This is a genomic window from Methanothermobacter thermautotrophicus, assembly GCF_014889545.1.
GTDB lineage: Archaea > Methanobacteriota > Methanobacteria > Methanobacteriales > Methanothermobacteraceae > Methanothermobacter > Methanothermobacter thermautotrophicus_A.
The window spans coordinates 395317-451881 of the sequence record NZ_QKOF01000006.1 but is presented as its reverse complement, the minus strand read 5'-3'; the positions used below and the strand labels follow the sequence as shown (position 1 = coordinate 451881).

Here is a 56565-nt window from a genome sequence, read left to right as displayed (position 1 = left end):
CAGCCCTATACTTCTCCACACTTTCTCTAACCTTCCTTTCAGCCTCTTTAAGCTCAGTAATATCAATAAGTGAAGCCACACTCTTCCCGGTCCCAGGGATCATGCCTATGTTCATTTGTATGTCTGATTTTCCCTTGCTTGTCACGCAACTTGAAGGTGTATCTTCTGGGCGCTAATCCAAGGTCTTTTCTGCGCAACTTATGATACCTTTTCATTTTTTTCCAAATCTTCCCTACTACAAATTCTGTCCAACTCCTTTTACCTTCTATCTCTTCCCTGGAATAGCCTGTTAGCTTCTCAAATTCTCTGTACAAAGTGATATTATGGTGTCTTCTTCTAGTATGGCTGTTGCTGAGTTTGTGTTCTCGAATATTGATTTATATTGTTCTTTTTCCTCAATCTCTTCTTCAAGTTTTTTCACTTCAGTAACGTGCTTAAGAGTTACTATTATTTCACTCCTAGAGACTTTATATACGGTACCTTTAGCCCATGCTCTAAGTTCACCACCTTCATAATAAGGAATAGTGAAACTTTTCGGTTCACCTGTAGTGTCTACCTCCCTTAAAAAACCACCAAAAAATCACTTACATGCCCAAATGAGCTTTCATAACCGCCACTTTCATTACCTATAGGGGTTATACGTTCATCCCCAACATATCCATAAAAAATTATATCAAATGAACTTTTATAAAATTTTAGTCGGGCTCTGTAATGAAAAGCGCGATAGAATCAAACCTTAAATCCACACTATTAACTTAATACCTAGTCTCGGATGCCCGGACTTGAAGGAAGAAGATGGGGGGTGAATCCCCCTTCCATTTTCTGTTAGGCTCTGAAAACCCCATTTTAGTTTATTGATTGAATGTTCTCCAGTTTTTCCTTTCAACACTTCGCATGGAGTTTCCCAAGGGGATTATATTACATTTTACGCTGCTAAGAATAATGATCGGCTTTCCTTTAGCATTTTTGACTCGTTTCAGCGGCTAAATAGGTGATATTGGATGATCTTCTCCTAAGTTTTCTAATATTGTTGATTGTCCCAAAAAAGAGAGAAAAAACACATTCTAAGGTTTTTGCATGGAATAGGATATAATATGGGCCCCTTTTTTCTCATTTCCTGTAAATCAAGGAGAGACCTTTGCAGAGACATAACATGGGCCTCTCTTTCTCTCATTTCCTGTCATGGAATAAAACATCATACATCAGTATGTGTAGGAGTATGGTATGTGTAGGAGTATGAAATAAGAGAGAAAATGCTAGTGGTGAAAAAATATTATATATTGGTGAAACCATATATTGGTGAAACCTGAAAATTATAACCATTCAAAAAGGAATCTAATACCAGCTATAACTAAATCCAAATGTTTTGTTGCTTAACTTCTTATTTTACTCTTGTCGTGTGGACGGAATTATGATCTGCCGGTTTTCCATGGGATAAAAATTGCTGGTTATGATGGGTTATAATCGGGTTATAACCATAATATAACCGCCTAAAAGCAATACTCGATAATACCGCAAATTCTACAATAGAAAGCCAAAATTCTACAATAGAATACAATAGAATCTAATAGAAAGTCAAAATTCTACAGTAGATTCTACAATAGAATACAATATGAAATTTATAGAGTACATCATCATCATCGGTGTTATAAGCGAAAATACACACAAAAAAAGAGAATACAGAACAATACAATACACAATCAACCTAAAAAAGACGAAATCGAATCAAAAACCTTCAAATGCAAAGAGAAAGTAATAATAACACCCAAAACCCAATTCCAAAAACTCACCGAAACCCATGAAAAATACCAAAAACTACTAGAAAAAAACAAAAAACTCAACAAAGAACTAAGCCAATTACAAACAGATCATGACAAACTAAAAAATGAATACAAACACTGAAAGAGGTCTGCAAGAAAAGGGAAAAGGAAGTCAGCCGCCTACAAAACGAATTAAAAAGACTGCAAAACAGGAGCATACTCGAAATCATCCTAGAAAAACTAACCAAAAGAAGCAATAGAAGGATCTTGCCAGGCTTTCGCACACAAGATTTAAAACTTATAAAAGGGAGATGGTAAATATATCTTTCATGGAAAAAATTATAGAGAACGGATGATGGGTAAAATGAAACCCGAAGAAAAAGAAAGAATGATGGAAAAGATGATGGAAAAATTCTTTGCGGATATGACTAAAGAAGAAAAGCAAAAGATGATGGAGGAGATGATGGAGGAGATGATGAAAAGAATGGATATATCGGAAATGATGCCACAGATGATGTCCAAAATGATGGGTAGTGAGGGAATGCCAATGATGAAAATGATGCAAGAGATGTGTGGAAAGATGGGCGAAGGAGATTTCAAACCATGGGAGATGTGCGAAAAAATAGAGAAAGCACTTCAAGAAGTAGTAAAAACAAACAAAGAGATATTGGAAGAGTTAAAAAGGAAATAATTATGGTGTGCTCAAGCCAACGCTTCGTCGCTTCGCTCCTCGCCTTCGGCTCGGTCATATAACAGCGGACATACGGCTGTGCTTCGCACCTCTGCTCAATTAGAAAAGGGAATGCATGCATCAGGTCACGCATCAGGTCCAGAGATACTAGAAGCAATAAGAGAAATAGAACCAGAAAAAGTTTACCCTATACACACAGAAAACAAAAGAAAAATTCAAAGCACTAGAAAAAGACAAAATAAAAATCATAAACCCCAATGGAGGGTGAAATTACATAGAAACCATCCCTATTCCCAAACTCATTCCTGACTTTAGCATTTTTTAGCGTATAGTAGGATTTCTTATCGACCCGCTTCGTCAGAAGAAAATCTCTAGCCGACTCAGGCGTCCGTTCCCTTATAGATCTCGTATGTATTGTCTCCTTTCCGCTCCTTGCGAACGAATTTTGGTTGCTTGCCTTTGGGGGGTTGCGGGTTCTTTAACCCTTCCTTTTTTTCCAAACAACTTTTCAAAATATTCCCATTTTTACACTTCCTAAATTTTATAGCGACCAATTGCGTATAACACGGTTATTCGCTTTTTATATCAAATTAGGGGATGATAGACGAACTGTTCGTTTATTTTCCAATTTCTAACTCCTTTTTCCTATCCTCAATATATTTGGGGAAACCTTCCCTTTTTTTATCCGGCTGCCGCTGCGGACATTATAGACTCGACACTGTACGCCTCTAAACTATACTCTGCACCAAGAGCACCGCCTTTTTTGAGTGTCCTTGTTAGCTTTATCGCTTTAGCTCCCTTAACATTAACGGTTGGCCCGATATTCATCAACGCAATCCTATGAACATCCCCAATGATAATGACACGGCCACCCTGTAGTGAACTACTTGGCCTCCTTGTTCAACATTAGTCTGCTCCCAAACATCAAGATCAGGAAAGAACCTTTCTTATCCAAAGTCAGAGTTACTTCTTCTCCAACATATGGTTCAGGATGCCAACAGATTTTTAGTAAATGAATTTGTGTAATCCGTAGATTCTTGCGTTTTATTCGTTTTATTTGTAGATTCCTGCGTTTTATGCCAAACACACCCACCACCTATTGCAATTATTATGCACATACCAAGTATCAAGATTATTTCCCTTTTTCTCATATTGTCTCACCTCCCTGTTTTTTTCTCCCCTCAATAAACCTTCCCTTATTTTCCTCCCACCCACTTCTGCCATTTTTCTGCGTCTTCTCCAAAATCCTTGCTGGTTAGCTTTCTTAGAGTTTTTTTGCCGCTTTTGCAGACGGTTCCACCAGCATTTGGGTAAGCAGGCGAAGTATCGCTGAGTGTTTTATTATTCCCGCAAATATTGGTCCAAAATGTTCGTAGGTTAGAATAATAATTCTGCCAAACAGACTTTTACGAAGCACTAAGTCGCGATACGTGCACAAGACGTAAAACATCAGCATGCCTATCGGTACCATACACCGCCGTTGCAACGAAACATTCAGACCTCTAAATTTCTTTTGTATATTGACCTAGTTCCCGCAATCGGTCGTAGGCAATAGCAGATGGGTCACTGAAGTACTTTAGACTTGCTCGATAGCACTCGGCCGCCTTTTTTGTGTCTCCTGTTGTTCGGTAGGCCTCTCCCCGCATAAACCAGAGGTAGTACTTGTCCTGATTTGATAGCGTGTCAAACATCCGAGAGTTGATTTGCTCAAGCGTTTGCAATACTTCTTTGCTCTTACCCGACTTGTAAAGAGAGTCTGCCTGAGCTATGATGAGCGCAGGATCGCGGGGAGCGTGACCCTCTATTTTCTCAAGCGCTTCACCAATGGCCTTTTTTGTCGCTTGATTGACTTGATCGCTGTGCAGAGCGTTGTGCAAAGGCTCGAGAGCGCGCTTGTCACCTATTTCCCCTAACGCTCGGACCACCGCGGGCCTAAGAATTTCAGAGAACTGTGGGACCCTGCATTGGGCGCTCACGAGTGGAACTAATTGCGGCACTGCACTCTTTGCACGTGCGCGACCAAGTGCCTCCACAATTGCCCGTTTCTTTAACCACTCATTCCAGGCTTCATCGCCGCCGAACATGACTTGTAGGTTAGACCCACTAACCTCATGTCGCGGTATAGCCATTCCAACAGCACTTTGATCCCGATGTCCCCTTTAGCCGATATAAGGTCGAGGGCATCATTTACACGTTTGTTAAGTTCTTCATTGTGCCGAACCAAGTAGGCACCCTCCAGAATAGCCAATGCCTCTGGGATATCATCAGTGTTAGTCATTGTCCCTAAACGTTTTTCGTGTTCTTTTTGTAATTGGGAACCGCAGTTAGAGCAGAATTTTGCATCATCTGGCCCAAACCAAAAAACTGGGAATAGAAGCCTCCAACATCCTCAAAGAGATTACACCAACCCACTAACCAAGAACAATTAAGCTTCACAGGACAAAACACCAACTCCAAGCATCCAAATGATAGCACAAGCAATACTCAACAGCAAAGAATTCCAAATAACATTCAACCAACAAAAAATATACTTTGAAGTTGAAGGATTACCAGGCATCAACCTGACAGGCGAAGTTAAAGACAGCTTCTATGGCCTTGGAGGAGCCACAGCAAGCAACAGATACTGCTACCACGACCAACTAACAGACAAAGTAAACAGTTGGCTTGGAAGTTTTCTAAAATCATCAACTGAAGCTACAACAGGCGGAATACTAATAACAGCAGGACTAATAGCACTGACAGGACCAGCAAGCATACCAACAACAGCAGCACTGCTGCTTATTATCGGGGGCTTGGGTCTTGCAGCTCATGCATCTGGTTTATTCGTTGATCCGCTCAATCCTGTTAATTGGCTTGATTTCGCGGCTACAGTGGGTTCCGCGGTCTTTTTCAAGGCGCCAATAGGAGCCTCACCATTCAAAATACTCACCAGTCAATTTCTGCAAAAACAAGTGAAGGTTGTGTATATCTTAGGAGGTAGAAGTTGTATAGTCAAAGCAGCTCTTGGGCGTGATGCGAGAGAAGCCATAGAGAACACAGTTAAATCTGGGATTAAAGGTAGTGGAATATCAACAGTTATACACTCGCTAGAAAGTTCACCCCATTAAACCCTGCAGCTTACAAAACCAGAAAACATATAAAAATAGAGAGAGAAAGTGAAAAATCATGTCATCAGAGGGAGCAATGATCACAGTAGGCCTAACCCTCACTATATATTTGATTTCCTTGGTTATTGTTGGAGAGGACCGTCTAAATAGATTCTATGAGAGAATTACGAGAGTTACAGGAGAAAAACCGAAAAAAGGTGGTGTAGGGACTCCCAAAGCCTCTTCACTCGCCCTCATGGTCGTCTTTCTCCCTTTTTTTCTCCTTTTTGCGGGGTTTTCCTTTGTCTTCGCTCCTGAGATGGTGCCAGGACCAGTTGCTCTCCTAATCCTCACAGAGTATATTGGTTTTGTGTTCTTTTTGAGGGGTGACACTTTCCAATGGGAATTTGATGGGAAAGGATACCCATCCAGGGGATACATCTGTTTCTCATTCCTTTTCTCTGCTTTTATGGTTATGAGGGGTGTTGTTGGAATGTTTAAAGGGGAGGTGGCTTGGGGTTTGTTTATGTTGTTTCTTGGTTTGTTTATCGCGACATACTATCTTTTCCCTGATAAAATGCCAGGATTAAAAGGGAATTATCTTAGCACGCGGCATGAAGTTTTGAAGGCGATTATTGTCGGCATAATACTCCTCATAATCACAAGGATAATCTGGGCGATAGTCCAGGTTAAGGTGTTCCACTGGTCACTGACAGGCCCCTAAGGGGGGGCAAGGATGAGGGGGCGTCCTTGGAGCATGTCATGTCCATTGGCTTGTAGAAAATCATGTTCTAACTAGTTCCATGAGGCTTTATAATGCTTTATCAATGCAGAACCATGATAGAGATTCAGCTTTGAATGCGGTGCCAGTGAAGCTTATTAACTCTTTCTCACCCTATACCTGGCCATTAGATATATCCCATCCCTCATGGCATCTGATTACAGCCATCATTTTCTCTAAAGAAAGAGAAAACAGAGAGGTATTCAATGCCCCTGAAAAATTGTAGTGGATGGGCTAGTATCTCACCTTACCTATATGCCTCGTGCTGCCGGGGTCCTCACCGTTGAAATGGGCCAGATAGTACACAAACCATTCAAGGGGGACTGCAAGTACAAAGGGGGCCAGGAGCCCGTTAAGGTCAGAGTAATCTGACATCCGGAATACAAGGTTCTCAGCACCCAGTTTCTCACAGAAACGCAGGGCCCTTTCTGTCAGCTCATCACCCGGGAGTCCCGATTCAAGGAATATAACAGGGACCCCCTCCTCAATCCTTTCAATGAGTCCGTGTCTGAATTCTCCAGAATAGAGTGGACATGCATGCTTCAGGGCCCCCTCCATGAGCATCGTCATGGCGAGTTTGTAGGCCAGCCCATAGTTAGGGCCGCTCCCCATACAGTAGAATATATCCTCAGCAGCATATTCCTCTGCAAGATCCCTGCAGTCACCCTCTGTTCTCCTCAGCAGATGCTCCACCTCACCGGGTAGCCTCTCAAGTTCCCCCATTATCTCATCTGATCTTTCATCACTGTACATCCCGAAGAGTATCCTGTAGAGGGCCAGGAGCTGTGTCATGTAGGTCTTGGTGCCGAGTATTGCCTCCTCACGTCCACATCGTGTCACTATGGTCTCCATGGACTCAGATGCCATGGTGCTGCCGGGCTCATTGGTTATGGTAACGGTTCTAAGTCCCAGTTCATTCGCCCTCCTCAGGGCTGCGAGGGTATCCGCGGTCTCACCCGACTGTGAGGTGAATATGACCGCGGAGTCACTGTAATCAATCTTCCTGTGATAATAGAACTCGTAGCCGGTCATAACATCCATACTCACCTCATAGTTCATGGCGATTGCATCCCTTGCACTGTAACAGGTTGAAAGTGAACTGCCGCATCCAACGAGGTATATGCGTCCGCATTCAAGGATTTCATTGGATATGCGTTCCATCCTCTCCCCTTCAGACTCCAGGGTTCTTCTAAGCGAATCCGGCTGCTCCATGAGTTCATCGAACATCCTATACTTCATCATCTACACCTTTAAACTCCTATACTTCCTGAGTATCCGTATGGCAAGCTCTGCAACCTCAACGGCATCCCGCCCTGTGAGTACTATCATTGGCTCCTTACCCCATGCCCCCCTGTGATATATGACGTCTGGAGGGGACTCCGAGTTCCTGATGGCCTCCTCAACACCCCATGGTATGCTGCCCCCCTCAGTATCCCTCACACTATCGGGTTCCCTGCTACGGTCATAGGATGAGACCACAAGACCCATATCCTCACATATACCGATTATACTCTCATCAAATTTAATATTAAGTGCACTTCTCCTCGCCGGGAGGTGTTCATTAAGGGCTATTATGAAGCGGGCCATGTGGGATGAAGCCCCGTATTCAGGGTCCCGGCAAGCGAAGGCCCTTCCCTGAAACTCAGTGATCCTCCCAGGAACCGCTGCAACATCCTCAGGGCCGCATGGATTTTTCCGCGCCATTGCAATATTGGACCTCACCTCTGGTATGAGGATCCCGAAGTCATCTTCAGATGAGATCATCTCAAGGGCCCTTCTAACATTTTCTATCTCCATGATTATCACGAAAGAGAATTATACAGTAAACCAATTATATGTGAATCAGTAATTTATAATTATAGTCTTGAGGTGTTTGGATGGAGAAGGTAAAGGAATTCAGGGGTATAAAGGAGCATCTCGGTGTATTCCGGGAGGCGGTTAAGGATGCTGAGAGAATCGGCTTTGCAGGTGTTCCGGGTGTATGCACACCCTTCGCCCAGCTATTTGCATACGCTGTCCGGGACAAGGAAAACATATTCATACCCAACACAGATTTCAGGAAGGCCAGAAAGCTTGAATTAACCGAATATGGGGTTGAACTCGGCGAAATAAGCCCGGGAAAGGTGGATGTTCTTGTACTGCTGGGTGGGCTCTCAATGCCGGGTATTGGCTCAGACATGGAGGATGTTAAAAAACTCATAGAGGATGCCCTTGAAGAAGGAGGGGAGCTCATGGGGCTCTGCTACATGGACATGTTCGCCAGGGCCGGGTGGTACGAGCTCCTTGACTTTGACTGTGTCATCAACGCCGACATAGAGGGTTATGTCCTCAGGGGCTGAGGGGTATTCCCTTGTCCGCTGATATGAAGGTGAGTCATGGTAAAATCCCTGAACTGGAGTACACCTCCTTCAGTGACCTGAGGGCCCTTGATATGGAGAGGGGCAGGCTCTATGAGACCATCGTCGTGACCTGGGACGGGTCGATGGTGGGGAATGCTGCCCCCATAGGTGTGCTGTGCACAGGTGCTGATACAGTGACACTCTACCTGTACCAGGGGAGCCGTACCGTGGAGAATGTGCTGGAGAATGGGCGTTTCACAGTTAACGTGACCCTTGACCCCCTCATATTCACCGATTCAACCCTGGGTGACCTTGATGAGGATATGTTCAGCCATCACAGGGGATTCCTCCACCTGAGGGGTGCCGATGCATTCTTCACTGCAGAGGTTGTCTCTGTGAAGGAGGTGGTGAAAAGGGACCGGTTCGGTGAATCGGAGCTGTATGTTGTGAAGGCCCGTGCAGGTGATGTTATGAGGGCTGAAACCTTCAGGCTGGTCCTCAACCGCGGCATATACGCTGTTATTGAGTCATTGATAGCCTATACAAGGGCTGAATTTTCAGACCCTGTGGTCCTCAGGGAGAGGATCTCTGAGATGAACAGGGTTGCAAGGAAGGTGGGGGGCCCCAGGGAGAGGGAGGCCATGAGGAGGATAATAGAGGCCCTTGAATCAAAGATATAGGGACTCACCCAGGAAAATCAGGACACGAGAACATCCACAAATTCAAATTTCTCAACATCGAAGAGGCCCCTATCCCCTATCTTCAGTCTGGGGATGACGAGGAGTGAGAGGAAGGACATTGTCATGAAGGGTGCGCTGAGGCGTGACCCGAGCTGTTCAGTGAAGGTGTTGAGGTTCTCAAATCCATCTGCAACCTCAAATACGTCACCATCTGACATCAGACCTGCCACAGGAAGCTTAAGGACCCTGTGATCATCCTCTGAGACTGCCACGAGGCCTCCTCCTGTTTCTTTAAGTATATCGACCGCCCTCTTCATCAGCTCAGGATCCACTCCCACCACGATGAGGTTGTGTGAGTCATGGGCAACCGTTGATGCTATTGCCCCCTCCTGGAGGCCGAATCCATGGACGAACCCGCTGGAGATATTACCCCTCCCGTACCTGTCAAGGACAGATACCCTGAGGATGTCCGAGGATGTGTCGGCCTGCACGGTTCCTTCCTCAACTTCCAGGGTTGCAATTGACTCCTCAGTTATGAGCTGTCCGTCCAGCACGTCTATGACCCTCACAGTGGCCTCATCACCCTCAGCCCTGACACCCAGCCTCTCAGCCGTGAATTCCGGTACCTCAAGTCTCCTGGGGGGTGTGCTGGTTCCCGATGGGCTCCCCGGGAGGTATCTTCCATTTTCTGCAACTGGTCTGCCATCTATGTAGACCCTCTTAACATTGAAGTCCCTGAGGCTGTCAACCACGACAAAGTCAGCGGACCACCCGGGTGCTATGGCGCCCGTGGTGAGGCCGTAGTGCTCTGCAGGGTTTATGGTGATCATCTGCACTGCACTTACAGGGTCGATACCGTAATCAACTGCCTTTCTGAGTATCCTGTCCATGTGCCCCTCCAGGAGGTCGGCGGGGTGGATGTCATCGGAGACCAGGAAGTCACACCCGGCAGCGGCAAGGTCCCGCAAGTTTCTTGCACTTGAACCTTCACGTGCCATTATCTTCATTCCAAGTCTCCTCTTCTCAAGGACCTCCTCGGGGCTCACACATTCGTGGTCAGTGGATATCCCTGCCCCTATGTAGGCGCATAGTTCATCCCCTGAGAGGAGGGGGGCATGTCCATCAACCGGCATGTTAAGGGCCCTTGCCGCCTCTATCTTATCCATGACCTCATCATCACCGGCTATAACTCCAGGGAAGTTCATCAACTCGCCGAGGGCCACCGCTGAATCCATTCTTAGGAGTTCCTCTATTTCCCTCGCTGTGATCTCTGCCCCGGCAGTTTCAAAGGGTGTTGCAGGTACACATGATGGTGCTGTGAAATAGAATTTCATTGGTGTCGCTGCAGCATCATCCATCATGAACCTCACGCCATCCACGCCCATGACGTTTGCTATCTCATGGGGGTCCGATATGACTGCAACCGTGCCATGGGGTATGGCTGCAGCTGCAAATGATGATGGTGTGAGCATTGAACTTTCAATGTGGAGGTGGGCGTCTATGAAGCCAGGGAGGATTATGTCAGGGAAGTTTCCGCTGATGCTCCGGACACCGGCCACCTTCCCTCCGGAAACCTCTATCTCGGCCGGGTAGATGTCGCCGGTGAAGACGTTGAGGAGGTTCCCCCTTATCATTCAATCCCCCAGACCGTTCATCTTCTTGATTTCGTGGAGGAGTATGGGGATGAATGCACCCACATCTGTGACAACGCTCACAGCCTGGGAGCTGCCCCTGTCAGAGAGCTTTGTGACGGTCGCAGGGTTTATATCCACGCATATGGTTTTAACCCGTGATGGGAGTATGTTGCCGGTTGCGATGGAGTGGAGCATGGTGGCTATCATTATGACCATGTCCAGGTCCTGGACGTATCTCCTCATCTCATTCTGGGCCTCCATCACATCGGTTATGACATCAGGGAGTGGTCCGTCATCCCTTATTGAACCTGCAAGTACAAAGGGCACATCATTCTTTATGCACTCATACATTATCCCTGAGGTGAGAACACCCTTCTCAACAGCATCCCTTATTGAACCGGCGCGGTTTATCTCATTTATGGCGTTTATGTGGTGCCTGTGGCCCCTGCTTACAGCCTCACCCCTCTCTATATCAACTCCAAGGGAGGTCCCGTAGAGTGCGCATTCAATGTCATGGGTTGCCAGGGCATTCCCTGCGAAGAGGACGTCTATGAATCCCAGGCGTATCATCTCTGCAATGACCGGGGCTGAGCCCGTGTGTACGATGGCTGGTCCGCCGACGAGGCCTATCTTTCCACCCCTACCTTTGATCTCTGTTATTTCAGATGCGATCTTCTTTATTGTGGTCACGAGGGGCTTCTCACTTGATACATCACTGCCCATGAATTCAAAGACGCCCTGCTTTCCCCTGGGCCTCTCGGGAGGTACAACCTTTATGCCCTCCCTCCCAACAACCACAGGGTCACCCTTCTTTATCTCCCTGATTGGTTTGCAGCGGGCTGTCCTGCCCTCAGGGTCAACCACTATCATGCAGTCCATCTCTATTCCCTCAACCTCCAGCCATTCACCGCCATGGTAGATGAAGGTCTGGTGGTTGGTGGTGGAGTAGAAGTCATCCGGCAGAACCCTGTCCATGGGGGCCCTCTTCAGTTCAACCTCCTTTATCTCTGCTATGGATGCCCCTATCTCACCCAGCTCATCCAGTATCTGGTTAAGGAGTGAGGGTGTCTCTGCCTCCACCAGTATCCTTGCATGGCTTGGATCAGATTTTCTCTTACCTATATCGATTTCGAGTATCTGGAAGTCCCCGCCCATATCCATTATTATATCAAGGGCCCGGGGGAGTATCAGACTGTCAATTATATGACCCCTTAGTTCCACCTCTCTTGTATTCATGATAACACCACTTGAGACTGATAATTAAATGGTTGGCCTCCAAGCTATATAAAATCTGCTGGGGCCAAATCTTTAAGTGCCAGGAGAAAGAAGTCGAGCACGAATAAAATCTTCAGGGACCAGCACCAATTATAAAGGGGGATATGGATTAAATGGACCTGAATGGGGTCCTGCAGATGAAAAATGAGCTAGGGGGATGAATTCAGAGGAGCGTTAGAAGGTCGTAGATTATCTTGGCTGCGTTTACAGATGTCGGGTCAGCCACACCAGCCGATGCCACCTCAACCACGTCAAGGCCCACCACATCCTTACCTGAGAGTGCAAGGACAAGTTCCTCCATGATGTGGGGTGTGAGGCCTGATGGTGCCGGGTTACCCACTGATGGAGCATAGGCAGGATCAAGGACATCCATGTCAACTGAAATGTAGACGGGCCCCCTGATGCCATCAATGAGTTCAATGGCGCCGGCTGGATCCCCCATGACCTCATGGGCCATGCAGCACCGGACACCCTCCTCCACTGCAAATTCAGCCTCCTCCTCTGAGGCTGATCTAACCCCTATCTGTATTATCTCAGCTCCAAGCTCATGGACCCTCCTCATGACGGTGGCGTGGGAGTACCTTTCCCCGGCGTAGGTATCTGCCATGTCCATGTGGGCGTCCAGGTGGACCACGGTGAGGGAGTCATGGTCAGGCAGATTCTCGATCACAGGGAGGGTCACCGTGTGCTCCCCGCCGATTATTATGGGCTTCAGATCCATGTCCAGGACTCCGGCTACAGAATCCCCTATGAAACCCGCGGTTTTCATGAAATTACCTGGAGAAACCTCAACGTCTCCAAAATCAAAACTTTTAACATTTACCTTCTCTGAGAAACGCAGATTGTATGCCTCAAAGCTGTAGGATGCCTCCCTGACAGCCATGGGTCCGAAGCGTGCCCCCGGCACATAGGTTGTTGTGGAATCAAAGGGGGCTCCCATTATTCCAAAGGAAAGTTCAGGGATCCTTTCATGGTCTGTGGTGGAAAAAGCAAATTTGAGGGGCTCATGGGTGTGAAGAAGCATTTCATGTGTCCTTCAAGAATTGTGAAAGGTAGAGGAGGGTTTACCCCTTGGTCCTCATGAGTTTCCTCTGGCCGAGGGCCTCGATGTACTCAACCTCAACACCCTCAACCAGCTGTTCGCTCAGTTCGTCAGGTATAGGTGTCTCGAAGGTCTCATAGGTCTCAAGGTCCATTAACTGGACGTCTCCACCCATTATGGCAATGACCTGGGCTGTCCTCTTGTCTATTATGGGTATGTCCACCTTTGAATCAACAGGCTTTACGAAGCTCCTCTTCTGGTTGTCGAAGATCCCAACGGCCTCCACACGGGCCTTTGCTGATCCGTGCTTCCCGGGGGATGATGTTGAGATGTTTGTGATCTTTGATGCCTCTCCATCAATGATCACGTACTTTCCAACCTTAAGTGTTTTAACTTCAACCACTTTCTTTGACATTAATCTTACCTCCTGTTAGAATGAGTGATATGGGAGTTCAATGTATATCTATTAATTCAGTGGACATTATATAAAAGCTTTGTAGGAATTCAGTAAGCTGATCATGAAGTGATTGTGATGAAGGTTGCTATAACATCAGGTACCGCAGAAGGACCCACGAAGCTCAACGCCTTTGACAACGCACTGCTTGAGGCTGGAATTGGAGACGTGAACCTGATAAAGGTTTCAAGTATACTTCCAAGGAACACGAAGATAGTGGAGCTCCCGGAGCTTGAGCCGGGATCAATGGTGAACTGTGTCCTCTCACACAGGGTTTCAGAGAGAAGGGGGGACATTATATCTGCCGCTGTTGCTGTGGCCACCTCCAGCGACTTTGGATGTGTCGTTGAGAACTCCGGCGTCAACATGGACCCCGAGGATGTGAGGAGCGAGGCCATCTCAATGGTAAGATACATGATGTCGGTGCGGGGCCTTGAAATAAAGGAATTAATAGTAGAAGAGACAAATCATGTTGTCAAGAAATGTGGTGCTGCTGTATCAGCCGTCGTATATCTTGATTAAACTCAGGAAGGGGGTTGAATGGAGGAATCAGATATCTACTACTGGAAGAGTGTTGCTATAAAAATGGCTGACCAGGTCGAGAGGGCCGTATCCCCCCTTGTGGGGACAGAGGATGCTGGGGAGATAATCAAGATGGGTGCCGACGGTACACCCACCAAGCTCATAGACCTTGTTGCAGAGGATGAGGCGGTGGGTGTCCTTCAGAGCACAGGTAGGCCGGTTACAATAATAAGCGAGGAGATAGGCGTCCTCCACATAAACATGGATGGGGATGAACCAGGGATAATCTTCGTTGTTGACCCCCTTGACGGTACAAGCAACGCCATAAGGAACATACCCTTCTACGGGATATCTGTGGCCGTGGCAGAACGCCACCCGGGCGGTGCAGCCCCAACACTTAACAACGTCATGATGGGATTTGTCAAGAACTTCGCCACAGGTGACCTCTACTGGGCAATAAGAGGCCAGGGGGCATTCCTCAATGAGAAACCGATAAATTCGTCCCCACAGAGCTCCCTGGACAGGACATCACTGGGGGCCTTCATATATGGCACGCGTTTCAGGAGGGTGGACAGCATCTGCAGGGTGATCAGGAGGATGCGTATCCTGGGATCCGTGGCACTGGAACTTGCCTACGTTGCAAGCGGTTCCTACGACGCCTTCATGGACCTCAGGGAGAATCTGCGGATAGTGGATATAGCCGCATCCAAGCTCATCGTGGAGGAGGCTGGTGGTGTGGTGACAAATGAGAGGGGCGGCGAAATAGAAGGCCCCCTGAACGTTAAGGCAAGAACATCCCTCGTTGCAGCTGGAAACCTGGAGCTCCACAAGAAGATAATGCAGACCCTGGAGGTCATATGATGCGCATAGGGATAATAGCCCGCTTTGATGTTCCAGAGGCCGTTGAAATGGCTGGAGGGGTGGCATCATTCCTCCTTAACAGGGGGGTTGAAATTACAGTCGACCTTAAACTCACAGAGGAACTCCCCCATCTGAGGGAATACAGGGAAGACATAAGGAACATGGAGGCCGACATTATACTCACCATCGGCGGGGATGGGACGATACTCAGGACCAGGAGCCTCATAGAGGATAAGGAGATACCCATACTCGGCATAAACATGGGTACGGTTGGTTTTTTAACTGAGGTTGACCCTGAAAATGTGTTCTCAGCCCTTGAAGCGGTCCTCAGGGGTGAATACGCCGTAGAGGAGAGGACTCTCCTGAGTGTCTACCACAACGGTGAGCTGCCCTCCGCCCTCAACGAGGTCGTCCTCATGACCCGCAGGCCAGCCAAGATGCTGCATATAGAGATATCTGTTGATGATGAGGTGGTTGAGGAGCTCCGGGCCGACGGGATAATCATAGCAACACCAAGCGGCTCAACAGCCTACTCCATGTCGGCAGGTGGTCCCATAGTTGACCCCCGGGTTGAAGCCTTCCTCATAGTGCCGATATGTCCCTTCAAGCTCAGCGCAAGACCCCTGGTGGTCTCAAACAAGAGCGTAATCCGGGTTAAACTCCTCAGAAAGGGGAAGAAGGCAATCGCCGTTATCGACGGCCAGTATGAGGAGGAGATCAACCACATGGATGAGGTCATATTCAGGAAGTCAGGGCGAAAGGCCCGCTTCGTGAGGCTCAGCAAGGACTTCTACAGGAAGGTCCGTGAGAAGCTCATAGAGGGCGGAATAGACTCTATAAATGGTTGAAGGCTGTTTAAATGGAATCTGAAATTGTAAGGCCCCTCGTGGCTGACCTCACCCATGGGGGTGTCACCATAGCCCTGGAGATGAGGAAGTACTTCCCTGAGGTCATGGCCTGGGACTTTTACGGCACACTCGATGATGATGACCGTGAACTTCTGATGGAAGCAGGTATCCGTGCCGTTGAAGGGCCTGTCAGTGGATCCACAGTAATAGCACCTGTACACTGCCCTGTCAGGTCAGATCTAAACCACCATGAGGTAACCGGATGGCTCCTCAGTTCCTGGAGGAGGGAGAATAGGGTGCCGGTGGTTGAGGTGACAGGTGTTAAGGGGAAAACAAGCACCGTGTGGATACTCCTGAGTATAATGAAGGGCCTTGAACCCCTGGTCCTCAGCAGTCTGGGATCATGGGCAGGTGATGAACTCCTCAGGCGGGATATAAGCATAGCCCCGGCCAGCATAATTGAGACCGTGAACCTCGCGGAGCACCATGATTACGGTGCAGCCATCTTCGAGGTCTCCCTGGGTGGGACAGGCCTGGCAGATGTGGGGGTTCTGACGAACATAGCCGAGGACTACAGTATAAGGAGGGGGACCTCAAGGGCCAGCAGGGCTAAGGAGCAGATATTCAGAAGCAGACTGGTCTGCTGCGAATACGGTGCATTCAGGAGGTACTACAGCAACTTCAGGGACAGGACAAACACCTTCTCGGTGAGGGACGCTGAGGCCACACTCCACGTGGAGGAGGTGAAATACGGCCTTGAGTCAACAGAGGCCATCATCCATGCCAGGGGACTTAAAACCATTGAGGGGAACCTCCTGGATACAGAATTCCAGATTCAAACCTTTGCACCGGCAGAACACCAGCTATCAAATGTTATTGCAGCTGCAGGAGCCGCCCTGACCCTCGGATTTGATGTTGATGATGTTCAGAGGGGTGTTGGAGCCTATCATGGAATCCCTGGCAGGACCTCCATGAGAGAGCTCAATGGCACCACAATAATAGAGGAGATAAACCCTGGCCTCAACGTCCGGGCCATAGAGTACACCCTCCAAATGGCTGAGGAACTTCCAGACCCTGTGGTCATACTGGGGGGGAGATACGGGGTTACCTGTGAGGAGATAGATGAGTCCCGGCTTTCAGGGATACTCAGCGATTATGACCTTAACTTCATATTCACCGACGAACTGGGGTACAGTATCATGAGGAAAACCGGAGGGTATGGTATCTACTTCAAGAAACCTGAGGATGCCCTGCGGGTGGGGCTAAATCATCGTACAGTGGTTCTCATTTACCGCTCGGAGTATGGCGACCTCACAAAAAGGTAAAAAGTTGATGGTAGTCATAATTACATGATTTTTAATAAACCGGAGTTTTTGAAAAGTTATATAATAGGATACAATAAATTTCTCAAGTGATTAACGTTTACTGGAGATGATTCTTTGATAGCTGGAACAAGGGGGAGTCGCCTGGCGCTTGTCCAGACGAACCATGTCATCGAGATGCTCAGTGAAGTCTGCGAAGAGAAAATCGAGAAGAGGATCATAAAGACAAAGGGCGACAGGATAAGGGATTCCCAGCTCTACAGCATGGACTCCAGGGGTCTATTCACAAGGGAACTCGACATCGCAGTCCTTAACGAGGAGGTGGACCTTGCAGTCCACAGCCTGAAGGATGTCCCCAGTGACCTGGACCCTGACCTTGCGATTGCAGCCGTGCCGCCCAGGGAATCACCTGCAGAGGTCCTTGTATCCCGCCTTGACTGGGACGAGCTCCCCCCCGGTTCCAGGATTGGAACCAGCAGTCTACGAAGGGAAGCATTCTGCAACCATCACCAAAAAAATTTTAAGATGGAGCCCCTAAGAGGAAACATAGATACAAGGATACGGAAGGTTATGGATGGAGAGGTCCATGCAACCATAATGGCCGAGGCAGGGCTGAAACGTCTTGGACTTGAAGAGTACATTAAAAGAAGGTTCCCACTGGAATACTTCACACCTGCCGCCGGTCAGGGAGCCCTCGCGGTTGTGACAAGGGCTGACAGTGAATTGAGGAGCTCCATAGAGAGGATAACCCACCATCCATCCCGGCAGGAGGTCACAGCTGAGAAGACACTCCTCAGGGAGCTCGGTGCAGGTTGCCAGTGCCCCCTCGGTGTCATAGGAAGGGCCACTGGAAACCAGCTGACCCTCTACGCTGTACTTCTAACCAGAGAAGGTGAGATGCTCAGGAAGGTAACCGCTAAGGGGTCTCTTGCTGAAGCAGAGGATATAGGTAAAAAAGCCGCCAAAGAAATGGAGGATTATATTTGAGACAGATAAATGTGGGTGTAATCGGCGTTGGAGCCATGGGTTACAACCATGCCAGAGTTTACTACAGACTTAAAAATGCAAATCTTATGGCTGTGTCAGACATCATGAAGGGAACGCTTCAGAAGGTCGCCAACAAGTATGACACCGTTGGATACGTGGACTATGAGAACCTCCTGGAGATACCCGAGATAGAGGTCGTCAGTGTATGCGTGCCAACCACCCACCATTACAGAGTGGTCATGGATGCCCTTGAACATGACAAGCACGTTCTCGTTGAGAAACCCATCGCATTCACCCTCGAGGAGGCAGAGGAGATGGTAAAGACGGCGCGCAAAAGGGGTCTGAAGCTGGGTACCGGCCATGTTGAAAGGTTCAACCCCGCCGTCCAGAAGGCCAGGGAACTCATTGAGAATGATGTGATAGGTGACGTGGTCTCTGCATCAGCAAAGAGGGTCGGACCGTTCCCTCCAAGGATAAAGGATGTTGGGGTAACCATCGACCTTGCCATACACGACCTCGATGTGATGCACTACCTCTTCAGTGAACCCGTTGCAGAGGTCTACGCTGTTATGGGGAGCATACTAGAGAAGTGTGAGTACGAGGACCATGCCGAGATAATGACAAAATTCAAAAGCGGAATCACCGGGATACTCGAGGTTAACTGGCTCACACCCTACAAGAGGAGGAAGCTGGCCATCACAGGGACTGATGGTATAATCAACGTTGACTATATAGACCAGAGACTGGATGTCTATGGTAAGTTCGCCCAGGACGTGGATATAAAACATGAGGAACCCCTGAAGAATGAGATCAAATCATTCCTCATGTCTGTTATAAATGATGAGGAGCCTGAAATAACAGGTGAGGATGGTATATACGCCCTCAGGACTGTGCTTGCAGCCATGAAGTCTGCGAGGGATCACAGGCCCGTGAAGGTTAATGGTGACATTTGAGGTGCTTGTATGGAAAATGAACTTATAAGGAAGGCCCAGGAGCTCAGGAGCAGAGGATTTACCACAGGGGAAATTGCAGATGAACTGAACGTGTCAAAGGACACTGCAAGGTGGCTTACACTTCAGACAACAACCTCTGTTTCCAGTAAGGAGGCCCCTGTGGATTTTGCAATCAACTGGGAGAGCCTGGGGGGCAGTTCATCCCGTATGAGGTATGTTTCAGCTGCCATGGCAGACATGGCCCTCAAGTATGGTGTTGCAGATGTTGTTCTTGGCATCGCCATAAGCGGTGTTCCCTTCGCAACGCTGATGGCCGATGTTATGGGTGCTGAAACTGGACTGGAAACCTCACTTGCAGTTTTTCACCCTGTAAAGCACAGGAAGGATGAGGGTGCAGAGGGAGCCATAAGCAGTAACTTTGCAAAGGTCAAGGGTAAGAGGGTCGTTGTTGTTGATGACGTCATAACAAGCGGCCGAACCATAGCTGAGGTGGTTGAGGTCCTCAAGAATCAGGGAGCGAAGCCCATAGCCGTCACGGTCCTAATAGACAAGAAGGGCATATCAGAGGTTGACGGTGTGCCTGTTGAGTCACTCATAAGGGTGAGGAGACTCGGCTGAGGAGTTCACTTCATCACCCCACCTCTTATCTCACAGAATTTTTTTGCATATCTAATTTTCCATTTAAAGTGTGGATATAACCTCCAGCACTGATTTTTCCCCCTACTTAATCTCATAATTGTCAGATAAGGGTTTCAGCATGCCTCGAGGGAGATCACCTTTTTATCCGCATAATCGATGCCCATTCAGAACCTCAGGGCCATGAACTGAAAAATTAATCATCAAATCCCCTTCAAGCTGGAATATTTTTTCTAAATTATATGGATAGTGGTAAGTTTTCATGCCCACATAGTTAATACTATGTCAGTCCATCTATATGAAACCGGATCTCTGAAAAACGCGACATTTTTAAGGGAACTCTTTTTTGCCCTGAAAAACCTTTTAATCCATGGGGGGTTTCTCCCGGCGCTGTGGGGGCCATCACTCCTTGTGGCATCATCAGTTCTCCTTGAAAGCCACTGCAGCCCCCTAAGCTGCGGGGTATCCTTCATGCTGCCCCTTACAGTCTACGCCTATGACTACCTTGCTGACCTCGATGTGGACTCCCTGACGAACTCTGATAGGTCAGAATTCAATCGTAGATGGGGTAAATGGCTGCTGGCAGCCTATGCAGGAGCCCTTCTGGCGCTGCTACTGATCTGTATGGATCCGCTGATCATGGCCCTCACAGCTGCACTCTTCATTATGGGGATCATGTACGCAGGATTCTTCAAGGGTCTCACAAGGTACATGACAGGGTTCAAGAACATCTACCTGGGCCTTATATGGAGTTCATGGACAACCATACCTGCAATGGGCGGATCCCACCCTGCACAGGCCCTGGTCTTCATCTTCATGTTCCTCAAGGTGTATGTGAACACAGCCTTCAGCGACTACAAGGACGTTGAATCGGATTCCCTGAAGGGCCTCAAAACCCTCCCGGTAGTCTTCGGTGAGAACAGCCTGATGATCCTGCAGCTCATCAATGCACTTGGAGCTGCCATCCTCAGCCTTGGGGTTCTCACAGGGATCATCCCCTGCATAGGCGTGGTTGCGGTGATCCTCTCAGTGTACACCGCCCTTTACCTGCACCTGAAACCCTTCATGGATATAAGGACAGCGACCCTCATAGCGGACCTCGAGGGACCCCTTCACCTCCTGCTTGCCGTGGGGGTCATCTCCTGAAGGTGGATCCCACAGAATCAGAACATTAGGAAGAACAAAAAAACTTAAAGGTCACCGCGTAACAGTGGATCCCACAGAATACAGTGCCACACAGTGATAGAAAAAAGGGGATCATTCAAGGTACTGAATCACAGAAATGTGCAGAATCAGGGGCGGTACCTCAGTATCGCCCCTATACCTCCAAAGGCCCGCAGAAGCTGCATTCCCTCCTCGGTCTCGGTTGATATGATTTCAACCTCAGTCCCCACCTCCTCGGCCATCTCAACGAGGTCGTCGATCATGTCTCGCCTATCTGAGAGCCTCATCTGATCGTTGCAGCTGGGACAGGTTTCAGTATCAGGGAGGTCCTTACCGGTCTTCTCCATCCTGTGTCCGCAGGATGCGCACTCATAGGTCCCCCTCTGGTACTTAAGGTCCTCTGACAGGAGAAGAATCTCAACTGCACCCATCTGGAGGTGCTGTCTAACCTCCCTTTCACCGTAGGAGGCGAGACCATCCTCATTGATGAGTTCCCTGAGGAACCTCTGGACAAGCTTCTTCTCCCTCATAACATCTATTTCACTTAAAACATCCATTGACTTGTCTATGACCTCCCTTATACCGAATTCCCCTGTGTAGGATGTGTCCACAGTCGTTATGACCTTCTTCTTGAGTTCATGGTGAAGGTAATCGCCGTTGAGGAACTCCTCCTTTGTGTGGCCCGGTCCTCCGAGGATTATCCCCTTAAGGTCATCTATCTGGAGGAAGGCCTCATTCATGTGATCCCCTATCCTCTTGAGGAACTCGTGGGCGGCAAGGTCTATGAGCCTGTCGAACCTCCTCTGGGACTGTCCACCGGCCTTGTGCTTACCTGGAACCCCACTGGTGAGTGTCTTGAGTATGTCTATCCTCTTACCCTTCAGGGTTGCGATGGTGGCCTCCTTCCTGTCAAGGACAGCCAGACCATAGGTTTCCTTCTCCTCAAGCATCTCCCTCAGCGGTTCAAGGTAGAACTCGGAGTTGCAGTGGTATATGTATGTCTTGATGGGTTCCGGGGGCTCGAATACGTAGGTCTCCATCTTCTCTGTGCCAGGGCCTCCCCTGGGCACCATGCCAACGAACATGACCAGTCCCTTCTCGGGTGGTTTCGGGAAGAGTTTGAGCCTCTGCATTATCACCTCAATGGCTGACTGGACGTTCTTCTTCGTCTGTTTGCTCTTTATGTTGGCACTCTGACTCAGTTCCTCCCTCATATGCTTTGCAACGTCACTGATCTGTCGGTCGGGGGGTATGTATACCGATACAAGTTCCGTCCCCCTGCCCCTCTTGTCTGAGAGTTCCTGGAGGATCCTCTTGAATTCGAAAAGCTCCTTGGATGATGGTTCGCTCACTATGAATCACTCCTCATGAAAATGATAAAATAAACTGTAAATGTATATGGGGCGGGGTAATTATAAAGTTTACTGGAGGGTGGGAGAAAAATGTATAAATGGATTCAACCATAACTCGAAGGGAAGAGTCAACTGATTTTATGGTGGACCGTTATGAGAATCGTGATTACCATTGGAGGATCAATCATCATAAGTGAATTCTCCCATGAGATGTTCAGGGCCTATGCTGACATCCTGAATTCGCTGAGGGATGAACATGAACTATTTGTGGTTGTGGGGGGAGGAAGACCCGCCCGCGACTACATAGGGGTTGCCAGGGAACTGGGAGCCAGGGAGGCCCAGTGTGATGATATAGGCATAGATGTGACCCGCCTGAATGCCAGGCTCCTGATAACCGCCCTGGGTGATAGCGCCTACCCTGGGGTTCCGGAGAACTTCAGGGAGGCCCTCGAGGTTTCTGCGACCGGCAGAATAGTTGTAATGGGTGGCACCGAACCAGCGCATAGCACAGATGCTGTCGGGGCCATACTAGCTGAAACCGTTGGGGCCGACCTCATGATAAACCTCACCTCTGTGGATGGATTCTATGACAGGGACCCGACGAGGTACCCTGAAGCCAGGTTTTACCCTGAGATCACCGCCAGTGAGATGCTCGAACACCTAAGGGACTCTGATGTGAGGGCAGGTACCTATGAGTTCTTTGACCACACAGCCCTGCATATGATAAGAAGGTCCGGTATAAGGACCCTGATAGTGAACGGTAACGACCCGGAGAATCTCCTCAGGGCCATTGATGGCAGGATAGGCACCACAGTTATCCCAGAATAACCGTCAAAGTATCTTTTATCTGTAATCAAAATTTAATGGAGGTAATAAGCATGGTTGAACCACACAAGCACTGCCCTGTATGCAGCACGCCAATACCCATGGATGAGGTGACCTGTTCAGAGAGGTGTCAGGAGATCCTCCTGAAAAATCAGCAGAGGGTCAGGAGGACACGGACAATATTCTACCTGGTATTCGCCCTCTTCATTGTGCTCTGGGTTGTACTTTCAATTAAAAGGTGAAGAGTTTATGGGGATCTGAGTACAGCCACCCCATAAACTATGAGTATCACGCCCACAGCCAGACCCACAAACACCGGGTTGAATGAGAGTGCGCCAATAAGAATGTATATTACCCCCAAAATGGCGCTCATTAGACCCGCATTTCTTTTCAGGTAACTCTGGGAGCCTGCTGAGAGTATCAGCATTGCAGCCACCAGGAGAAGGATCCCTGTAATGTAAAGCCAGGCCCCTGCAAGTTGATTTATCAGGAAGACCCTGAAGGCCAGCATGAGGCCAACTGCCAGTGTTATAACCGCAAAGACCATCCAGAGCACACCCACCTCCATGTACCTCCGCCCCCTGATTGCATTTGCAAGCATCCAGACTCCAAGGGCAGAGAGCACAATGCCCGTCAGTATGCTTATGGCCGTCACACCTGAGACAGGTGATACCAGAAATACAATACCCAGAATAACCGAAAGGAGACCCATCCATTTTTTCAGCATCATCTCACCATTCTATGGATATGTTCATCTGATTTTATATATTTTTGTTAATCTCTTCATCATTGACAAATCCCAGAATCCACCCATTACACCTAGTCGCCCATCAAAAGCTACACGCAGAGCCTCAGAGAAGCATCCTCAAACCCGTGCAGATTAAGAGGATTATGAAGATGTACCTTATGTACCTCACATCAACCCTGTGGGCGATTAGAGCACCAAGCCTTGATGCTGGGACGCTCACAACAATCACAAGCAGGAACTGGAGGAGGTTAACATATCCCACAGTGAATGGACCCCCGGGACCTGTTAGGATGTAGGAGATGGTCCCTGATGCAGCCGTGAATGCAATTACAAGGGAGGATGTGCCAACGGCCTCGAGGACATCAAAGCCCGCGACCATCACAAGGAGCGGTACAAGGACAACACCACCACCGATACCCAGGAGGCCTGAGAGGAAACCCGTGAGGAATCCAAGGGGGGCTGCTACATTCCTCTTAACCCCTGAAGGCGGAATTCTGGATGATAGGAGGAGTTGCAGTGAAACAAGGATGAGTAAAACACCGAATATTCTTTTTAGGAGCTCTGCAGGTGAGGCTGATGCTGTGAAAACCCCTGCCACGCTACCGCATGCGCCGAGAACACCCATGGTGATGCCAGTCCCTGGATCAACACACCCCCTCCTGTAATGGGAGTGGGCTCCGCTCAGTGCCGTTGGAAGTATTATGGCAAGGCTGGTGCCGAAGGCCGTCCTTATGGCAATATCCGGTGGTGTGCCCCCTGCCTCCATTAGAAAGAATAGCACCGGGGCTATTATGAAGCCGCCGCCAACTCCAAGAAGGCCCGTTGCAAGTCCAACCAGAAGTCCTGTGAATAGAAGTGCCAGCACATAGATCAATGGATCCATAAACAATTCCCTGTCCCCTTTATACCCCTATAATTTATAAGTGGAAAGTTCCATATCTCACCCTGTTAGTTATTAAATTTCTTCTGGGTGAATAAATTTGAGATCAGAGAGGTTCATGGCAGCAGGCATAGTCTTCATTGGGGTGGCGGTCACACTCATGGTGACAGACCTGCTGGATCACATCATAACACCCATCACACACGTGTTCCTCATGGGCTCATCAGAGGGTAAGGACGTGATATTCTTCACCGTCATGGGTAGCATGTTCCTCCTGGCACCCCTCTTCAGGGGGGACGGGTTGCTGGGGAGACTTGCACGCCTTGATAAGAACACCTACCTCCACATCGCAGCCCTTCTGGCCTTCATCACGTACCTCACAGGAATTGGAGTTGAGATACTTATACGCCTCAGAATGGGTGTATCCCCATTCACAACATTCATATCAATGGATCCGCCAGCATCGACCAGTATAACCCACTCACACGTCTTCAAGGCCAGTTTGAGTCCCCTGACGGGTCTCATTGTTCCGGCATCATCAGGGATCCATACCGGTTCTTCCCTGGCAGGTTACATCCCCTTCCTCCTACCCATGACCCTCACGGTGATCCCGGTGATCTATCTCATGGGCCTCCTTTCAACAGGTGACCGGCGGGACTTCCACGTTGCAATAGTGATATTCGCCACAGCCACGACCATAATAGGGATAATAGATGGTGGACTGTTCTCAACCCCCGCACTTACAGGTCTATCAGGTATTCTCGGCATGAGCGCCCTCAGGGTTCCCTTCAGGCCTGGCAACCTCAAGGTCCCCACCATCATAATAGCAGGGCTCATAGCCGTGCGCATACTCCTGGGGATCCTTGGATCAGTCCCGGAGTACTATGAGGTCACCATCCTCGACCCATCAGGCAGCCCCGACCTTGAGGGACTGCATGTCCTCTCAGAGGAGAATATGGGTGATAGAATCATCCTAAAGCTCTCATCAGACCAGAACGAAATGGAACTCCTGGATAAACTCACACGTCGCCTTGATGGCAGGTGCCATGGTTTCTTCATGACATGGAACTTCTATTCATTCTTCTAGGGAGGAACAGGGAATGAAGCTCAGCATAATCATACCAGCATACAACGAGGAGGAATATCTTCCAGGACTCCTTGAAAGCATAAAGAAGCAGGACTTCAAGGATTATGAGGTTATAGTCGCAGATGCAAACTCCGATGACAACACGAGAAAGATAGCGGAAGAATATGGTTGCAGGGTTGTTGATGGGGGTATGCCCGCGGTGGGAAGAAACAGGGGAGCTGCTGCTGCCAGGGGCGAGCTGCTGCTGTTCCTGGACGCTGACCTTGTCCTCACCGACGGCTACCTCAGGGATGCTGTTGAGGAGTTTGAATCAGAGGACCTTGGAATCGCAATAACCCAGATGATACCCATATCAACCAGGAGGCGCGACAAGATACTGCATGAATTTGCCAACAGATTCATGATACTGGTTGAATCCATAAAACCCCATGGGGCTGGATGCTACGGCATACTGACACGCCGGGAACTCCATGATAGGGTGGGTGGATTCGATGAATCCCTGGACTTTGGAGAGGACACAGACTACATTGAAAGGATAGGGAAGATAAGCAGGTTCAGGGTCCTCAGGAAACCCAGGGTACTGGTATCCATAAGGAGACTTGAAAAGGAGGGACTCAAAAACCTCGCATTCAAGTATACCAAGAGCACCATTTATGACTTCATGGGGAAGAGGGTCAGTGCAGGTGACCTTGACTATGAATTCGGTCACTCAAAGAGGAAAAGGAGGGTCCTATACTCTGTCTGCGGTGAGGGCATGGGTCATGCGATACGCAGTGGTGTGATCCTTGATAAACTCACAGAGGACCATGAAGTCCTCATATTTGCAAGTGACCGCGCATATAGGTACCTGAGCAGTAAATTCGATAACGTCCATGAGATATATGGGTTCAACACCGTCTACGAGGATAACAGTGTAAATGATGTTAAAACCTTCATGAAGGCCATGAAAACCTTCCCACGGGACCTCAAGGAGAACCTCAAACTGCTCTACAGGACTGCGAGGGACTTCAGGCCGGATGTTGTGGTCTCTGACTTTGAGTTCTATGCCAGTCTTGTGAGTAACATGCTCCGCATCCCCCTCATAAGCATCGATAACATGCACGTGATAACCCAGTGCCGTATAGAGTACCCTGAGAGGTTCCGCAGGGATAAGGTGAAGGCAGAGGCCGTTGTGAGGTCCTTCATTGTGAGACCCCGCCGTTATCTGATAACCAGTTACTTCTTCCCGGAGGTTAAAAACCCGGATAAGGTGTCCATGTATCCCCCTGTACTCAGGGAGGAAATAAGAAGTCTCAGACCATACTATGGGGACCATGTTCTGGTATACCAGACCAGTCAGTCAAACAGGAAGCTCCTTGAGGTTCTCAGGTCCATTGACAGGAAATTCCTTGTCTATGGCTTTGACAGAGAGGGTGTTGATGGAAACCTCACCTTCAGGAGATTCAATGAGGACCGGTTCTTCAGGGACTTCGAGTCTGCAGCGGCGGTTATAACAAATGGAGGCTTCACCCTTATAAGTGAGGCCCTCTACCTCAGGAAACCCGTCTACAGTGTTCCTGTGAAGGGGCAGTTCGAGCAGATCCTGAATGCAGTTTACCTTGAGAAGCTCGGCTACGGTGAGTTCCATGAGGAAACTGAAAGGGAAAGCCTTGAGAGGTTCCTTGGCAGGCTGGATATTTACAGGAGGAACCTTGAGGACTACGATGGTGGTAACAACGAGATCATAGAAGCCCTTAAGAGGACAATAGATGAGTGCTCCGGGGGATGCTAAAAATCGCTATTTTTAAATATTTAAATGAAAACCGGGGCCTCTCCAGAATCAAAGAATCAGTGAAGTGGCAGGAACAGATGCCGGTCAAAAAATTTGCAGATAATAGAAAAAAGTGTGTTTAACACGCAAAACAGCTATACTTATCCAAGAAAAAAGGTATGTGTAACTAGAGGGTCACTCCAAGGTCAAGCTGCTCTGTGAGCTCCTTGTACCTGTTCCTTATGGTTACCTCTGTTACACCTGCAACCTCTGCAACGTCCCTCTGGGTCTTGCGTTCCCCGAGGAGGACAGATGCTATGTAGAGGGCTGCTGCTGCAACACCCGTCGGACCTCTTCCTGATGTGAGGCCGTTCTCCATTGCCATCTCAATGATCTCAATGGCCTTGGACTGGACCTCCCCTGAGAGGCCGAGTTCGCTTGCAAACCTTGGCACGTAATCCACCGGAGATGTTGGAGGCAGCTTTATGTTGAGTTCCCTTGTCAGGAACCTGTAGGTCCTTCCAACCTCCTTCTTGCTCACCCTTGAGACCTCTGCAATCTCGTCAAGTGTCCTTGGAACGTTGCATTTCCTGCATGCGGCGTAGAGTGATGCTGCAACCACTCCCTCGATGCTTCTTCCCCTGATGAGTTTGTTCTCAACGGCTCTCCTGTATACCATGGAGGCCGCCTCCCTGACACTCCGTGGGAGCCCCAGCCTTGATGAGTCACGGTCAAGTTCGCTCAGGGCAAAGGCCAGGTTCCTCTCGGTGGCGCCGGATATTCTTATCTTCCTCTGCCACTTCCTCAGACGGTACCACTGGGCCCTGTTCCTTGCAGGTATGTCCCTTCCGTATATGTCCTTGTTTCTCCAGTCTATCATTGTTGATAGACCCTTGTCGTGTATGGTGTAGGTTATGGGTGCACCTACCCTTGTCCTCTTATCCCTCTGTTCGTGGTCAAAGGCCCTCCACTCGGGACCCATATCAACCAGGTTATCGTCTATGACAAGACCACATTTTCCACAGACTATTTCAGCCCTCTCGTAGTCGCCCCTAAGGTCATCGGAGCCACACTCAGGGCATTTTGTTTCCCTCTCTATTTCAGAAACATCAGACCTCATTTTCTCCTTCGTTTCCTTCGCCCCCATTTTTTCACATTCTTTATACCCACGTATAAAGTCTCTCCAACTCGGTTCTCAAACTTTTCAGGGTTTACTGCACGAAGTGGTTTTATGGATATGTATGGATTCCTTGTAGGTCCAAAGATATCGTGCACTTTTCCTATCATTTTCCCTTTGGAAGTAAAAACAGGTGCTCCAAGCTGCGGTGTTCTATCTGAACGTGCTATGATCCTTCCCTTGTTGGAGACATGTGAAATATTCCCTAAAGCCTTCATGATTCACCGAAAATTTTATATACTATATTCTCTAACTACTAGTATATAAATGTTTCGATAATTTTATATAAAATTAGGCTGGAGGTCATGCTGTCATCTGTTTTCCATAGTAGATTGCCGCCATGAGGCCTATCAATGTCGGTGCAATATAGCTTGCGAGCCTATCAACAACACTGGCTGCCATGACATAATCGGCGCCTATCCCTGCAACAGCAAATAAAGCCACAAGTATTCCCTCCCTCAATCCAAGGGACCCTGGAAGAATCGGAAGGAGGGATATTAAGATCCCGACGGTGTAGATTATTATGAGTGGAACCACGGGTGGTGAGACACCCACAGCCAGGAAGCAGACATAGAACCGGCAGACATCAAGGGCCCACATCCCCAGTGATATGAAGAATCCGATAACAAAGACCCTCCTGTCGGTTATTGCAGTTGAAAAGCCATCATTGAATCGATTTATATAGAATATGACCTTCTCGTGTATCCCTGCAAAACTGATACCCCCTTCCCTGAACCTTGAGAACCATGAAACAAGCCTCCTTGTGACAGAAAGGGCTATCCTCTGGGCTATTTTTTTGTTCATACCTGCATAGACCGCCAGGGAGAACCCTGTAATGGTCACAAGGATCAGCACACTCACAATTATCCTGGTCCAGATGGATATATCCCAGGTCATTATGAGGACCGCAGAGAGGATGGAGATCATGGCAAAGGGTATGAACTCAAATACCCTGTCTGCCGTGGATGATGCGAAGCCAATCTCAAAGGGTGTGCCCTCAACCTCCCGCAGGAGGTAGGCCCTCAGTGGCTCACCACCGGCAGCCCCCGGCGTTATGTTGTTCCCGAAGATACTGGTAAAAAGAAGCATCATGAGCCTCGGAAAGGATGGAGCATCATCAACCACATTCAGGATGAGCCTCCACCGCAGGGTCCACAGGACAAGTATGATGGCCTCCAGGATGAAATTGATGGCAAGAAAATATGGGCTGGTCCCCTCAAGGGCCCTCAGAATATCACCAAAACCTGCGAAAAAACCTATAAGGAATATTACAACAGCAACAGCAATGAATGAGAGAACGATGGTCCTTCTGTTCTCCCGGATGTAATCAAATACACTGCTCTCTCCCATGGAAACCAACTACTTCCGAAGGCCAAGGATCTCTGAAAGTGAAATTCCGCCTTCAACACCCTTCACTATTGAGGACTCCTTCTCCCTCACCTTCATGGCGGCCCTCACGACCTCCACTGTAACCTCCGATGGTACCACAACCACACCTGACTCATCACCAAGGAGCAGGTCACCATTTTTAACCCTGACACCATCACACTCCAGTTCTACATTGAGCTGCCCCCCGGCTCGGGGTTCTCCTGCACAGGGAACATAGTCCCTTGAGAATACAGGAAAATCAAGTTCAAGGATAGCGTCAATATCCCTGCAGGATCCATATATAACGACCCCTGCTATACCCTTCTTCAGGGCGGTTTTTGAGGTGAGTTCACCCCACACTGCCCTCTCATCACCGTCAGCACCTATAAAAATAATTTCCCCAGGTGATGCAGCATCAATGGCCATGACTGATGTTCCCCAGTCGTACTGGGACGTCCTGGCTGTGACCACTCTGCCACAGACACGGAGGTTGTTCACTGGCTTTATTGAGGGTATCACGCCCACCTCACCTGTCACGCCCTTGAGGGCATCTGAGATCTGCGGCGCAGATATCCCTGATAAAAGCCTGACAGGATCCGCAGGTGAGCTGAGTCTCCTGAGGCGTTCAATTGGTTTCATACCTCTCCTGGCCATCCAATCAATCCTGGGGAGTTGTGACCTCTTCCACCATGGTCCTTCCAGCTACAACCTCATCAACACTGTGGATGGATCCACCATAACTCTCTATTGCCCTTGTTATCTCATCGAAATCCAGGTCATTTCCCTGAATGGTCACCTTGATGTTCTCGGTTTCCTTATCGATCTCCATGAGGGTGATGTTAACTCCCTCAACACCCCTCAGTTCACTCAGATACTTTGCATATTCCGGTATTATGGGTTCGTGGGGTTTCAGTATATCCAGAACGATTCTTATAAGGCCCTTAGCCACCATCTTTCCTCCATGAATCTGTTAAAATGATATAGTATTATGATAACATGAATATTTAAATATAGCCCAGAAACACGTCTCTGATTATTTTATATATCAGTATCGTCATATAAGATATAGATATTATCAGGTTATAAAGGGCTACCTATGTCTCTTATCAAGCTTCAGCAGATAACGGAGGAGTTAGAGGAACTTAAATATCAGGGAGAGCAGGGAATACCCATACTGATTGAGGGCCGTAGGGATGAAGAAGCCCTGCAGGAGCTGGGCATCAACGGCCCCTTCATAAAGGTTTCAGGCTCCAGGCTTAGCCTCTCTGAAATCGCCCTTATTGCATCCAGGTCATCGAGGGCCATAATACTAACAGACTTTGACAGGAAGGGCAGCGAACTTGCAAAAAGACTCTACAGGGACATGCAGAGTCTAGGAGCAGATCCAGACCTCAGGATACGGCGCAGACTAATGGGGATGACGCGCAGATACATCAAGGACATACAGAGTCTCCCTTCATACATTGAAAGGCTGAAGCTGGAGGTGTGCCCATACCCCCTTGATAATATCTGAATGCTGTTATCATCACACTTCAATTTGATAACCAGTCATTCCTCAAAAGGAGGGTTTACATGGGAAAAGAAGAGATAAGTACAACTAAATACCTCATTCACGCTCAAATTAACGCTAATGGAATCGTAGAGAAACCAGACGTCGTGGGGGCGATATTTGGACAGACTGAGGGCCTCCTCAGCAACGACCTGGACCTCAGGGAACTCCAGAAAACAGGAAGGATCGGTAGAATCAAGGTAAACATAACATCACGTGGTGGTAAATCAAAGGGGGAGATAATAATACCATCAAGCCTTGACCGTGTTGAAACCGCCATACTTGCAGCCTCCCTCGAAACAATCAACCGTGTTGGACCATGCGAGGCCTACATCCAGGTCACAAAGGTTGAGGACGTAAGGGCCGTTAAACGTAAAAGGGTCGTTGAAAGGGCTAAGGAGATCTACGCCAGCATGATGGAGGAGGTTACCCCCGAAAGCCTCAAGATGATCGAGGAGGTCAAGGAGGCCATGCGTGTCCATGAGATCACAGAGTACGGTGAGGAGAAACTCCCGGCCGGCCCCAACGTCGAGACCTCAGACGCCATACTGGTGGTTGAGGGAAGATCCGACGTCCTCAACCTCCTCAAGTACGGTATAAAGAACGCCATAGCAGTGGAGGGTGTCAGTGTACCGAAAACAGTGGCTGATTTAACCAGAAAAAAGACTGTTACAGCCTTCGTTGACGGTGACCGGGGCGGTGAACTCATACTCAAGGAACTCCTCCAGGTTGGTGAGATAGACTACGTCACCAGGGCCCCCAGGGGCAAGGAGGTTGAGGACCTTGAGAAGGACGAGATAATGATGGCCCTCCGGAACAAGGTGCCTGTTGAACAGTTCTACCATGACCTTGGAATGAAGAAGGAAAAGAAGAAAACAGAGGACAAGATGGTGCTCCTTCGTAACATTCTGAAGGAGCTCGAGGGCACCGGGAACGCCGAGATACTCGACGATGCCCTGAACATACTCAGGGAGGTTAAGGTCGAGAACCTCTACGATGAACTGAGCAGGGTCAACAACCACCCCTACGCTGTGGTATTTGATGGTGTTATAACACAGCGCCTGGTTGACCTCTCCTTCGAGAAGGGACTCAGATACCTTGTGGCCGTTAGAAGCGGGGATATAGTGAAGAAACCCCACAACCTCAAGATTATAACCGGTCACACCTGAATTAACAGAAGGCATCAAAAATGTATGTTGATATGAACCGTGAGTATCTGAAGGATATAAACACCACGGAAGACGTTAAGATACCTGAGGATCCCCTTGAAAGGGTTATAGGGCATGAAGATGTCATGCCAATGATAAAGATAGCTGCGAAGCAGCGCAGACATCTGCTACTTGTTGGACCGCCGGGCATAGGAAAATCGCTCCTCGCCCAGGCGATATCCTTTCATCTCCCGGAACCATCTGAGGAGATAACCGTCGTTCATAACCCTGAAAGGCCTGAGAGGCCCTTCGTTGAGGTCAAAAACCGCAAGGAGATAGAGGATGAAATCCTTGAAATCGAAAGGGCTGAGGGGGAACTCATAGACCCCCAGAGCGTCCCGGATGCTGTTGCAGAGCGTCTGGGTTTCAAATGCATCCACTGCGGTGAATACAGCAGCGCATATAACAGTATCTGCCCGCGGTGTGGCGGGGACAAGTTTTCACATATCAAGGCCAGGAGAAAACATATCGGCGACCTTCTTGGAATGTTTGAGATGAGTTCAGGGAGCCTCAGCGTTCCCCAGAAGAGGGTGACAACGACCCGCATCATTGATGGTGTTGAGGAGGTTGTGATCTATGAGCGGGTTGGTGGTGAGGAGATTAAGGTCCTTGACCAGAGGGCCCTCGAAAAGCGTAGGCAGATTGTTGAGGAGAAACCCAGGAACGTGATAGTGCCCCTTGATAGAAAGACCTTTGTTCAGGCTACGGGGGCGAGTGAAACCGAACTCCTGGGGGATGTACGTCATGACCCCTACGGAGGTCACCCTGACCTTGGATCCCAGCCCTATGAACGTGTCGTCCCGGGGGCCATCCATGAGGCCCATGAGGGTGTTCTCTTCATAGACGAGATAGTTCACATTGCAGGCCTTCAGAGGTTCATATTCAGCGCAATGCAGGATAAAACATTTCCGATAGTCGGTAGGAACCCCCAGAGCGCTGGAAGTTCCGTGAAGGTGGATGAGGTTCCATGTGACTTCATATTTGTCGGTGCCTGCAACATAGCAGACCTCCAGTACATACTCCCACCTCTGAGATCAAGGATCCAGGGGGAGGGTTATGAGCTTCTTTTAAACACCACGATGCCCGATACCGACGAGAACCGGGCAAAAATAGTCCAGTTCGTTGCACAGGAGATAGAGCTGGATGGAAAGATACCCCATGCCCGTGCCTCTGCTGTTGAACTCCTCATTGAGGAGGCTAAACGCAGGGCCAGGGCCGTGGATGATGTCGATGACGCCCTCACACTCCGTCTCAGGGACCTCGGAGGGGTTGTGAGGATGGCCGGCGACCTTGCAGTTATGGATGGGAGCAAATACATTGAAACCCGGCACATGGAGGTCGCCATAAGGAAGGCTGTTTCGGTTGAGGATCAGATCATAAGGAGATACAAGAGCTATGAGAAGGCCCTTGAGAAGGATCTATCAAGCTCCCAGAGGATGTCACAGCATGGATACAGCAGTGAGAACATAGACCGTAGCTACATGTAGTGGTAACAGTTCCTCATGAGCTTTAATCCATGACCGCGTGATCCGCAAGATTTAAGTGGATATTTATGGTAGATACCATGAATATGAACAGGGAGTCAGAGGAAAAGCAGGGTCTTCTTGAACGTTACAATTTTCCAGAGCTCATTGAGGATTACCTCATTGAACTTGAGATCAGGAATTACTCTCCGAACACGATAAAAACGTACAAATCGATTGTTAAAAACTTTTATGAGTTTCTTATGAAGGAGGATGACCTCTACGATGACAGGAGGGTTCTCAGGTCATTCAAGAGGTATATACAGTACCTTAAAAGGGAGAAAAAGGTTACGCAGAACTATATCTACCTTGTCACCGTTGTTGTTAAGAAGTTCTTTGAGTTCAGTGGCATAGACTGCCTTGAGGAGGTAAAGGCCCCCAAGAGGACAAAGTCCCTCCCCAAGTCCCTGAATGAGGACGAGGTCATGAGGCTCATCAACGCCGTTGAGGTTGCCGATGATGGCTCCGTCATCAGGAGGTTCATAAAGACCCGTGACCGCCTTATACTCTCACTCCTCTACTCATCTGGACTCAGGGTCTCTGAGCTGGTTTCACTCAGGATCAATGACATAGACCCTGATGAGAGGACCATAAGGATCAGGGGTAAGGGTGATAAGGATCGTATAGTCCTCTTTGATGAGAACACCCGGGATCTCCTCATGGAATACCTCAGTAGAAGGATCCATGAAAGCGAGTATCTGTTCCTTAACCGTTTCGGGGACCCCCTCACCCCGAGGTACGTTCAGATGATGATAAAGAACTATGCAAGGAAGGCCGGGATAAAGAAGAAGGTCACACCCCACATCCTGAGGCACTCCTTTGCAACCCACCTCCTTAAGAACGGTGTGGATATAAGGGCCATACAGCAGCTTCTGGGCCATTCAAACCTTTCAACGACACAAATATATACGAGCGTGGATATGCAGACCCTCAAGAACGTCTATGACCGTGCAAGACTCCTATAATTAACTTTTAAGACCCCATATTAACTTATTTTAAGTTTTGATCAATAAATCAGGTTTATAGCATCATACAGCTGATTCTTCATTTAATGGTTCCACCATCAGATGTAAGTGCCTTCATTGAACCAGGGAAAAGTTATATATACCAGTACACCAACATATCCATAAATTTGAATATATTGATTGGAGGTTAAAAGGTTGTTACAGGAATTCGCGGATTATGTAACATACAATCTCATGGGCCTTGAACCGGCCTCCCACCTCGGAAGCGCCGTTAACTTCTTCATATACGACACCATAAAGATATTCATACTTCTCGCCACACTCATATTTGTCATATCATTCATAAGAACATACATACCCCCCAATAAGGTTAAGGAAACACTTGAGAAAAGGCATAAATACTTCGGTAACTTCATAGCAGCCCTGGTTGGTATAATCACCCCCTTCTGTTCATGTTCAGCCGTCCCGCTATTCATAGGCTTCGTTGAAGCGGGCGTACCCCTGGGGGTGACCTTCTCATTCCTCATATCCTCCCCCATGATAAATGAGATAGCAATAATACTGCTCCTTGGACTGTTCGGATGGCAGATAACCGCCTTCTATATACTATCAGGTTTCATAATAGCCGTTCTTGGCGGAATCCTCATAGGAAAACTTAAAATGGAAACTGAACTCGAGGACTACGTCTACGAGACACTGGAGAAGATGAAGGCCCTGGGAGCAGTCGATGTGGAACTGCCACAGCCAACCCTCAGGGAGAGGTACATGATAGCCAGGAATGAGATGAAGGATATACTCCGCCGTGTTTCACCCTACATAGTCATAGCAATAGCCATCGGAGGATGGATACACGGTTATCTTCCCGAGGATTTCCTCCTTCAATATGCTGGTGCCGGCAATATATTTGCAGTGCCACTGGCTGTTCTGATAGGAGTTCCGCTCTATTCAAACGCTGCAGGTACAATACCCCTCATATCAGCCCTCATAGAGAAGGGAATGGCTGCCGGAACCGCACTGGCACTTATGATGTCGGCACTTATGATGTCAATAACCGCCCTGTCATTCCCTGAGATGATAATACTCAGGAAGGTTATGAAGCCAAAGCTACTCGCCACATTCATAGCAATCCTGGCAGTCTCAATAACACTTACAGGCTACATATTCAACCTGATAATCTAACAGGTCATGATAAGCCGGCAGAACACCGGAAATCAGAAAAACCTTCCCATCACGTTAACAGCTTCAACCTGGAATCAATTTGAGGTGAAAAGATGAAGATACAGATATACGGTACAGGATGTGCAAACTGTCAGATGCTCGAAAAGAACGCTAGAGAAGCAGTTAAAGAACTTGGAATCGATGCTGAATTCGAAAAGGTAAAGGAAATGGACCAGATACTGGAGGCAGGACTCACAGCCCTACCTGGCCTGGCAGTCGATGGTGAACTTAAAATCATGGGCAGGGTGGCCTCAAAGGAGGAGATCAAGAAGATCCTCTCCTGAACCCCCTCATTTTCATGGTGATGACCATGGTCGAAGACGAAGAAAAGGGCTTTGATGGAAAGATAAAGGCAATGATCTCATCAAGGGCATGCGCCTGCCAGACAGGCATCCTTGAGAAGAAGAAGTCAGGTCTGAGGTACGTCAACTGCAAGGGCTGCGGTAAACTATTCAAAACCGACAGGGACACCGAGTACTGCATGGACTGTGAGAAAAGGAGGAAGTGATGTAGATGAGGATAAAATTCCTGGGAGGGGGCAGGGTCGTTAGAATAATCCTCGGGGGCCTCCAGAGGGCAGGTAAACTACCAGGGGATGTGATGGTGTGCGACCCTGATGAGGATTCCCTCAGACTCCTTGAGGATGAATTCAGGGTTAAAACATCAGCTGACTGCAGCAGCATGGAAGGAGATGTGATATTCCTTGCAGTTCACCCGCCAGTCCTGAAGGATGTTATGAACAAAATGGAGTCCCCTGACCCTGAATCACTGATAGTGTCCCTGGCGCCCAAGATCAGAATATGGGAGATACAGCAGGCACTGGACCACCCAAAGGTCGCAAGGGTCATACCCAACTCCCCCTCCATTGTTAACAGGGGCTACAATCCCTTCAGCGCGGCAGATGAACTCACCGGCACTGACCGGCAAATACTTCAATCACTATTTGAACCTCTCGGAGAGTTTCCAGAGGTATCTGAGGACAAACTTGAAGCATACGCCGTTATAACTGCAATGGGTCCGACATATCTATGGTTCCAGCTGGATGAACTGGAAAAACTGGCCGTTGAGTTCGGCATGGCCCCTGAGGAGGCTGCAAACGCCGTGCATTCGATGGCATCAGGTGCAGTGGAGGCCCTCTATTCACACCAAAACAGGGATATGGTCATGGACCTCATACCTGTGAAGCCCCTGGCGGATGCAGAGGATGATATAAGGGCCATCTACAGGGAAAGGCTTAAAACGCTGTACTCTGGTCTCAGGGAGGGGAAATAGATGGTCCTCGAGGTTAGGAATCTGAGCAAGAAATTTGGGGATCTGGTGGCTGTAGACGGCATCAGTTTCAGTGTCAATAGGGGTGAGATATTCGGTTTCCTCGGACCAAATGGTGCGGGCAAAACTACAACACTAAGGATGCTAACAGGGATAATAAAGCCAGATAGTGGAAGCATCAAACTACTTGGATACGACATGAAGAAGGACCCTATAAGGGTCAAGGAGAGAATAGGGGTTGTCCCTGAGAATGCGAACCCCTACATCGATATGACAGCCTGGCAGAACATGATGATTACCTGTGGCCTCTATGATCTCACCGGCAGGGAGGCTGAGGAGAAATCTGCTGAGGTCCTGAAGGATTTTGGATTATATGATCGCAGGGACCAGAAGGTTAAGGGGTTTTCCAAGGGTATGAAGCAGCGTTTAGTCCTTTCAATGGCCCTTGTTCACGACCCTGAATTCCTTTTTCTTGATGAACCAACCAGTGGACTTGACGTCAGGAGCAGTCTCATAATAGTCGATAAGTTGAAGGAACTTAGTGAAGAGGATAAAACAATTTTCTTAACAACCCATAATATGTGGGAAGCCGAAAAACTCTGTGAAAGAATAGCAATTATGAACAGAGGAAGGATCATCACAGTTAACAGACCAGATGTGCTGAGGAAAACAACGGAGGTGCTCAGAAGGGTTGAGATCCTATTTGATAAAAAAATCTCTCCTGAAGACCTTCAGGGATACATCAAGGTGGATGAAGTCGAAGGCGAAAAGGTAATAGTTGAATGTGAGGATCTTGATCCGGTTTTAACAGGAATCAGCTCCTTTATAATGGACTCCAAGGGGAAGGTAAAGGTTCGCTCATTCAACACCGTAACACCCTCCCTCGAGGAGGTCTTCCTTAAAATTTCGGAGGGATGAATATGGGGCAGTTAAGCCGTTCAATGACGATTGTCCGGAAGAACATGATAATATACTATCTCAAGGGGCCGGTAATAATATTCGGAGTCCTTATCCCGGCATTTTTCTTCCTCGCATTCATAATGGGGCGTAAAGATCTCCCATTATCATTCCTGATGGCCGGCCTCACCTCCATGACAGTCTTCTTCACGGCCACTTCAGTTTCCCCTGTCATCATGCCGTGGGAAGCCCAGATGAACACCCTCGAGAGACTCATCGTGTCCCCCATATCCACAGCATCACTTTTAATGGGAGATGTGATCTCCTCGGTATATTCAGTCTCCTGATAACACTTATTCCCCTGGCACTCACAATGATCCTCAGAGTTACAATCACAGATATCCCCATATTCTTCCTCAGTGTTCTGATATCAGCCATATGTTTTTCAGCTCTGGGGATGGTCATGGCAGCCCCAAAGACAAATATCCCATCTAACATAATGATGCTGGCTTCACTGATAAAATTCCCCCTGGTGTTTATAAGCGGAATATTCGTGCCCATTGAAGCCATGCCCCCCTGGGGTCTCCTGATAGCATCCATCTCACCACTCACATATCTAATGGATGCTGTGAGGTATTCCCTAGGAGGATACCACCACTACCCCCTTGCCATGGATATGGGCATGCTTCTCATATTCACAGCGATATTCTCAGTGGTGGCAGTAAAGCTCCATTCCAGGAATATTCCCAGAAGAATTTAGGAGGTATGAAATGTACAGAAAGGTATTGCTTGCAACGGATGGATCCGAATGTTCAATGCATGCTGCAAGATACGCCATTGAAACTGCAGCACAGAACCAGGCCGAACTTCTGGCCCTCACGGTCACAGAGACCTACCCACTAAAGAATCTTCCTGTGGAGGAACTCACGCGCAAGGTGACGGAACTCTTCAGGAAAGAATCAGAGGAGGCCCTCCAGAAGGTCGAGGACCTTGCAGTGAGTCTCGATACTCCTGTTAAGATCCGTAAAATCATGGTGGATGGTTCACCTGCAGAAACAATTCTGAAAGTCGCCGATGAAGAAAATGTGGATCTCATAGTTGTAGGGGCATCAGGAAAACATGCCCTTGAAAGGTTCCTCCTTGGAAGTGTCTCAGAAAAGGTTGTAAGACACTCCAGGGTACCTGTACTTGTGGTCCACAGCCAGAAACTTGAATGCTAGGTAATACCATGAATTCATGTAACGCTGATAGACCAAACCCCGAGCAGATTGAGAGATTGAATGAAAGGCTTGCTGGACTCCCGGATGAGGATAAAATAAAGAAGGAAGCAGCAGCCCTTAAGGCCCTGGCAGATCCAACCCGCCTCCTCATAATCCACCTCCTCTCTGAGGGTGAACTCTGCGTATGTGAAATAATGGCGGCCCTTAAAAAGCCCCAGCCAACCGTTTCACACCACCTGAACATACTCAGGAGGGCTGGTTTCCTGAAGGCGGAGAAACGCGGTGTATGGGTTCACTATAGTCTGGCCAGTGATGACCTCCCATCAATGATAAAGCAAGTGATTGAAGCAAGTGATTACTAAGGTGGTATCTTGACCGGTGATTCCTGCAGTTTAGATGGGGATATCCGTCCATCAAAGCTCGGATTTCTCGATAAATATCTGACACTCTGGATTTTCCTTGCAATGGCGGCAGGTGTTTCAATCGGATACTTCTTTCCTGAATTCCGTCAGTTCATAAACATGTTCCAGGTGGATACAACAAGCCTCCCCATTGCCATTGGACTCATACTGATGCTGTATCCTCCCCTTGCAAAGGTTCATTATGAGGACCTCCCTGATGTCTTCAGAAACTTCAGGATACTTGGACTTTCACTGTTGCAGAACTGGATCATTGGCCCTATACTGATGTTCATCCTTGCCATTGTCTTCCTGAGGGACCATCCAGAATACATGATCGGTCTCATACTAATAGGACTCGCAAGGTGCATTGCGATGGTGATAGTCTGGAATGAACTGGCTATGGGCGACAGGGAGTACGCCGCGGGGCTTGTGGCATTCAACAGCCTCTTCCAGGTTTTCTTCTACAGCATATATGCATGGTTTTTCATAACCCTCTTACCGCCACTCTTAGGGGTTCAGGGAACTGCTATCGATGTCAGTATATTCGAGATAGCAAAGAGCGTCTTCATCTACCTGGGAATACCATTCATTGCAGGATTTTTGACCAGGCACATCCTCAGGATAAGGAAGGGTTCTGAGTGGTACGATACCAGGTTTATCCCAAGAATAAGCCCCCTGACACTAATGGCGCTCCTCTTCACCATCGTGGTGATGTTCAGCCTGAAGGGGGACTATATAGTGCAGATACCCTTTGATGTGCTTCTAATCGCCATACCCCTCATCATCTACTTCGTGTTCATGTTCCTAATATCCTTCATCCTGGCATACAGTGTGGGGGCTGATTACTCGAAGTCATGCGCCATTTCATTTACAGCTGCAAGCAACAACTTTGAACTTGCAATAGCTGTCGCAGTGGCCGTCTTTGGTATAGATTCGGGTGTGGCATTCGCAGCCGTTGTGGGACCGCTCATCGAAGTGCCTGTACTCATAAGCCTTGTAAATGTAGCACTGTACTTCCAGAGGAGACTATACAAAGAGGGTTAAATTCTCTTTTTCATTCAAGCGGAGGATTTTGAAGGGAATCCTCCACCAGATTTAGTTGTGCTTAAATCACTGGAGTAGGCTGGGGAATCCCGGCAAGACAATCATCACGTTATTCTGTCAGCATAAAACTGTTCAAAGAACTCAAATGTGAATACAACGCCATCATCACTGCTTTCAACCTCAATTTGTCCACCAAGCTGCCCTGCAAGGTTATCAATCATGCGAAACCCGAAGGAACCTCCATCTGGAAAGCTGACATCCTCCGGCAGACCATGGCCATTATCCCTGTATACAAGTCTGTGGCGACCATTGAATCTTCTAATTTCGATGCTTATCTCACCACCACCCTCACTGAAGGCGTGTCTGAGTGAATTGGAGATTAATTCTGCTGTTATGAGTGCCAGGGGCACAGCCGTATCCATGTTGAGCTCTGCATGATCCCCGCTGACGGTGACCCTGACATCGGATGCCCTGCCATGGGAACTGAGGAGACGCGATGACAGTCTCCTCATATATTCCCTGAAATTAATGATGTAGGTTCCTGAGGATGGATAGGCTTGCTCATGTATCAGGGCAATTGAGCGCAGCTGATTCACGTAGTCCCTGAAAAATTCCTCAATAGCTGGATCCTCTATGTACCTTATCTGGAGTGAGAGGAGACTTATGATGAGCTGGAGATTGTTCTTGACCCTGTGGTGAAGTTCCCTCAGCAGCTGTTCCTTCTCCTCAATGGACCTTTTAAGGTACTCATTAATGGCCTTCTCCCTCACAAGTTTAACCCTGTTCTTCTTTGCCTCATGCTTGTAGAGGGCCATTTCAAGGTTCACCCTTATATCCCTCTCATGGAATGGTTTGAGGATGTAGGCGTAGGGCTCGGTCTCCCTGGCCCTCTTCACGATCTCATCGCTGCTGTAGGCTGTGAGGTAGATGACCGGGATATCCATCTTCTCCCTTATGATCCTGGCAGCATCGATACCGTCCATTTCACCCTCCAGCATGATGTCCATTATTATGGAGTCCGGTTTGAGTTTTTCCAGTCCCTCCAGGAGGTCCTCGGCTGAATGGAATATTGCAGGGACCTCATAGCCTGCATCCTCCAGTATGTACCTTATATCCTGTGCCACCAGTTCCTCATCCTCAACGATAACAACCCTTCCCCTCATCATTCACCACCAGCATCAAAGGTGACTGTGAAAACAGCCCCACCACGGTTCTCTGCAGCTATTGATCCGTTGATTCTCCTGAGCATGAAGTTGACGAGTTTAAGGCCGAATCCGGGCGGATCTGAAATTTCAATTCCCTCAGGAAGCCCTGTACCATCATCCGCAACTACAAGGGCGCCCCTTCCATCTGAGACTGAAAGCTCAATCCTCACCTCACCACCAGAGCATATCCCATGCTTTATGGCATTTGTTACGAGTTCATTGACAATCAGGCCAATGGAAACCGCGGTGTTGATTCCCACATTGACCTCATCAAGTTTCGTCCTGAATGCCGTGTTCCTCCCGTTGCACATATCCCTGAGTTCAGCCAGTAGCTCCTCTATGTAATCTCCAAGATTGACCACCATCATGTCCCCTGATCCATAGAGCTTCTCATGGACCAGGGCTATTGATTTAACCCTGTTCTGACATTCAGTGAATATTTCAAGGGACCTCTCATCTTCTATGTACCTTGACTGGAGCCTCAGGAGGCTTGATATCAGCTGAAGGTTGTTCTTGACCCTGTGGTGTATCTCAGATAGGAGGAATTCCTTCTCCCTCAGCGAAGCCTCAAGGGACTCCCTGATACGTTTATCCTCTGTTATATCCTGTTTTATCCCTATCAATGACTTTGGATTCCCCTTGGAGTCCCTCATCACCTCTGCCCTGAGAAGAACGAATGAGATGGAGCCATCATCCCTGACTATCCTGTACTCACCCTCAAATGGCTTCAAAGACCTTATTGACTCTATGAATGTTCCGCGTTCATCCGGGTGTATCATTGAGGCCATCTCATCCATGCGGCCCCTGAATTCCTCCCTCCGAATTCCGAGTATCCTCAGGGCCTCATCAGAGCATGACAGGGTATCGGAGGCAATGTCCCAGTGCCAGCTGCCTATCCTCCCTATCTTCTGTGCCTCCCTCAGCTGCCAGTTGCTCTCAATAAGTGACTGTCTTGTTCTTTCAAGTTCCTGCTCCTTTTCAATCTCCCTGATGGCCCTTTTTATTGCAATTGGGACCTTTGAAAAGTTGCTCTTGAGGACATAGTCTGTGGCTCCAGCCTTCAGGGCCTCAACTGCAAATTCCTCTCCGATCTTGCCACTTACAAATATGAAGGGAACCCACGGGCACCTCTCCCTGGCGATCGAAAGGGCTGAGAGACCATCAAAGGAGGGCAGGGAGTGGTCTGCAAGTATAACTTCGGGTTTGAACTCATCGATGGCCCTTATGAAGTCCTCTTCATTATCAACCGTCTCTGATATGAATTCAATGCCAGCCCGTCTTATCTCCCTCTCCATGAGCTCAACGTCCAGTGGGACGTCCTCGAGTATAAGAATCCTGCATGTCATCCTATCATCTGATCAATTAATATGAATCATGGCTTAACTGCAGCAGGCATTTCAACCATCTGATAAGGCTTATCTATCATCTGGACCTAAATATAGTTTATGAGAAGATTCAGGAGACCCCTCATTGTGCTCAGCCGCTGCATTGAACATGACCACTGCCGCTACGACGGGTCAATGATATCAAGCCCCTTTGTGAGGCAGTTCGCAGACCACGCAGACTTCATAACGGTCTGCCCTGAGGTTGAGATTGGACTTGGTGTTCCAAGGCCACCCATACATATAACAGAGGTTGACGGTAAACCCCGGCTGGTGCAGCCAGAAACCGGAAGAGACCTAACAGATGCCATGAAATCATTCATAGACTCCTTCCTGGGTTCACTGGATACTGTTGACGGCTTCATACTGAAGAACAGATCACCGTCCTGTGGAATAAGGAACGTGAAGGTCTACCATGGTGAGGGTCAGCGACCTGGACGTGACGGGACTGGTTTCTTTGGAAGGGCCGTGATGGAGAGATTCCCCTACCTCCCCCTCGAAGATGAGGGGAGACTCCGTAACCTGCAGATAAGGGAGGACTTCCTCATCAGGCTCTACCTCCTAAGGGACCTCAGGGCCGTGGACAGTCTTCAGGACCTCATAGAGTTCCACACCGAGAACAAGTTACTGCTAATGTCCATCAGTCCGGAGGGACAGAACATCCTTGGAAGGGTGATAGGTGAGCAGAAGGACCTGGATGATACGGTTAAGAGATACTCTGAAGTATTCTATGAGATTATCAGGGAGCCCCTTAAACCTGAAAGAAAGATCAATGCCCTGCTGCATGCCTTCGGCCATTTCTCATCAAAACTCAACGGCGAGGAAAAAAAATACTTCCTTGAATCCGTTGAATGGTACCGCAGGGGTGTTGTACCATTTATTGTGCCAGTAAGCATACTCAGATCATGGGTTTTGAGGTTCGGGGACACCTACCTTGAGAAACAGACAATCTTCGAGCCATACCCCCTGGAGCTCGTGCCGGTAACCCTCATCATATGAGGGATCATGATGATACATGCTGAAAGGATAAGAAGCCTCAACAGCGAGGGACCCGATCCCGGCGGCAGTTACGTTGTGTACTGGATGCAGGCATCGGTGAGGAGCCACTGGAACCATGCACTTGAATACGCCATTGAAACCGCCAACAGTCTCAGAAAGCCCCTTCTCGTGGTCTTTGGCCTTACAGATGATTTCCCAAACGCCAACTCCCGCCATTACCGTTTCCTCCTTGAGGGTCTCAGGGATGTGAGGCGGGATCTCAGAGAAAGGGGGATTCAACTTGTGGTTGAAAGGGGCTCTCCACCCTCAGTTCTTCTTAAATATGCTGATGATGCCGTTGCAGCTGTGACAGACAGGGGATACCTTGACATACAGAAGGAATGGGTGGATGAGGCTGCAGGTGCACTCCACATCCCACTCACCCAGGTTGAGTCCAACGTAATAGTACCCGTCGAGGTGGCCTCTGATAAGGAGGAGTACTCTGCAGGGACCTTCAGACCTAAGATAAAGAGACAGCTGAAGAGGTTCATGGTCCCCCTGAGGATGAGAACCCTGCATGTTGATTCCCTGGACCTTGAACCGGGCCCAGAATTTGAGGATGTGGTCAGGGGTTTCAGGACCCGTGATGAACTGGATCCTTCAATCTTCAGGGGAGGAACATCCAGGGCCCTGGCCATTTTTGATGAGTTCCTGAGGGAAAAACTTGAATGCTTTGAGAGGTACAGGAACGACCCCGTGAAGAACTGCCTCTCCAATATGAGCCCCTACCTGCACTTTGGACACATATCTCCACTATACCTTGCACTGAGGGCTTCAGAGGCCGGCAGGTGCCCTGAGTTCCTTGAGGAGCTAATTGTGAGGCGGGAGCTCAGCATGAACTTTGTACACTACAGTGACAGTTACTCCAGCATCAGCTGCCTCCCTGAATGGGCCCACAGGACCCTCATGGACCATGTGGCCGATCCCAGGGACTATGAGTACAGCCTCAGGGAACTTGAATCCGCCAGTACCCATGACCCCTACTGGAATGCTGCACAGAAGGAGATGGTTATCACCGGGAAGATGCATGGCTATATGAGGATGTACTGGGGTAAGAAGATACTTGAATGGACCGATCACCCTGCAAGGGCCTACGACATTGCCCTTTACCTTAATGACAGGTATGAGATTGATGGCAGGGACCCCAATGGATTCGCAGGAGTTGCATGGTGCTTCGGCAAACATGACCGTGCCTGGGCTGAAAGGGAGATCTTCGGTAAGGTCAGGTACATGAATGACCGTGGACTTAAGAGGAAATTCAGGATAGATGACTACGTGGATAGAATCAGGGGCCTCGCCGATGAAGTTGAATAATCCCCCATCACAGAGCACATGAAGAACTCCTATCCTAAGACCGGGAAATCCCCTAAGTCAGATGAAGATACAAAACTTTTTTATCCTCAGAGGACCAAGTATCTAAGGGACTCTAATTATGTCACTTATTCACTTCAGGGAGGTTAGGATATGAACATTAACCTTGAGGGATACTACAGGATGCGTTACACATTATTCAGATGGAGACACAATCAGAACTGGATGAACAAGACTGTGCTGGCCTTTTTCATGGCCTGTGTAACAGGCGTGATGGCCCAGGTTGTCATTCCACTGCCATGGACACCAGTACCTATCACAGCCCAGACACTGGCAGTCCTCATGTCAGGTGTTGTCCTTGGAAGATACTGGGGTGGGCTGAGCCAGCTCATCTACGTGATCATCGGTGCAGCAGGCATGCCCTGGTTCGCAGGTATGAGTGGCGGTCCTGAAGTCCTCATGGGGGCCACAGGCGGTTACCTGCTGGGATTCGTCCTTGCAGCCCTTCTTCTGGGCCACTTCGTTGACAGGCACATAAGGGCCAGGAAGTTCACACCAATGCTGGGACTCATGCTGATAGCAAACTTCGGGCTCATATATATACCAGGACTTGTTGTCCTGGGATTATGGAGCCTCAGGACCCAGGGCACACTGCCCGGGGCATGGGAACTCCTGGTAATGGGGCTGCTGCCCTTCATACCAGGGGATATTCTGAAGATAACAGGGGCTGCTGCCCTCACAAGGGCAATAACACCCAAGGAGCCCTACGGTGAAGAGGTTGACGTCCAGAATGCAGAAGGCTGGAGGGTTCCCTGATTTAACCATCAGGGCCCACCACCTCCTCTGCATGAGGGGTTTTCAGGGGTACGGCTACAGTGAGGAGTTCACAGAAAACCTTGCACGCATCATCAATGAAATAATGGCTGACCCCTCAGTTTCCATCATGATCGTTGATTCTGCAGATGACATATGCATGGCCTGCCCATTCCTGGATGGGCTCCGGTGTCTCAGGGATGAAGAAAAAATCAGGTCCATGGACCGGAGGGTCCTGGAACTCCTTAACCTGGAGAGCGGATGCATGGTGGCATTCCATGACATTGAAGGCGCCCTGCTTGCTCTAATCAATTCAGGCAGGGTCATGGAGATATGCGGGGGTTGCTCCTGGATGGATGTATGCCTCATCCACAGGTAATTGCAGGTGAAATCTATGATCCGCAGGAAACTTGGATCAACAGATATAGAGGCATCTGTTCTTGGTATTGGCGTTATGCGGTTTCCAGAGGTCAATGGCAGGCTTGAAAGACCTGCTGCAGATAGGATCCTGGCTTTCGCCCTTGATAACGGCATAAACTACATTGACACCGCCTACACCTACCATGGTGGTAAGAGTGAGGTTTTCATAGGAGATTTCCTCTCAGAAAATGATTATCCTGATGTTTACGTTGCAACCAAGCTCCCCACCTGGCTGGTGAGGGACCGGAGGGACATGGAGAGTTATCTGAATGAGCAGAGGGAGAGACTCCGGGGTAGGCTGGATATTTACCTCCTCCATAACCTTAAAATGGAGTCATGGTCTGTCCTGATGGACATGGGGGTGATGGAATTCCTGGACTCCCTTCGTGACGAGGGTATATATGTTGGTTTCTCATTCCATGACACTGCAGACGTCTTCTTTGATATATTCGAGGCCTACGACTGGGACCTTGTTCAGGTCCAGCACAACATAGTTGACGATGAACAGGCAAACCCTGCCACCATATCCCATGCCAGGGGTCAGGGTGCGGGTACCGTGATAATGGAGCCCCTCCGTGGAGGTTCACTGGTCCGGAACATTCCCCCTGAGGTTATGGAGATATATGGGATGGCCGAAACCCAAAGGAAACCTGTGGAGTGGTGTCTACGGTACCTGTGGGACATGGATGACGTTGATGTTGTTCTGAGTGGAATGAGCAGCACCTCTGAGGTGAGGGAGAACATCAGAATCGCTTCATCCCCTGAGGAACTTACAGAGGATGATCAGGCCATTCTAAGGGAGGTACGGAGGGCCTACCGTATGAGAAAGAGTGTCCCCTGCAGTGAGTGTGGCTACTGCATGCCCTGCCCTGAGGGCGTGGACATACCCCGTAACCTCAGACTGCTGAACGAGATATACCGGTTCATGAGTACGAGGGGTGTCAGGACAGAGTACCGTAAGATTATGGGTGAGGCTGAGAGGGCCTCAAACTGTTCAGGGTGTTGTTCCTGCATGCCCTGCCCCCAGATGATTGATATACCCTCTGAACTCAGGAGGCTCCATGAGAAACTTGGATAAGGTGAATACCTTGATTGAAAGACTGAAGTATTCCATTAAGATCTCATTTATAATGGCTGTTCTGGGTTCTGCTGTCCTCTTCATCTGGGGGATGATCGGGAGGATGGAAATTGGAGGGGATGTCCTGGCCTCAGCCCTTGAGGGCTTTGTTGCCTTTGGTATATTCGGGTTCATACTTGGATTCCTCATATACAACCTTGAACCGGAATGAAGTTGAGTGGTGTTAAGGCCCCCGAGGATGGGGACCTCCGAAGTAAGCTCGATAAGTTAAAATGAATGTGTGTTAATTCCCTGAGGGGCCCTAATCCACTGCAGTGCGCTGGTCAGTAAATGACTTATGTGTCATTGGACATAGTTATTTAAGGGGGTGATTTCTTTGAAGGGTCCTGAAAATTTTAACCTCCTTGTTACACTGCGTGGACAGAAGGGCGGCGCTGCAGGTGAGGAGATAGTTGGTCTTGAAGAGGTTGAAATGGCACTATCCAGGTATGAGGGTGAACTCAGAGTCATTGAATCTGATTTTCCAAATGTTCTGTTGTTTGATCTTAATATGGATCCCCTTGAAGCGGCTAATATTATCAAAAATTCTCCAACCACGGTCATATCCAAGGTTGTCCCTGTGGAGGCTGTTGTGAAGACAAGACTGGACAGTATAATTGAGAAGATAATGGTGCTGGTATCCGGGAAGGTTAAAGCAGGTGAAACCTTCAGGGTGTTCTGTGACTTGAGGGGTAGAAGGTATATAAAGTCTGCTGATGAGCTTATTGAAGCTGTTTCAGAGGCTCTTATGGAACGTTTCCCCATCAGGGAAGCAGATGAGCCCGACTGGATCATCCAGATTGAGGTGGTGGGTGATTCCACAGGTGTCGGTGTGCTAAAACCCCATCAGGTGATTAAGAAGGGGTGATGATTCCCTCAATGCATCGAAAATTCTCATAAACCGAAATTTTTAGGCTTCTTATGCTTCCAGGAAACTTACAGGAAATTTATTAAAATTTATTTTATAAAATTTCATGTAAATTTTAATTTAGTATATAAAGCTTATTATCAAATGGAAAAAGTCATATATTTGATATTATTTACTAATGTAAATGTACTACCAACTAAGGGAGGCATGAAATGAAGGAAAAATATGGTGTTTTAATGGCGGTTTTTGTTGCCACCATCATCCTCGGGATGGGTCAGGCAGCAGCAACCGATGATATAATGACAGGTGAATTGCCTACAGGGGGGTCAGGTGACTTCGTGGTCACAGCTGCACCCTCAGACGGTGTCTACTACACCCTTGACGGCGGTATACCAACCAACAACAGTACGAGGTATACATCTCCAGTTGTTCTCAACAGGACGGTGAACATCAAGTACATGATAGTGAAAAACGGCACCGTAACCTACGGTATAATACAGCACACCCTCACAGGAAACATAACAAACAGAACATACCCCCAGCTCATGTTCATCAACGGAACACCACTGATACAGCTACCCAACGGAACCTACTACCAGCTAGGAAACGGCAACATAACCCCATACACCACCCCGGTAGCCCTAACAGGCAACACAATCATGAAGTACCTCAAAAACAGCACCAACACAACACAGATGGGCATAATAAAAAACACGCCAGCAAGACTGGTAACGAAGGTCAAAACCTCAAAGGTCAGGGTCAAAAAATGGTACAAGAAGTGGTACAGGTACCACGGTAAATGGAGATACAAGTGGAGATACTACTGGACCTACAAACAGATAAAACAGTACTACCAGGAACTCCAGGCAACCAACTGAAAACCTACTGAAACCCTTAATTTTTCCTTTTTTTTCTGAATCTTATTTCAGCTGATTTCTAAAAACTTATATCTTCGTGATAAACAATAACTGTGATAAACAATAACTTATTGTTATGAAAATCAAGAGGAGGTCTGATTATTAAAGACTCAATGAAATGGGGGTTCATTATCTTTATTGGAATGACTCTGCTCACTGGATCCAGTTACGGTGCAGACTACATCGTTGATAACACGACCTACCTTCAGGTGTTCACACCTGATGGTTTGCAGGGGACCTTCACGCTAAACGGGACCGAATACACCCTTGAGGATGGTGACACCTTCACCTTCCTGGATGGCGTGTATGATGCCGTTAATATACTGATAAACAGGACCATCTCCCTGGTTGCAGCAGGTACAGTCAGGCTGAATGGTGTAATTGACTCCATTTCACCTTCAAACATAACCGGTTTCAGTGTAAACGGGTCATTGACCCTCAGGGGTAATGGCTGCAACCTCAGCAGCACGAACATTACAGGCAACCTGAATATCACAGGAAATTCCTCCAGGGTCAATGATTCAAGGATACTCAACCCCACCTCAGGCGTGGTGGTGTCTGGGGACAATGTAACCATTACCAGCAGTTACATAAACGGTTCAGCGTCACATGGAATCATTGTGAATGGTAAAAATGCAAGGATCCAGGGCAACAATATAACAAACAGCAACGGAAGCGGGATCCTCATCCATGGGGAAGGATGTGTCGCAGAGGGGAACACCATATACCTCTCAAAGGATGATGGGGTAACATCAGATGCACATGGAACCTCCATAATAAGGAACAGCATATCATATAACTCAGGAGACGGTATAAGATCCTCAGGCAATAACTCGCTGATAACAAACAACACGGTCCTCAGAAACAACGGGACAGGCATATACTCCACAGGGAAAAATGCAAGCATAAACTCAAACACTGTCAAGTATTCGGGTGGTGACGGGATATACGTTGCAGGGAATGGGTCCACGATACAGGGATCCTACGTCCAGAACAACACGAAGAACGGCATAAACATAGCCGGATCCAGCTGTACAGTCAGCAGTTCCTACGCCTACTACAACGGTGAAAACGGGATTTACTCCACAGGTGATAACATGTCATTCAGATACGTTGATTCCAGTTTCAACGCCAGGAACGGCATATACTCCCGTGGGAGCAATGCAAGCTTCTTCTATATAACCAGCGCATCCTACAATGGTGAGAACGGTATACTCTCAACCGGGCCATCTGCAAGTATGCAGATCATCCTTGATGTGACCTCAAATTCACGTAATGGAATCTCATCCCTTGGTGATAATGCATATATATGGTTCGTTGAGGTTAAAAAGAACGGGATGAACGGTATCTATTCCTCAGGAAAGAACCTCTACCTATACTACGTTAAAAACGCCACCAACAACACCCTCAGCGGGATAAATTCAACAGGAATAAACGCCAGGATAATGGACGTCACTGCGAACCTCAACCGTGGGAACGGGATATACGCCTCAGGGTACAACACAACCATCACCTACTTTGAAGCACTCAACAACCTGGGGGATGGTGTGTGGATTTCCGGAGGCAGGAGCTACATTGTCGAGGGGAACGCGACATCCAACCGCCAGAACGGAGTCATGGTAAATGGTCCCGATGCCATTGTAAGGTCCGTGAATGCCACGGATAATGCTGGCAATGGCATAGCCATTTACGGTAAGAATGCCATCATATACAACTGCACATCCATGATGAACACCGATGGTGTGTACGGAACAGCCAGCTTCAGGATGATCCTGAGCAGAATATCTGCTAACAGGAACTGCGGTGTGAATTCAAGGGGAACTGCAACGATAGAACAGTGCACAGTGTACGGTAACCGTTATGGAATCTATACAGGTGGTGCGAATTCAGTTATCTATTCATCCACTGTAACCAGCAACCGTGGCTACGGGGTCTATGCAGCCGGTTCATCAGCAACCATCTACAGGAACACCATACAGGCAAACGGTGGGGACGGTATAACCGCAAGGGGAAGCTATGCAAAGATATACTACAACACAGCAAACAGGAACAGGGGTTCAGGGATAAGTTCATCATCCTACAGGGCTGTCATAGCATACAACAGGGCCTCATACAATTCCTACTATGGCATATACTCCTCAGGTAAAAGGACCACCATTGCAAAGAACATTGCTACAGGCAACAGGAAGAGGAATATAAGAACTGTATAAGCCCTATTTTTAATCAACCATTTTTTCTTCAGGGTCCAGGATCCTGATGCCCTCATCCTCAAAGATTAAAAATTCCTCCCGGTTCCTGGTGTGCACAGGGTATATAGCTTCCGGCTCAATTTCCCGTATCATTTCTATCAGATCTGATCTTCCTGCATGGCCAGATGAGTGGAACCTCCTGTACTGGTATATTCCGAAGTGCCTGAGCCAGTTATTCTCACGCTCTGCATCGATCTCCATCTCCTCGTTGAAGGGTTCTGTCTTGGATTTGATGTAGGCTGCCCCCTCCGGTTTTATGTCTATGAACTCCTTGAATTCAAAGTAGTCGCACTGGAATAGGTACTCCCCAGGTTCCTCCCGGAGGTCCCTGCAGGTTATGGTGTTGTCAAGTTCAAGGAACGCCCTCTCCCATCCCCTGTAGTCCTGTTCCATGTATTCCTCAGGGAGGTCCGCTGCAGGTATCCATTCCCCGTCAAAGCATACGAAGGCGTCCTCAGCTATCAGTCCCCAGTTACGCCTTGGTATGTAGACCGCCAGGTCCCTTAAGCGGGGGTAGCCCAGATCCTCAAAGAGTCTAATGATGTAGGCCTGTTTCAGGCTGACTGCAAGGGTCCTGTCAGAGTTCTCAGCGGCTCTGTAGAATGTCAGGAAACGGTCAAGGTCTCTGATTGGGTAATTGATGATGACAAGTCCCCTGTGATTAACAGCTATGTTTGAGGTCCTCCTCTCAATATCCTCCTCAAAGGTGCTGTTATCCTGGTCTATCCGTGTCCCCTCTGTTATCATGATGCTGGGGGAGAACTTCCTTGCCTTTTTAACGAATTTACGGGATTCATGATCCCTCCGGCCCCTGAACCTGATATCACCAGTGTATACGATGGCCTCCTCAGATTCTATTAGATATGCGCATGAACCAGGCACTGAATGATCAACCGGAGCCTGGGTTATGGTGAATTCACCAATATCCTCAGTCTTATAGGGTTCAAGCAATCTTATGGGTCTATTTATTCTGGTATCCCTGTCCCTCGTGTGTGATGTGTTTCCACTCTTTCTCTTCTTCTCTTTGAAGTGAAATTTGGGTTTGTAGTGAAGAAGATCTAAACTCATGTTGGATGTGTCCTCGATTGCCTTCAGAACAAGAAAACTCTCCTCTGTCATGTAGAATGGTATATCGTGGCGCAGGTACTTTAGACATCCAGCATGGTCAAGGTGGGGATGGCTGAGCAGTACGCCTGATACTGCTGGCTCATCCTCGAATCTCATTCCAAGGTACCTCACCTGGTCCTCACGGTAAACTCCGGGTATCCATGGGAGTGCCTCAAGTTCAATGAGGTCAGCGATGCCATTGAAGCTCCTGGGCTGCAGGAATTCATCAAAGTAAAGGTTTTCAATGTTGAATCTCTTCCCGAAGTCAAGGAATATCCCATCACCTTTGCAGGATACCTCTATCCTGTTACCACCTATCTCATCAACTCCACCATAGAACCTGAAATCCATATAATCACCCGGGTCAGTATGTGAGCAGTGCCATGAGAATAAATATACCCAGCATGCATAGAATGCAGCCAGCGACTCCGCCACAGCAATCATCATCCATTTAATCACCTTCATGATCCCTGAGGGCATTGAGTTCAGAATTCAACAATCACGACTCAATGTTATCAATTAAATATTGAATATAATCTATTCAGCTAAGTATTTAAATGTCCATGTTTTTTCTGGTTTAACATTTACCCCTCCCTTGTGTTCATGCTGAAGGGGAGGAGTCCAGAGGTCCATACTGCGTTATAGTATCCTATAACGAAGATCAGAATACCCAGGCAATAATCCGGAAATAAACCAGACTGACATAAAACCTATCTAATTTTTATGCAGGTAAAAAAAATAAAATGTTAGTTTTAATTTCTTCCAGGCCCAAAGAAGTATCCCAGGCCTAAAAGAGCCACTATTGCCACTATACCCAGTATGGCATATACAGGCATCCCTGTCTCTGAGTTCACTGAACCTGAGGCGCTGCTGACCTCATAGGCCTTACCGCCGGTTTCGCCGGGTGATGAAGGACCTGCCTCCTCCGCGCCGGGTGCTGATGTTGAAACAGCTGAATTCCGTGATCCCTGCTGCTGTGGCTCCCCGTTATCCTGGGATGTTCCCGGTGCCTGTGGCTGTCCTGGATTTGATGGTGTTGTCGGTACTGATCCCCCATCTGAGGATGGTGCGAATGCTGAACTCTTAGTGGCAGCGTAAAGCTTCTCCCTGACCCTTGAGAGAAGATCCGGGTTGAGGTACTGCATGGCCCACTCCATCATGGCTATGTTACCGCAGCTGCAGTCACAGCATGCCACACCGTTCTCTGCTATTGCCTGGGCCCATGTGGTGGCTATGAGACGCTTTGTGGCGTCATCAGGGTTCCAGTATCCTCGGTGTATCGCTGTGAGCATTGTCCCTGTCATACTTATCAGGGCATAGCTGTTCTTACCCTGTGATAGCCAGTTTTTAACTCCCAGGCCATACCTGTCCTTGAGGTATATGTCCACTGTCTCCTGCCACATCCAGTCCGAAACTGTCTCGGGACTCATTACATTCCAGCCCCAGAGGTTGGCCACAAAGTTGTTTGAGATCTCCCTTGCACCGGCATATCCACTCTGCATCATTGCCTGTATCCATCTTGGGTTGTAGTAGCGTGACTGGAGCTCCCTGTAGAGGAACTGGTTCAGTGTCTCTATTCTGGCATTTGAGGGATTCACCTGGTTTATTATGTACATTCCAGGGACCCTGCCACCAGCAGCCTCAACTGCAAGCCTGAAGCCGCCGAGGAACTCGAAGTTGTGGTCCACGTCCACTACACCGTATAGATTGGTTGATCTTGAGTGGTACACTCCCTCAACGTCCCTGAGTCTCAGGGTGAGGACCTCCTCAAGGCTCACTCCCCAGCCATCCTCACTGAGGGCATACTTCATGCTGTCAATGTACAGTCTTCCAAGCTCTGTCCTCTCCTCCCATGTCCAGTCCTGCTGGACTGCCTCCGGAAGCCTTGTGCCATAGTTACCCAGTGATGGCCCGAAGAGGCGGCATATTGCTGCGATTCCTGCATCCTCTGGTTTCATGCCGATTTTAATGAGTTCCTTAACATCAGCGAGCCAGTGCCCTGCAATGGGGTTCCTGTCGAGGGGGTCGCTGCCGGGTATGAACAAACCCGCCCTCTGTATACTTGAGACTGATGCGTTGAGTGCTGCAATGAGCCCTGCCCTGTTATTTGCTGGTTCCTGGTTTATAGCAGCCATCAGGGTGTTGAATGATGCTGCAAGCGCCACCCTTGATGCACGGTCCAGGAGGACTCCCAGGAGTGGGAAGGTTTCCCTGAATATCCCTGAGGTGGTCATGAGTACATCGACCCTTGACCTGTTGAGGACTGCCAGTGGTGTTGCCCTCACACCCATGATTGAACCTCCGAAACCATAGATTGGTTCAAGTCCCATGAGCCTCAGGATGAATGCAACTGTCGCGCCCTTATCGTTCTGTGTCTCAGTCGCCCATATGACAACACCGAGCTGTTCAGGTGTTGCATTGTATGCTCTGAGTGCCTCATCTGCAAGCTTGGATCCCCTTATCCATGCGGCCTGTGTTGGAAGAAGTGATGGATCCTCACCGTAGAGGTTTCCTCCCGTTGGAGCAGCTGATGGGTTCCTGATTGGGTCTCCTCCAGATGTGGGTGGTATGTATCCTCCTGAGAGGGCCCTGAGGAGCATCTGTCTCTCCCTTGTCCCTGAA

62 protein-coding genes (2 of these 62 cut by a window edge) are annotated in these 56565 nt (G+C 48.5%); 41 read left to right on the top strand and 21 right to left on the bottom strand.

Annotated elements, in window-relative coordinates; translation table 11 throughout:
* Together DNK57_RS06790 and DNK57_RS09385 are read right to left on the bottom strand one after the other, a co-directional pair.
* Positions 1-145 carry the 5' portion of a PAS domain-containing protein gene (locus DNK57_RS06790; protein WP_320056876.1) on the bottom strand. 125 nt of this gene lie to the left of the window's left edge, so 145 of the gene's 270 nt are visible here — the first part of the coding sequence; it begins with the start codon at positions 143-145; its stop codon lies off the left edge, out of view.
* Positions 63-314: a PAS domain S-box protein gene (locus tag DNK57_RS09385; RefSeq protein WP_192962203.1), complete on the bottom strand. Its 252-nt coding sequence runs from the start codon at positions 312-314 to the stop codon at positions 63-65. The genes DNK57_RS06790 and DNK57_RS09385 overlap by 83 nt, the downstream gene beginning before the upstream one ends.
* A 1798-nt stretch (positions 315-2112) precedes the next feature.
* On the opposite strand from DNK57_RS09385, the gene DNK57_RS06780 reads away from it, so the two are divergent.
* Both DNK57_RS06780 and DNK57_RS06775 read left to right on the top strand, forming a co-directional pair.
* A complete protein-coding gene (locus tag DNK57_RS06780; RefSeq protein WP_226891139.1) occupies positions 2113-2451 on the top strand; it encodes a hypothetical protein in 339 nt (112 codons plus the stop codon).
* A gap of 111 nt (positions 2452-2562) precedes the next feature.
* A complete protein-coding gene (locus DNK57_RS06775; protein ID WP_192962201.1) occupies positions 2563-2760 on the top strand; it encodes an MBL fold metallo-hydrolase RNA specificity domain-containing protein in 198 nt (65 codons plus the stop codon).
* 1193 nt (positions 2761-3953) lie between these two features.
* Here DNK57_RS06775 and DNK57_RS06770 read toward each other — a convergent pair.
* On the bottom strand, positions 3954-4580 hold the full coding sequence (locus DNK57_RS06770) for a HEAT repeat domain-containing protein (protein WP_192962200.1): 627 nt from the start codon (positions 4578-4580) through the stop codon (positions 3954-3956).
* Between the two features lie 336 nt (positions 4581-4916).
* On the opposite strand from DNK57_RS06770, the gene DNK57_RS06765 reads away from it, so the two are divergent.
* Together DNK57_RS06765 and DNK57_RS06760 are read left to right on the top strand one after the other, a co-directional pair.
* Positions 4917-5558 carry a hypothetical protein gene (locus tag DNK57_RS06765; RefSeq protein WP_192962199.1) on the top strand — a complete coding sequence of 214 codons (642 nt, stop codon included), beginning with the start codon at positions 4917-4919 and terminating at the stop codon, positions 5556-5558.
* Positions 5559-5616: 58 nt separating this feature from the next.
* Positions 5617-6261 carry a hypothetical protein gene (locus tag DNK57_RS06760; protein ID WP_192962198.1) on the top strand — a complete coding sequence of 215 codons (645 nt, stop codon included), beginning with the start codon at positions 5617-5619 and terminating at the stop codon, positions 6259-6261.
* Between the two features lie 291 nt (positions 6262-6552).
* Here DNK57_RS06760 and DNK57_RS06755 read toward each other — a convergent pair whose 3' ends face one another.
* Positions 6553-7557 carry an SIS domain-containing protein gene (locus DNK57_RS06755; protein WP_192962197.1) on the bottom strand — a complete coding sequence of 335 codons (1005 nt, stop codon included), beginning with the start codon at positions 7555-7557 and terminating at the stop codon, positions 6553-6555.
* Positions 7558-7560: 3 nt separating this feature from the next.
* Positions 7561-8115: a thiamine-phosphate synthase family protein gene (locus tag DNK57_RS06750; protein WP_226891138.1), complete on the bottom strand. Its 555-nt coding sequence runs from the start codon at positions 8113-8115 to the stop codon at positions 7561-7563.
* Positions 8116-8195: 80 nt separating this feature from the next.
* On the opposite strand from DNK57_RS06750, the gene DNK57_RS06745 reads away from it, so the two are divergent.
* Both DNK57_RS06745 and DNK57_RS06740 read left to right on the top strand, forming a co-directional pair.
* Positions 8196-8657: a DUF2124 family protein gene (locus tag DNK57_RS06745; RefSeq protein ID WP_048175539.1), complete on the top strand. Its 462-nt coding sequence runs from the start codon at positions 8196-8198 to the stop codon at positions 8655-8657.
* Positions 8658-8668: 11 nt separating this feature from the next.
* Positions 8669-9337, top strand: a complete 669-nt coding sequence (locus DNK57_RS06740; protein WP_052457332.1) for a DUF447 domain-containing protein — start codon at positions 8669-8671, stop codon at positions 9335-9337.
* 17 nt (positions 9338-9354) lie between these two features.
* On the opposite strand, the gene ade is transcribed toward DNK57_RS06740, so the two are convergent.
* The 4 genes from ade to eif5A form a co-directional block, all read right to left on the bottom strand.
* Positions 9355-10971, bottom strand: coding sequence for an adenine deaminase (gene ade, locus DNK57_RS06735; RefSeq protein WP_192962195.1), 1617 nt, complete (start codon positions 10969-10971; stop codon positions 9355-9357).
* Positions 10972-12207 carry an ornithine cyclodeaminase, nickel-pincer nucleotide-dependent gene (locus DNK57_RS06730; protein ID WP_192962194.1) on the bottom strand — a complete coding sequence of 412 codons (1236 nt, stop codon included), beginning with the start codon at positions 12205-12207 and terminating at the stop codon, positions 10972-10974.
* Between the two features lie 202 nt (positions 12208-12409).
* The gene (speB, locus tag DNK57_RS06725; RefSeq protein ID WP_192962193.1) at positions 12410-13270 is read right to left on the bottom strand and encodes an agmatinase; all 861 of its coding nucleotides are present in this window, start codon (positions 13268-13270) and stop codon (positions 12410-12412) included.
* Positions 13271-13310: 40 nt separating this feature from the next.
* Positions 13311-13703 (bottom strand): translation initiation factor IF-5A, encoded by a 393-nt coding sequence (eif5A, locus tag DNK57_RS06720; RefSeq protein ID WP_010876502.1) that lies wholly within the window; start codon positions 13701-13703, stop codon positions 13311-13313.
* 117 nt (positions 13704-13820) lie between these two features.
* Here eif5A and DNK57_RS06715 point away from each other — a divergent pair, with 117 nt between their 5' ends.
* From DNK57_RS06715 to DNK57_RS06680, 8 genes are all read left to right on the top strand, one after another.
* Positions 13821-14264, top strand: coding sequence for a pyruvoyl-dependent arginine decarboxylase (locus DNK57_RS06715; RefSeq protein ID WP_192962192.1), 444 nt, complete (start codon positions 13821-13823; stop codon positions 14262-14264).
* Between the two features lie 18 nt (positions 14265-14282).
* On the top strand, positions 14283-15125 hold the full coding sequence (locus DNK57_RS06710; RefSeq protein ID WP_192962191.1) for a bifunctional fructose-bisphosphatase/inositol-phosphate phosphatase: 843 nt from the start codon (positions 14283-14285) through the stop codon (positions 15123-15125).
* Positions 15122-15973, top strand: coding sequence for an NAD(+) kinase (locus DNK57_RS06705; protein ID WP_192962190.1), 852 nt, complete (start codon positions 15122-15124; stop codon positions 15971-15973). Before DNK57_RS06710 ends, DNK57_RS06705 begins: the two co-directional genes overlap by 4 nt.
* 11 nt (positions 15974-15984) lie before the next feature.
* A complete protein-coding gene (gene cfbE, locus DNK57_RS06700; protein ID WP_192962189.1) occupies positions 15985-17298 on the top strand; it encodes a coenzyme F430 synthase in 1314 nt (437 codons plus the stop codon).
* Positions 17299-17412: 114 nt separating this feature from the next.
* Complete coding sequence (gene hemC / locus DNK57_RS06695; protein WP_084126193.1) at positions 17413-18282, top strand: hydroxymethylbilane synthase; 870 nt, start codon at positions 17413-17415, stop codon at positions 18280-18282.
* Positions 18279-19235 carry a Gfo/Idh/MocA family protein gene (locus DNK57_RS06690; protein ID WP_192962188.1) on the top strand — a complete coding sequence of 319 codons (957 nt, stop codon included), beginning with the start codon at positions 18279-18281 and terminating at the stop codon, positions 19233-19235. The genes hemC and DNK57_RS06690 overlap by 4 nt, the downstream gene beginning before the upstream one ends.
* Before the next feature lie 9 nt (positions 19236-19244).
* Entirely contained in the window at positions 19245-19853 is a 609-nt protein-coding gene (locus DNK57_RS06685) for an orotate phosphoribosyltransferase-like protein (RefSeq protein WP_048175547.1), read from the top strand.
* A gap of 300 nt (positions 19854-20153) precedes the next feature.
* Entirely contained in the window at positions 20154-21017 is an 864-nt protein-coding gene (locus tag DNK57_RS06680) for a UbiA family prenyltransferase (protein ID WP_192962187.1), read from the top strand.
* Between the two features lie 146 nt (positions 21018-21163).
* Here the strand turns inward: DNK57_RS06680 and prf1 are convergent, their stop codons facing one another.
* Positions 21164-22387, bottom strand: coding sequence for a peptide chain release factor aRF-1 (prf1, locus tag DNK57_RS06675; RefSeq protein ID WP_048175549.1), 1224 nt, complete (start codon positions 22385-22387; stop codon positions 21164-21166).
* Positions 22388-22540: 153 nt separating this feature from the next.
* Between prf1 and pyrH the strand changes: the two genes are divergently transcribed.
* Both pyrH and DNK57_RS06665 read left to right on the top strand, forming a co-directional pair.
* Positions 22541-23215, top strand: a complete 675-nt coding sequence (pyrH, locus tag DNK57_RS06670; RefSeq protein ID WP_192962186.1) for a UMP kinase — start codon at positions 22541-22543, stop codon at positions 23213-23215.
* Between the two features lie 50 nt (positions 23216-23265).
* On the top strand, positions 23266-23454 hold the full coding sequence (locus DNK57_RS06665) for a DUF2116 family Zn-ribbon domain-containing protein (RefSeq protein WP_048175551.1): 189 nt from the start codon (positions 23266-23268) through the stop codon (positions 23452-23454).
* Between the two features lie 5 nt (positions 23455-23459).
* Here DNK57_RS06665 and DNK57_RS06660 read toward each other — a convergent pair whose 3' ends face one another.
* Both DNK57_RS06660 and DNK57_RS06655 read right to left on the bottom strand, forming a co-directional pair.
* Positions 23460-23939, bottom strand: coding sequence for a DUF308 domain-containing protein (locus tag DNK57_RS06660; protein ID WP_048175552.1), 480 nt, complete (start codon positions 23937-23939; stop codon positions 23460-23462).
* Between the two features lie 124 nt (positions 23940-24063).
* Positions 24064-24843 (bottom strand): sulfite exporter TauE/SafE family protein, encoded by a 780-nt coding sequence (locus DNK57_RS06655; protein ID WP_192962185.1) that lies wholly within the window; start codon positions 24841-24843, stop codon positions 24064-24066.
* 97 nt (positions 24844-24940) lie between these two features.
* On the opposite strand from DNK57_RS06655, the gene DNK57_RS06650 reads away from it, so the two are divergent.
* Together DNK57_RS06650 and DNK57_RS06645 are read left to right on the top strand one after the other, a co-directional pair.
* Positions 24941-25927 carry a hypothetical protein gene (locus DNK57_RS06650; RefSeq protein ID WP_192962184.1) on the top strand — a complete coding sequence of 329 codons (987 nt, stop codon included), beginning with the start codon at positions 24941-24943 and terminating at the stop codon, positions 25925-25927.
* 13 nt (positions 25928-25940) lie between these two features.
* Complete coding sequence (locus DNK57_RS06645; protein ID WP_048175555.1) at positions 25941-27698, top strand: MJ1255/VC2487 family glycosyltransferase; 1758 nt, start codon at positions 25941-25943, stop codon at positions 27696-27698.
* 166 nt (positions 27699-27864) lie between these two features.
* On the opposite strand, the gene DNK57_RS06640 is transcribed toward DNK57_RS06645, so the two are convergent.
* The 5 genes from DNK57_RS06640 to DNK57_RS06620 all read right to left on the bottom strand — a co-directional run bounded on the left by DNK57_RS06640 (position 27865) and on the right by DNK57_RS06620 (position 31174).
* Entirely contained in the window at positions 27865-28797 is a 933-nt protein-coding gene (locus DNK57_RS06640; RefSeq protein WP_192962317.1) for a transcription initiation factor IIB, read from the bottom strand.
* A complete protein-coding gene (locus DNK57_RS06635) occupies positions 28794-29072 on the bottom strand; it encodes a Gar1/Naf1 family protein (protein ID WP_192962183.1) in 279 nt (92 codons plus the stop codon). Before DNK57_RS06635 ends, DNK57_RS06640 begins: the two co-directional genes overlap by 4 nt.
* An 85-nt stretch (positions 29073-29157) precedes the next feature.
* Positions 29158-30204 (bottom strand): UPF0104 family protein, encoded by a 1047-nt coding sequence (locus DNK57_RS06630; RefSeq protein WP_226891137.1) that lies wholly within the window; start codon positions 30202-30204, stop codon positions 29158-29160.
* A gap of 9 nt (positions 30205-30213) precedes the next feature.
* Positions 30214-30861: an RraA family protein gene (locus DNK57_RS06625; protein ID WP_226891136.1), complete on the bottom strand. Its 648-nt coding sequence runs from the start codon at positions 30859-30861 to the stop codon at positions 30214-30216.
* A 19-nt stretch (positions 30862-30880) separates the two neighbouring features.
* Entirely contained in the window at positions 30881-31174 is a 294-nt protein-coding gene (locus DNK57_RS06620; RefSeq protein ID WP_010876522.1) for a DUF211 domain-containing protein, read from the bottom strand.
* A gap of 144 nt (positions 31175-31318) precedes the next feature.
* On the opposite strand from DNK57_RS06620, the gene DNK57_RS06615 reads away from it, so the two are divergent.
* From DNK57_RS06615 to arsB, 14 genes are all read left to right on the top strand, one after another.
* The gene (locus DNK57_RS06615) at positions 31319-31735 is read left to right on the top strand and encodes a toprim domain-containing protein (protein ID WP_192962180.1); all 417 of its coding nucleotides are present in this window, start codon (positions 31319-31321) and stop codon (positions 31733-31735) included.
* A gap of 59 nt (positions 31736-31794) precedes the next feature.
* The gene (gene dnaG, locus DNK57_RS06610; RefSeq protein ID WP_192962179.1) at positions 31795-32940 is read left to right on the top strand and encodes a DNA primase DnaG; all 1146 of its coding nucleotides are present in this window, start codon (positions 31795-31797) and stop codon (positions 32938-32940) included.
* A gap of 20 nt (positions 32941-32960) precedes the next feature.
* A complete protein-coding gene (locus DNK57_RS06605; RefSeq protein WP_192962178.1) occupies positions 32961-34466 on the top strand; it encodes a Lon protease family protein in 1506 nt (501 codons plus the stop codon).
* Positions 34467-34531: 65 nt separating this feature from the next.
* Positions 34532-35467 carry a site-specific tyrosine recombinase/integron integrase gene (gene xerA / locus DNK57_RS06600; protein ID WP_192962177.1) on the top strand — a complete coding sequence of 312 codons (936 nt, stop codon included), beginning with the start codon at positions 34532-34534 and terminating at the stop codon, positions 35465-35467.
* A gap of 195 nt (positions 35468-35662) precedes the next feature.
* On the top strand, positions 35663-36646 hold the full coding sequence (locus DNK57_RS06595; RefSeq protein ID WP_192962176.1) for a permease: 984 nt from the start codon (positions 35663-35665) through the stop codon (positions 36644-36646).
* 92 nt (positions 36647-36738) lie between these two features.
* Positions 36739-36969, top strand: a complete 231-nt coding sequence (locus DNK57_RS06590) for an MTH895/ArsE family thioredoxin-like protein (RefSeq protein WP_192962175.1) — start codon at positions 36739-36741, stop codon at positions 36967-36969.
* A gap of 26 nt (positions 36970-36995) precedes the next feature.
* Positions 36996-37193 (top strand): hypothetical protein, encoded by a 198-nt coding sequence (locus tag DNK57_RS06585; protein ID WP_226891135.1) that lies wholly within the window; start codon positions 36996-36998, stop codon positions 37191-37193.
* Positions 37194-37198: 5 nt separating this feature from the next.
* Positions 37199-37957, top strand: coding sequence for a pyrroline-5-carboxylate reductase family protein (locus tag DNK57_RS06580; protein ID WP_192962173.1), 759 nt, complete (start codon positions 37199-37201; stop codon positions 37955-37957).
* Positions 37958-38872 (top strand): ABC transporter ATP-binding protein, encoded by a 915-nt coding sequence (locus DNK57_RS06575; protein WP_192962172.1) that lies wholly within the window; start codon positions 37958-37960, stop codon positions 38870-38872. It begins immediately after the preceding gene.
* Positions 38873-38874: 2 nt separating this feature from the next.
* The gene (locus tag DNK57_RS09155) at positions 38875-39198 is read left to right on the top strand and encodes a hypothetical protein (protein ID WP_226891134.1); all 324 of its coding nucleotides are present in this window, start codon (positions 38875-38877) and stop codon (positions 39196-39198) included.
* Positions 39199-39224: 26 nt separating this feature from the next.
* On the top strand, positions 39225-39611 hold the full coding sequence (locus tag DNK57_RS09150) for an ABC transporter permease (protein ID WP_264291560.1): 387 nt from the start codon (positions 39225-39227) through the stop codon (positions 39609-39611).
* 10 nt (positions 39612-39621) lie between these two features.
* Positions 39622-40071, top strand: coding sequence for a universal stress protein (locus DNK57_RS06565; RefSeq protein WP_192962171.1), 450 nt, complete (start codon positions 39622-39624; stop codon positions 40069-40071).
* 8 nt (positions 40072-40079) lie between these two features.
* Positions 40080-40433, top strand: coding sequence for an ArsR/SmtB family transcription factor (locus DNK57_RS06560; protein WP_226891133.1), 354 nt, complete (start codon positions 40080-40082; stop codon positions 40431-40433).
* A 9-nt stretch (positions 40434-40442) separates the two neighbouring features.
* Positions 40443-41516 carry an ACR3 family arsenite efflux transporter gene (gene arsB, locus DNK57_RS06555; protein ID WP_226891132.1) on the top strand — a complete coding sequence of 358 codons (1074 nt, stop codon included), beginning with the start codon at positions 40443-40445 and terminating at the stop codon, positions 41514-41516.
* Between the two features lie 104 nt (positions 41517-41620).
* Here the strand turns inward: arsB and DNK57_RS06550 are convergent, their stop codons facing one another.
* Together DNK57_RS06550 and DNK57_RS06545 are read right to left on the bottom strand one after the other, a co-directional pair.
* Positions 41621-42679 carry a histidine kinase dimerization/phosphoacceptor domain -containing protein gene (locus DNK57_RS06550; protein WP_226891130.1) on the bottom strand — a complete coding sequence of 353 codons (1059 nt, stop codon included), beginning with the start codon at positions 42677-42679 and terminating at the stop codon, positions 41621-41623.
* Positions 42679-44067: a sensor histidine kinase gene (locus DNK57_RS06545; protein ID WP_192962168.1), complete on the bottom strand. Its 1389-nt coding sequence runs from the start codon at positions 44065-44067 to the stop codon at positions 42679-42681. The genes DNK57_RS06550 and DNK57_RS06545 overlap by 1 nt, the downstream gene beginning before the upstream one ends.
* A 99-nt stretch (positions 44068-44166) precedes the next feature.
* On the opposite strand from DNK57_RS06545, the gene DNK57_RS06540 reads away from it, so the two are divergent.
* From DNK57_RS06540 to DNK57_RS06500, 9 genes are all read left to right on the top strand, one after another.
* Positions 44167-45102 (top strand): YbgA family protein, encoded by a 936-nt coding sequence (locus DNK57_RS06540; RefSeq protein ID WP_192962167.1) that lies wholly within the window; start codon positions 44167-44169, stop codon positions 45100-45102.
* Positions 45103-45111: 9 nt separating this feature from the next.
* Complete coding sequence (locus DNK57_RS06535) at positions 45112-46455, top strand: deoxyribodipyrimidine photo-lyase (RefSeq protein WP_192962166.1); 1344 nt, start codon at positions 45112-45114, stop codon at positions 46453-46455.
* Positions 46456-46605: 150 nt separating this feature from the next.
* Positions 46606-47268, top strand: a complete 663-nt coding sequence (locus DNK57_RS06530) for a biotin transporter BioY (RefSeq protein ID WP_192962165.1) — start codon at positions 46606-46608, stop codon at positions 47266-47268.
* A complete protein-coding gene (locus DNK57_RS06525) occupies positions 47222-47644 on the top strand; it encodes a DUF1284 domain-containing protein (protein ID WP_192962164.1) in 423 nt (140 codons plus the stop codon). Before DNK57_RS06530 ends, DNK57_RS06525 begins: the two co-directional genes overlap by 47 nt.
* Positions 47645-47659: 15 nt before the next feature.
* Complete coding sequence (locus DNK57_RS06520) at positions 47660-48763, top strand: aldo/keto reductase (protein WP_192962163.1); 1104 nt, start codon at positions 47660-47662, stop codon at positions 48761-48763.
* A gap of 10 nt (positions 48764-48773) precedes the next feature.
* A complete protein-coding gene (locus tag DNK57_RS06515; RefSeq protein WP_192962162.1) occupies positions 48774-48974 on the top strand; it encodes a hypothetical protein in 201 nt (66 codons plus the stop codon).
* 165 nt (positions 48975-49139) lie between these two features.
* Positions 49140-49670: a THUMP domain-containing protein gene (locus tag DNK57_RS06510; protein WP_192962161.1), complete on the top strand. Its 531-nt coding sequence runs from the start codon at positions 49140-49142 to the stop codon at positions 49668-49670.
* A 212-nt stretch (positions 49671-49882) separates the two neighbouring features.
* Positions 49883-50548 carry a chitobiase/beta-hexosaminidase C-terminal domain-containing protein gene (locus tag DNK57_RS06505; RefSeq protein WP_192962160.1) on the top strand — a complete coding sequence of 222 codons (666 nt, stop codon included), beginning with the start codon at positions 49883-49885 and terminating at the stop codon, positions 50546-50548.
* Between the two features lie 182 nt (positions 50549-50730).
* Positions 50731-52797 carry a right-handed parallel beta-helix repeat-containing protein gene (locus tag DNK57_RS06500; RefSeq protein ID WP_192962159.1) on the top strand — a complete coding sequence of 689 codons (2067 nt, stop codon included), beginning with the start codon at positions 50731-50733 and terminating at the stop codon, positions 52795-52797.
* 9 nt (positions 52798-52806) lie between these two features.
* Here DNK57_RS06500 and DNK57_RS06495 read toward each other — a convergent pair whose 3' ends face one another.
* Positions 52807-54294, bottom strand: coding sequence for an MBL fold metallo-hydrolase RNA specificity domain-containing protein (locus tag DNK57_RS06495; RefSeq protein ID WP_192962158.1), 1488 nt, complete (start codon positions 54292-54294; stop codon positions 52807-52809).
* 401 nt (positions 54295-54695) lie between these two features.
* Positions 54696-56565, bottom strand: partial view of a cobaltochelatase subunit CobN gene (locus DNK57_RS06490; RefSeq protein WP_192962157.1) — the final stretch only. Its footprint extends 3101 nt past the window's final position; the window shows 1870 of its 4971 coding nt (coding positions 3102-4971); its start codon lies beyond the right edge, outside the window; it ends in the stop codon at positions 54696-54698.

Excerpts from the sequence above, each read along its gene's own strand:
- xerA (WP_192962177.1), top strand. The coding sequence starts at position 34,532 with ATGGTAGATACCATGAATATGAACAGGGAGTCAGAGGAAAAGCAGGGT.
- DNK57_RS06565 (WP_192962171.1), top strand. The coding sequence starts at position 39,622 with ATGTACAGAAAGGTATTGCTTGCAACGGATGGATCCGAATGTTCAATG.
- DNK57_RS06580 (WP_192962173.1), top strand. The coding sequence starts at position 37,199 with ATGAGGATAAAATTCCTGGGAGGGGGCAGGGTCGTTAGAATAATCCTC.
- DNK57_RS06710 (WP_192962191.1), top strand. The coding sequence starts at position 14,283 with ATGGAGGAATCAGATATCTACTACTGGAAGAGTGTTGCTATAAAAATG.
- DNK57_RS06640 (WP_192962317.1), bottom strand. The coding sequence starts at position 28,797 with ATGAGGTCTGATGTTTCTGAAATAGAGAGGGAAACAAAATGCCCTGAG.
- cfbE (WP_192962189.1), top strand. The coding sequence starts at position 15,985 with ATGGAATCTGAAATTGTAAGGCCCCTCGTGGCTGACCTCACCCATGGG.
- DNK57_RS06620 (WP_010876522.1), bottom strand. The coding sequence starts at position 31,174 with ATGGTGGCTAAGGGCCTTATAAGAATCGTTCTGGATATACTGAAACCC.
- DNK57_RS06495 (WP_192962158.1), bottom strand. The coding sequence starts at position 54,294 with ATGGATTTCAGGTTCTATGGTGGAGTTGATGAGATAGGTGGTAACAGG.
- DNK57_RS06520 (WP_192962163.1), top strand. The coding sequence starts at position 47,660 with ATGATCCGCAGGAAACTTGGATCAACAGATATAGAGGCATCTGTTCTT.
- DNK57_RS06535 (WP_192962166.1), top strand. The coding sequence starts at position 45,112 with ATGATACATGCTGAAAGGATAAGAAGCCTCAACAGCGAGGGACCCGAT.
- pyrH (WP_192962186.1), top strand. The coding sequence starts at position 22,541 with ATGAGAATCGTGATTACCATTGGAGGATCAATCATCATAAGTGAATTC.
- DNK57_RS06775 (WP_192962201.1), top strand. The coding sequence starts at position 2,563 with ATGCATGCATCAGGTCACGCATCAGGTCCAGAGATACTAGAAGCAATA.
- ade (WP_192962195.1), bottom strand. The coding sequence starts at position 10,971 with ATGATAAGGGGGAACCTCCTCAACGTCTTCACCGGCGACATCTACCCG.
- speB (WP_192962193.1), bottom strand. The coding sequence starts at position 13,270 with ATGCTTCTTCACACCCATGAGCCCCTCAAATTTGCTTTTTCCACCACA.
- DNK57_RS06685 (WP_048175547.1), top strand. The coding sequence starts at position 19,245 with ATGGAAAATGAACTTATAAGGAAGGCCCAGGAGCTCAGGAGCAGAGGA.
- DNK57_RS06625 (WP_226891136.1), bottom strand. The coding sequence starts at position 30,861 with ATGAAACCAATTGAACGCCTCAGGAGACTCAGCTCACCTGCGGATCCT.
- eif5A (WP_010876502.1), bottom strand. The coding sequence starts at position 13,703 with ATGTCAAAGAAAGTGGTTGAAGTTAAAACACTTAAGGTTGGAAAGTAC.
- DNK57_RS06655 (WP_192962185.1), bottom strand. The coding sequence starts at position 24,843 with ATGGATCCATTGATCTATGTGCTGGCACTTCTATTCACAGGACTTCTG.
- DNK57_RS06550 (WP_226891130.1), bottom strand. The coding sequence starts at position 42,679 with ATGAGGGGAAGGGTTGTTATCGTTGAGGATGAGGAACTGGTGGCACAG.
- DNK57_RS06585 (WP_226891135.1), top strand. The coding sequence starts at position 36,996 with ATGGTCGAAGACGAAGAAAAGGGCTTTGATGGAAAGATAAAGGCAATG.
- DNK57_RS06635 (WP_192962183.1), bottom strand. The coding sequence starts at position 29,072 with ATGAAGGCTTTAGGGAATATTTCACATGTCTCCAACAAGGGAAGGATC.
- DNK57_RS09155 (WP_226891134.1), top strand. The coding sequence starts at position 38,875 with ATGGGGCAGTTAAGCCGTTCAATGACGATTGTCCGGAAGAACATGATA.
- DNK57_RS06540 (WP_192962167.1), top strand. The coding sequence starts at position 44,167 with ATGAGAAGATTCAGGAGACCCCTCATTGTGCTCAGCCGCTGCATTGAA.
- DNK57_RS06755 (WP_192962197.1), bottom strand. The coding sequence starts at position 7,557 with ATGAAGTATAGGATGTTCGATGAACTCATGGAGCAGCCGGATTCGCTT.
- dnaG (WP_192962179.1), top strand. The coding sequence starts at position 31,795 with ATGGGAAAAGAAGAGATAAGTACAACTAAATACCTCATTCACGCTCAA.
- DNK57_RS06630 (WP_226891137.1), bottom strand. The coding sequence starts at position 30,204 with ATGGGAGAGAGCAGTGTATTTGATTACATCCGGGAGAACAGAAGGACC.
- DNK57_RS06660 (WP_048175552.1), bottom strand. The coding sequence starts at position 23,939 with ATGCTGAAAAAATGGATGGGTCTCCTTTCGGTTATTCTGGGTATTGTA.
- DNK57_RS06760 (WP_192962198.1), top strand. The coding sequence starts at position 5,617 with ATGTCATCAGAGGGAGCAATGATCACAGTAGGCCTAACCCTCACTATA.
- DNK57_RS06645 (WP_048175555.1), top strand. The coding sequence starts at position 25,941 with ATGAAGCTCAGCATAATCATACCAGCATACAACGAGGAGGAATATCTT.
- DNK57_RS06715 (WP_192962192.1), top strand. The coding sequence starts at position 13,821 with ATGAAGGTTGCTATAACATCAGGTACCGCAGAAGGACCCACGAAGCTC.
- DNK57_RS06730 (WP_192962194.1), bottom strand. The coding sequence starts at position 12,207 with ATGAATACAAGAGAGGTGGAACTAAGGGGTCATATAATTGACAGTCTG.
- DNK57_RS06530 (WP_192962165.1), top strand. The coding sequence starts at position 46,606 with ATGAACATTAACCTTGAGGGATACTACAGGATGCGTTACACATTATTC.
- DNK57_RS06750 (WP_226891138.1), bottom strand. The coding sequence starts at position 8,115 with ATGGAGATAGAAAATGTTAGAAGGGCCCTTGAGATGATCTCATCTGAA.
- DNK57_RS06780 (WP_226891139.1), top strand. The coding sequence starts at position 2,113 with ATGATGGGTAAAATGAAACCCGAAGAAAAAGAAAGAATGATGGAAAAG.
- DNK57_RS06505 (WP_192962160.1), top strand. The coding sequence starts at position 49,883 with ATGAAGGAAAAATATGGTGTTTTAATGGCGGTTTTTGTTGCCACCATC.
- DNK57_RS06665 (WP_048175551.1), top strand. The coding sequence starts at position 23,266 with ATGGTTGAACCACACAAGCACTGCCCTGTATGCAGCACGCCAATACCC.
- DNK57_RS09150 (WP_264291560.1), top strand. The coding sequence starts at position 39,225 with ATGATCCTCAGAGTTACAATCACAGATATCCCCATATTCTTCCTCAGT.
- DNK57_RS06605 (WP_192962178.1), top strand. The coding sequence starts at position 32,961 with ATGTATGTTGATATGAACCGTGAGTATCTGAAGGATATAAACACCACG.
- DNK57_RS06705 (WP_192962190.1), top strand. The coding sequence starts at position 15,122 with ATGATGCGCATAGGGATAATAGCCCGCTTTGATGTTCCAGAGGCCGTT.
- DNK57_RS06745 (WP_048175539.1), top strand. The coding sequence starts at position 8,196 with ATGGAGAAGGTAAAGGAATTCAGGGGTATAAAGGAGCATCTCGGTGTA.
- DNK57_RS06615 (WP_192962180.1), top strand. The coding sequence starts at position 31,319 with ATGTCTCTTATCAAGCTTCAGCAGATAACGGAGGAGTTAGAGGAACTT.
- DNK57_RS06500 (WP_192962159.1), top strand. The coding sequence starts at position 50,731 with ATGACTCTGCTCACTGGATCCAGTTACGGTGCAGACTACATCGTTGAT.
- DNK57_RS06770 (WP_192962200.1), bottom strand. The coding sequence starts at position 4,580 with ATGGCTATACCGCGACATGAGGTTAGTGGGTCTAACCTACAAGTCATG.
- DNK57_RS06590 (WP_192962175.1), top strand. The coding sequence starts at position 36,739 with ATGAAGATACAGATATACGGTACAGGATGTGCAAACTGTCAGATGCTC.
- DNK57_RS06765 (WP_192962199.1), top strand. The coding sequence starts at position 4,917 with ATGATAGCACAAGCAATACTCAACAGCAAAGAATTCCAAATAACATTC.
- DNK57_RS06545 (WP_192962168.1), bottom strand. The coding sequence starts at position 44,067 with ATGACATGCAGGATTCTTATACTCGAGGACGTCCCACTGGACGTTGAG.
- DNK57_RS06575 (WP_192962172.1), top strand. The coding sequence starts at position 37,958 with ATGGTCCTCGAGGTTAGGAATCTGAGCAAGAAATTTGGGGATCTGGTG.
- DNK57_RS06680 (WP_192962187.1), top strand. The coding sequence starts at position 20,154 with ATGTCAGTCCATCTATATGAAACCGGATCTCTGAAAAACGCGACATTT.
- DNK57_RS06560 (WP_226891133.1), top strand. The coding sequence starts at position 40,080 with ATGAATTCATGTAACGCTGATAGACCAAACCCCGAGCAGATTGAGAGA.